We start from the raw sequence: 49,560 nt of genomic DNA, 5'->3' as shown, positions 1-49,560 counted from the left end.
CCCCCCCCCCCCCCCCCCAAGGCCGCTCCCACACGGGGAATGGTGTCAGCTCAGAGGAACGGGCTCGAACGGAATGCTCTGCACCACTTCCAGCTCATACCCAGCCAGGCCTGCATACTTCAGCGGCGGCCCCAGGTGACGCAGCTTGCCCACGCCCAGGTCCTGCAGAATCTGCGCCCCGGTACCGACCTCCGAGTACACCTTGGACTGCCCACGCTGATAAGGCCGCACTGGCTGAGTCAGCTGCGGTACGCGTTCGAGCAAGGCCTGTGAGGATTCGTGGTTGGCGAGGATCACCACCACCCCGGCACCTTCCTCGGCCACCTTCTGCAGTGCCGCCCACAGCGTCCAGTTGGCGGGGCCGGCATACTCGGCACCCACCAGGTCACGCAGCGGGTCGATCACGTGCACCCGCACCAGGGTCGGCTGCTCACGGCGGATATCGCCCATGACCATGGCCATGTGCACGCCACCTTCGATGCGGTCCTCGTAGGTCACCAGGCGGAACGTACCGTGCACGGTCGGCAGTTCGCGCTCGCCGATGCGCTTGATGGTCTGCTCGGTGCTCAGGCGGTAGTGGATCAGGTCGGCGATGGTGCCGATCTTGATGCCGTGCTGCGCGGCGAACACTTCCAGGTCCGGGCGACGGGCCATGGTGCCGTCATCGTTGAGCACCTCGACGATCACCGAGGCCGGGGTAAAACCGGCCAGGCGAGCCAGGTCGCAACCGGCTTCGGTATGCCCGGCACGGGTCAGCACGCCGCCTTCCCGGGCGCGCAGGGGGAAGATGTGGCCAGGCTGCACCAGGTCTTCGGGGCGGGCATCGGGCGCCATGGCCGCAGCCACGGTGCGTGCGCGGTCGGCGGCGGAAATGCCGGTGGTGACGCCGCTGGCGGCTTCGATCGACACGGTGAAGGCGGTGCTGAACACGCTGCCGTTGGCCGGTACCATCTGCTCAAGGCCCAGGCGCTGGCAGTGGTCGTCGGTCAGGGTCAGGCAGATCAGCCCGCGCGCTTCGCGGGCCATGAAGTTGATGGCCTGGGCGTCACAGCGCTCGGCGGCGATCAGCAGATCGCCTTCGTTTTCCCGGTCCTCGTCGTCCACCAGCAGGACCATCTTGCCTTGCCGGTAGTCCTCGAGGAGTTCCTCGATGGTGTTGAAAGCCATGTTGCACGCTCACTGTGGTGGGGTGATTTTTATGGTATACCATCATACACAAATATCGTTGTAACAGGAGAGCAGCGGATGAAGGCCTATTGGATCGCCCACGTCGACGTGACCGACCCCGAGCAGTATCAGCAGTACACCCAGCGCGCTCCCGCTGCCTTCAAGGCATACGGCGGCCGCTTCCTGGCCCGCGGCGGGCGCAGCGAGGCGATGGAAGGGCGGCCCACTCCACAGCGTAGCGTGGTGATAGAGTTCGATTCGTATGAGCAGGCGGTGGCGTGCTACCGGTCGGAGTTGTATCAGGAGGCGTGCAGCCATCGCCAAGGGGTGGCAAAGGCTGAAGTGATCATCGTTGAAGGCTTCGAGCCGTGAGTCTTTGCTGATGGCCCTTTCGCGGGCACGCCCGCTCCCACAGGTACTGCACAGTTTTCAGAATCTGTGCGATACCTGTGGGAGCGGGCGTGCCCGCGAAGAGGCCGGCCCTGCTTATGGCATGCCAGGCAACTCATGGGGCCGCAGGTCGAACACCAGCACCTCGGCATCCACCCCATTGCCCAGCTCAAGCACTTGTTCCTGCCTTACCCGCACTCCATCCCCCTCATTCAGCACCTGGCCGTTGAGCTCGATGCTGCCGCGAGCCACATGCACATAGGCATGGCGGTTCTCCGGCAAGGCCAGCGTCGCGCGCTCCGCGCCATCGAACAGCCCGGCATACACCCGTGCGTTCTGCCGTACCTGCAATGACCCTTCGGAACCATCTGGCGAGATGATCAGTCGCAACCTGCCGCGCTTCTGCTCGGCACTGAAGTGCTGCTGCTGATAACGCGGCGTCGCCCCTTTCACATTGGGCACGATCCAGATCTGCAGGAAGTGCACCGGCTGCGCTTGGCTGTGGTTGAACTCGCTGTGCGCCACGCCGTGACCGGCGCTCATCAGCTGCACATCACCCGGGCGGATCACCGAACCGGTGCCCAGCGTGTCCTTGTGCTCCAGCGCGCCTTCGAGCACGTAGGAGAAGATCTCCATGTCACGGTGCGGGTGCTCGCCGAAACCCTTGCCAGGGATGACACGGTCATCGTTGATCACCAGCAGGTCGGAAAAACCTTGCTCGTCGGGGTTGCGGTAATGACCGAAGGAGAAGGTGTGGAAGGATTTCAGCCAGCCATGGAAGGCCAGGCCGCGGTCTTGGGCGTTACGGACGGTAAGCATGACGAATCTCCAGTAAGGGCAGGGCGCCTGGGCCCTGCCACGCGGTTGGCTGGCGTTATTGCAAATGCACGTTCAGTTCGTTTGCGGCCTGGCGCATCGCCGCTTTCACAGCTGGCACCTGGCTCAGCGGGTTGAGCAACCCATAGTCATGGATCATGCCGTTGTAGCGCACCGAGGTAACGGTCACGCCCGCCGCATTCAGCTTGCGTGCATAGGCCTCACCTTCATCCCGCAGTACATCGAACTCGGCGGTCTGCACCAGCGCTGGCGGCAGGCCCTTGAGCTGTTCGCTGCTGGCACGCAGTGGCGAGGCGTAGATCTGCTCCCGTGCCTTGGCATCGGTGGTGTAGTTGTCCCAGAACCACTTCATCATCCCGGTGGTGAGGAAGTGCCCCTCGGCGAACTGCTTGTACGACGCCGTCTCAAAGCTCGCATCGGTTACCGGCCACAGCAGCAGCTGGAAGCGCAAGGCCGGGGTGCCGGCCTCCTTGGCCTTGAGCGCAACCACTGCCGCCATGTTGCCGCCAACGCTGTTGCCGGCCACGGCCAGGCGCTTGCCGTCGACACCGATTTCCTTGCCATGCTCGGCGACCCACTGGGTGGCGGCGTAGGCCTGGTTGATCGCCGTCGGGTAGTGCGACTCAGGCGATGGGGTGTAATCCACATAGACCGCCACTGCGCCGGAGCCGACCACCAGGTCGCGGATCAGCCGCTGGTGGGTCGGGAAGTCGCCCAGCACCCAGCCGCCCCCGTGGAAGAACATGAACACCGGCAATTCGCCTTTGACATTGGCCGGGCGCACCACCTGCAGCTTGATCGACTGGCCGTTGGCCTGAATGGTGCGTTGCGTGACCTCGATGCCGGACAAGTCAACCTTCACCGAAGCCTGAGCCCCGGTCAGCACGGCGCGGGCATCTTTCGGGCTGAGCTGTTCGAGCAGTTTGCCGCCACCTTGCTCCAGCGCTTCGAGGAAGGCCTGGGTGTGCTGTTCGACGCCTGGGCTACCAGCGGCAAAAGCGCTGGACACGGACAGGGCGAGGAGGGAGGCGGTGAGGGTCTTGTGGACAATGTTCATGAGCGAATCCTTTTCTGTGTAAGTGCTGGTAATGGGCGTCTTGCCTGGCCTTCAGGGCCATCGCTGCGACCTGTGTGTAGATTAGGGAGATGCACTGGCGGGAAAAAGCCGCTATAAAGCGTTTGACTGTCACAAAGAGCGAGACAATGAACCCCTACGAAGACATGCGCATCTTTGCCCAGGTCATGGAGGCCGGCAGTTTCACTGCCGCTGCCGACCGGCTGGGCATGTCCAAGCAATCGGTCAGCCGCCGCCTGATGCAACTCGAAGAGCGCCTCGGCGTGCGCCTGCTCAACCGCTCCACCCGGCGCCTGGACGCCACGCCGCTGGGCCAGCACTACTATCAGTCGGCGCTGCGCCTGCTGGGTGAGGTGCAACAGGTGGAACACGACATCAGCGGCCAGGCCCAGGCCCTGCGCGGCACCTTGCGCCTGAGTGCGCCGCTGTCGTTCGCCATGGCCCATCTGGGCTGCCTGCTGACCGAGTTTCTGCAGTTGCATCCGCAGGTGGATGTGGAGGTGGACCTCAGCGACCGTGCCGTGGACCTGATCGGCGAGGGGTATGACCTGGCGCTGCGCATTGGCGCGCTGGAGGATTCCAGCCTGATTGCCCGGCGCATTGCCGATGTCGAGCGGGTGTATTGCGCGAGCCCGGCGTACCTTGAAGCCCGCGGCGTTCCGGCCAAGCCGGAAGAACTGGCCACGCATGATTGCCTGCCCTATGGGCACTCGCGGCAAGTGCAGTGGCAGTTCCGCCAGGGCGGCAAGGCCCAGGTGATTCAGGTGACTGGGCGGATGCGGGCGAACAACGGCGAGTTGCTCCGGGATGCGGCGATTGCCGGGATGGGGGTGACCTATTTGCCGACCTTCATCGTCGGGCAGGCGCTGGCGGACGGGCGGCTGGTGACGGTGCTGGATGAGTGGGTGCCGCCGGCGTTGCAGCTGTCGGCTATGTATCCGCAGCACCGGCAGGTGGCGCGGCCGGTGCAGGGGTTCGTGAACTTCCTGCGCGAGCGTTTGGTGCAGTTGTAAAGCTGGGGCCGCACAGCGGCCCCAGGGATTTCAGACCATTAACTGATCCACCCCAATCCACCCGCCATCAAATTCATCCATGGCGTCCAGCACAGCCGCCTGGAAATACGCCAGCGATGCCCGGTCAAACAGCAGCTGTAACGCCGGCAATTCATCGCTCCCGACATTCACCACGATCACATTGATCCGCGCCGCCGAAGTCTGTGCCACGGCACCGACCGGAAACGCCTGCAAACGCAAATCGACCCCGCACAACTTGGCCATCACCGCACTGCAAAACTCCCCCGACAATTGCAGCCAGGCATGGCTGTCCTGACGCGGCAGCAGATAGTTGCGCCGGGCATCCTGCACCCACGCAGCTTCTTCGGCGGCTACCCGTGCGCCCTGGTCGGCATGACTGCCCAGCAACAGGTACTCGCTGGCCGACAGGCGTGCCACCCAGCCCCCGTCATCCTGGCGCAAGGCCTGGTTGGGCAGCGCTGGCAAACGGTAGCCACGCGCCTCCAGATACGCCGCACTGTCCCCGCCGCGAAACCCGACCCGCGCAAGTTCCGTCAGGTCGGTCAACGCGCAGGTGTGCAACAGCTCGGTCTGCGGGCTGCGTGGAATGAAGGCTTCAGCTTTCAGGCTGGTCATGGTTCAGAGCTCCTGGCGCAGGTTGTCGGGATCATGGAAGGGCAGTTGCACTACCTTGGCATTGACCATCACGCCGCCTTCCACGCGGATCGGGATGTGCATGCCAGGCGTCGCCTGATGGGCGCCGGCGTAGGCCAGGCCGATGATCTGCCCCAGGGTCTGCGAATACTCGCAGGAGGTGACGTTGCCGCTGATGTCCGGGCCGTCCAGTACCAGGTGGCCCTCCAGCGGCTGCGGGCTGCCCTTGGGCAGGGTGAAACCGACCAGCTTGCGCTTGAGCGGTTGCGCTTCGAGGATCTCGATCGAGCGCTTGCCGACAAAGAACGGTTTCTTGCGGCCGATCGCCCACTGCATGTCGATCTCCGCCGGGTGGGTCATGCCGTCGGTGTCCTGGCTGATGATCACGTGGCCCTTTTCCAGGCGCAGCAGGCGCTGGGTCTCGACGCCGAACGGGCGGATGCCCAGCCCGGCACCGGCCTGCATCAGCGCGTCCCACAGGCGCTCGGCATGACGCGTCGGCACGTGCACTTCATAACCCAGCTCGCCGACGAAGCCGACCCGCAGGATACGCGCCGGGATGCCGGCCACCGTGCCCAGGCGCCCACCCAGATAAGGGAAGGCTTCGGCCGACAGGTCCACGTCGTCACAGACCTTGGCCAGCACTTGGCGCGACAGTGGTCCGGCCAGGTTGACGGCGGCCAGGGCGGCGGTGACGTTGGTGATGTCCACGTCCAGCCGCCACTGCGCGTTCCACTTGAGCATCTGCTGGTAAATGCGGTCGACGCCGCTGGTGGTGGCGGTGACGTAGAAGTGCTGTTCGGCCAGGCGCGCACAGACGCCGTCGTCGATCACCACGCCGTGCTCGTTGGTCATCAGCGCATAGCGGGTGCGGCCGATAGCCAGCTTGGCGAAGCCGAAGGTGTACAGGCGTTCCAGCAGTTCAGCGGCGTCGGGGCCGCGCACGTCCAGGCCGCCCAGGGTGGAAACGTCGATCAGGCCGACCTTCTCACGCACATGGCGGGCCTCCTCCTGCATGCAGCGCTCGCGTTCTTCCGGCTTGCCGTAGAAGGCCGGGCGCTGCCAGATACCAGCAGGCATCATCTTCGCGCCCGCTTGCAGGTGGCGGCGGTGCATTGGCGTTTGCCGGTACGGGTCGAACGCACGGCCGGCGACGTGCGCCAGCTTCTCTGCCTGGAACGGTGGGCGGGCGGTGGTCACGCCGGTTTCGCTGATGCTGCGGCCGGTGGCCTGGGCCACCAGGCGTGCAGTGGGCAGTGCCGAGTGGCGGCCCTGGGACGGGCCCATGCCGACCGTGGAGAAGCGCTTGACCAGTTGCACGTCGCGGTAGCCGCTGCGGGTGGCGTTGACGATATCGCGTACTTGCAGGTCTTCGTCGAAGTCGACGAAATCCTTGCCCTTGGGGTGCGGGAAGATCGGCCAGGGGAAGTTGACCTTGGCTTCGGCCTCAAAGGCCGACGGCGCTGCACCTTGCAGGCCCAGTGCCGCGAGGGCTTCGGCGGCGCCGCGGCTGGCGTCTGTGAGCACGTTGTCCAGGCGGTGCCGGCCGTTCACCGAGCCGGCGATGTCCAGGCCGGCGGGCAGGTGGCTGATGGTGAACTCGTCACGGTTGACGTCATAGGCCAGCTTGCCACCGGCCTGGCACAGCAACTGATAAACCGGCATGTAACCGGCGGATATGCACAGCAGGTCGCAGGCCACGCGCAGGCCATGTTCGCCCACCTTGCCCTGGCCCGTGATCGGGCGGATGTCTGCACCCGTGACATGGCGCATTCCCGCTTCGTGCAGGGCTTCATAGACGGTGCTGCCCAGGTGCAGGGGAATGTCGCGACGTTTCAGTTCGCTGGCCAGCGCGGCGTCGGCAGGTGCGGCGCGCATATCGACCAGGGCGGCGACGGCCACGCCTTGCTCCTGCAGGTCGAGCGCGGCCAGGTAGCCGTCATCATGCCCGGTGAGGATCACCGCACGTTGTCCCGGCTTGACTGCATACAATTTCATCAGCCGCTGCGCGGCGCTGGTGAGCATCACCCCGGGCAGGTCGTTGTTGCGGAACACCACTGGCTGGTCGAACGACCCGGCGGCTACCAGACAGCGGGTGGCGCGCACCTTGTACAGGCGCTTGTGCTGGATCACCGGCAGGTAGTTGTCGGTGAACCAGCCGTTACAGGTGGCCTCGCACAGCACCTGGATGTTCGGGTGGCCTTCGACGGCGGTTAGCAGTTCCTGGCGCAAGCTGGCGGCGCGGGTGCCGGCGATGTCGAAGCGGGCGTAGGTCAGCGAGCCGCCGAGCACTGGCTGTTGCTCGATCAGCAGCACCTTGGCCCCGGCATTGGCGGCATCCAGCGCGGCGCGCAGGCCGGCCGGGCCGGCACCGATCACGGCCAGGTCGACAAACAGATAGGCCTTGTCGTAGTACTGCGGCCTGAAGCCGAGGTCCAGCACGCCGAGGCCGGCCTTCTTGCGGATCAGCGGCTCCCACACCTTCCACATGCCCTTGGGCTTGTAGAACGAGCGGTAGTAGAAGCCCACCGGCATGAAGCGCGAGCACTTGCCCAGGTAGGCGTCGCGGTCGTGTTCCAGGCTGCCGTTGAAGTTCTGCCCGGTGACCACCAGGCCGTCACGGGCAGCCTCCATGTCGGCCAGCACATTGGGCTCTTCAGGGAGCTGCACCAGGGTGTTGGCGTCCTGCCCGGCCATGCTCAGCGGGCCACGCGGGCGGTGGTACTTGAACGAGCGCGATAGCAGCCAGCGGCCGTTGCCGAGCAGGGCACTGGCAATGGTGTCACCGGCAAAGCCCGGGTAGGCCTGTCCGTCGAATTCGAAGCGCAGGGGCCGCTCGCGGTCGATCAGCAGGCCCATGGGCGCGGGGAGGCGAGTGAGGCTGTTCATCCGGCGATCTCCGGGGTGGCGGCAGGGGTAAAGTCGATGCGGCGGTCGAATATCTCTTTCGGGTCGAAGGTGCGCAGCACCTGGTCGCTGACGGTGTGGCGCTCGGCCAGGAACCAGTAGCTCGAGGCGTTGTGCAGCCACCACTCGATGACCACGCCGGCCAGGTTGTCGCTGTTGAATACGTAGTCGGCCCACTCGGCATCCGTGCAGCTGGCCGGGTCGGGCATGTGCTTGAACTCGCCGCCGTAGGTGAACTCGCTGATGTTGCGCGGGCCGTTCAAGGGGCAGGTCAGGATTTTCATCGTCTTGTGCTCCTAGTGGCTGGCCGCGGTGGCGCCCATTTCGTTGACTTGCTGGAAGCGGCTGAAGCGCTCCAGGGCGAACGGCGCGATCATCGCCGGCACCTTGCCGCCGCTGGCGACCAGCTCGGCCATGGTCTTGCCGCAGATCGGCGTGGCCTTGAAACCCCAGGTGCCCCAGCCGGCGTCGAGGTAATAGTTGTCGACCGGCGACAGGCCCATGATCGGGCTGTAGTCCGGGGTCATGTCGGTGATCCCGGCCCACTGGCGCATCAGCTTGGCGTTGGCCATGAACGGGAACATCTCGATGGCGTGGGCCAGCAGGCTTTCCTTGAGGTCGAGGGTGGAGCGGGTGTTGTACAGCGGGTACGGGTCGGAGCCGCCGCCGAAGACGATCTCGCCACGGCTGGTCTGCTGCACGTAGCAGTGCAGGGCGGAAGAGCTCACCAGCGGGTCGAGGAACGGCTTGAACGGCTGGGTGACCATGGCCTGCAGAGGGTAAGTGTGTATCGGCGCACGGATGCCGGCCTTGGCCAACAGCTGCGAACTGGCCCCGGCCACCGCTTGCACCACGCAGCCGCACTGCACCGTGCCGCGGTTGGTCTTGACTGCTTCGATGCGGCCATTGCGGATCAGCAGGTCCTGCACTTCGGTCAGTTGGTGGATTTCCACGCCGCGCTTGGCAGCCTGCTTGGCGTAGCCCCAGGCCACCGCATCGTGGCGCGCGGTGGCGCCGTCGATGTGCCAGAGGCCCGCCAGCACCGGCAGGTGACCGGGGTCGAGGTTCAGGCTCGGCACCAGCTCGCGGATCTGCTGGCGGTCGATCATTTCAGTGCGCCCGCCGAAGTGCTTGTTGACCTCGGCGCGCTGGCGGAAGGCGCGCACGGTGGCGTCGGTGTGCGCCAGCGTCAGCTGACCCCGCTCGGAATACATGATGTTGAAGTCGAACTCGTTGGACAGGTTCTGGAACATCCGCACGGATTCTGCGTAGAAGCGCACGCCTTCGGAAGTCAGGTAGTTGGAGCGGATCACCGCAGTGTTGCGCGCCGTGTTGCCGCCGCCCAGGTAGGCCTTCTCCAGCACGGCGACATTGGTCACGCCGTGGTACTTGGCCAGGTAGTAGGCGATGGCCAGGCCGTGGCCGCCGCCGCCGATGATCACCACGTCATAGCGCGGCTTGAGTTCGCACGGTGGCGGCAGGTCGACCTCCACCGGGTAGTCGGCGCTCAGGCCGTATTTCAGCAGGGCGAAAGGCATGGCGTGCGCTCCGGGTGGGCGGCCTGTTGCTGCAGGTCGAGGGCGAGCAGGGTGTTTTTCATCAGGTAGGCGATGGTCATCGGGCCGACGCCGCCGGGCACCGGGGTGATGGCGGCGACCCGGGGCAGGGCGGCAGCGAAATCGACATCGCCGACCAGGCGGCTGTGGCCGCCTTCCTCGATGCGATTGATGCCGACATCGATCACCACCGCGCCGGGCTTGAGCCACTCGGCGCCGATCAGCTTCGGCTTGCCTACCGCCGCGACAAGGATGTCGGCCTGTCGGCACAGCACCGGCAGCTCGCGACTGCGTGAATGCACCACGGTCACCGTGCAGTCGGCCTGCAGCAGTAGTGCGGCCATGGGTTTGCCGACGATGTTCGAGCGGCCGACCACCACCGCATGCTTGCCGCGCAACTCGCCGCAGGCATCGCGCAGCAGGCGCATGCAGCCGCTGGGGGTGCAGGGCGTGAGCAGGTCGCGCCCCTGGGCCAGGCCACCGACGTTTTCGCTGTGGAAACCGTCCACGTCCTTCAGCGGGCTGATCGCCTGGAGAATGCGGTGCTCATTGACATGCTCGGGCAGCGGCAACTGCACGAGGATGCCGTTGACCTCGCTGTCTCGGTTGAGCCTGTCGATCAGGGTCAGCAGTTGCGCCTGAGTGGTGTCGGCCGGCAGGCGATGTTCCAGCGAGCGAATGCCCACTTCCTCGGCGCGCAGCACCTTGTTGCGCACATACACCTGGCTGGCCGCGTCGGCCCCGACCAATACCACCGCCAGGCCCGGCTGCACGCCGCCTTGGCGCAAGGTCTGCACCTGCTCGCGAACCTCGGCCAGCACCCGCGCCGCGGTGGCCTTGCCGTCGATCAGCTTGATGCTGGGGATGGCGTTCATTTGAAGATCACCGTGCGGTCATGGTTGAGGAACACCCGGTGTTCGAGGTGGTATTTGACGGCGCGGGACAGGGCGATGGTCTCGGTGTCGCGGCCGATCGCCACCAGGTCGTCGGGGGCGTAGGCGTGGTCCACGCGCTGCACTTCCTGTTCGATGATCGGGCCCTCGTCGAGGTCGCGGGTGACGTAGTGGGCGGTGGCACCGATCAGCTTGACCCCGCGCTGATAGGCCTGGTGGTACGGCTTGGCGCCCTTGAAACCGGGCAGGAACGAGTGGTGGATGTTGATTGCCCGGCCCGACAGCTGGCGGCACAGGTCGTCGGAGAGGATCTGCATATAGCGCGCCAGCACCACCAGCTCGGTGCCAGTGTCCTCGACGATGCGCATCAGCGCGGCTTCCTGCTCGGCCTTGGTCTCCTTGGTCACCGGCAGGTAGACGAAGCGGATGCCCTGGCGCTCGGCCATTGGCCGCAGGTCGAGGTGGTTGGAAACCACGGCGGTGATCTGCATGTCCAGTTCGCCCTTGGCATGGCGATAGAGCAGGTCGGCCAGACAGTGGTCGAACTTGCTGACCATCAGCAGCACGCGCAGTGGCCGGGCGCTGCTGTGCAGGCTCCAGTCCATGTCGAAACGCTGGGCGACATCGGCAAAGCCTGCTTCCAGCTGCGGCGTGTCACCGCTCACGCCGGTGTTGTAACGGAACACCGCACGCATGAAGAAGCGGCCATTGTCCTCGTCGTCGAACTGCGCCATCTCGCTGATGTAGCAACCGTGCTCGGCCAGGTAGGTGGTCACCGCTGCGACGATGCCGGACACGGCCGGGCAACTGACGCGCAGGATGAAGTGATCGGGAGCGGGGTGCATGTCGGGTAGGCCTCGTGATGGAGTGGGGCAGGTCTGGCACAAGGGCAAAAGAGGCTTCGCGGCGGGCGAAGTGATTTTTCTTGATGGGAATATAAATTTCCCTTGGGAGATTTATAGGCGAAGCTAGGGGGCGTGGTCCAGCGGTTTGTGAAATTTTTTATCCTGTCAGGAAAGTTTTTTGAAGCGTTTACAGAGAACGGGCCGGTGAAGCTATGCTTGCTCCATGAGCACCCCACCCCCTCTTCGCCAACCGTGCCCCCCTGGCGCCTGTGACTGCGGCCGCGAACACCTGGCCGAGCACCCGCCAGCGGCCCAGCGCATCCTGCTGCTCACCCGCCAGGAAGAAAAGCGCCTGCTCGAACGCCTGGAAAACCTCAACGACCTGGAAGACCTGCAGCGCCTGCAGCACCGGCTGTACGAAAACCTCGGCATCCGCGTGCACATCAGCCCCGGCTTCAACGAAGTGCGCACCATGCGCGGCATTGTCATCGAACTCGACGACCAGCCCGGCCTGTGCCGCAAGACCCGGCAGTCGATCCCGGCCGCGATCCGCCGGGGCCTGGAGCGAAATCCGCAGGTGGCGTTCCGCTTGCTGGATACCCATGACCTGTTGCGTGACACCTGAAGTTATTGCATGCGCGATTTCTGTAGGAGCGGCCTTGTGTCGCGAAAGGGCTGCAAAGCAGCCCTAGCAATATCTGCGGCGAAGCTGGAATCTGGGGCCGCTTCGCGACCCTTTCGCGACACGAGGCCGCTCCTACAGGGATTCTCGCCAGGACCGCTAATTTTTCCGAAGCGCCCTACGTCTACCTGAGAACTTCCCTGCGCCAAGCGCAGCGGCATCCATCACTCAAGGAGACAGGCAATGACTTCCGTATTCGACCGCGACGATATCCAGTTCCAGGTAGTGGTCAACCACGAAGAGCAATATTCCATCTGGCCGGACTACAAGGCCATCCCCGAAGGCTGGCGCGCTGTGGGCAAGAGCGGCCTGAAGAAAGACTGCCTGGCCTACATCGACGAAGTCTGGACCGACATGCGCCCCTTGAGCCTGCGCCAGCAGATGGCCGCAGCTGCCGCCCAGTGACCACGCTCAACTTGCTGTGCCTGCCGTATTCCGGGGCCAGTGCCATGGTCTACAGCCGCTGGCGGCGCAAGCTGCCGGCCTGGCTGCAGGTGCGCCCGGTCGAGTTGCCTGGGCGCGGCGCGCGCATGGGCGAGCCGCTGCAGACCGACATGCAGGCGCTGGCCCGGCAATTGGCCAACGAGCAACGCCTGGCCGCCAACGCACCTTATGCCTTGCTCGGTCATAGCCTGGGCGCACTGCTGGCCTTCGAACTTGCCCACGAACTGCGCGTGCTGGGTTGCCCGCCACCGCTGGCACTGTTCGCCTGCGGTACTGCGGCGCCCACTCGGCGCGAGGATTACGACGGCAATAACTGGCGCGACCCCAAGACCGATGAGCAGCTCAAGTCCGAACTGCGCGAGCTCAATGGCACGCCGGAGGAGGTGCTGGCCAATGCCGAGCTGATGAGCCTGACCTTACCGACCTTGCGCGCCGACTTCCTGCTCTGCGGCCGTTACCTCTATCGTCAACGGCCTGCCTTGCAGTGCCCGCTGCACGTGCTCGGTGGCGAAGCGGACCGGGCCAGCGCAGAGCAACTGCAGGCCTGGCGCAAGGAAACCCTCGGTGATTTCTCGCTGCAGATGTTCCCCGGCGGCCACTTCTTCATCCATGAGCATGAGGACCGGGTGCTCGGTGCGCTGACGCAGACCTTGAAGCACATCGGCTTTCTGCCTGATTGACGGCGCCGCTTGCCTGGGGGAGGCTAGGCCTTTTCCCAGGCAAGGGGCAGACAATGCTGATCGAACATCACAAGGCCACGCTGCTGGTCGTCGACATCCAGGAAAAGCTCATCGGCGCGATGAGCGACCCACAGGGCACCCGCGCCCGAGCGCGCTGGCTGCTCTCGGCCTGCAACGACCTGGAACTGCCGATCGTGATCTCCGAGCAGTATCCCAAAGGCCTGGGCCACACCCTGGCGGAACTCACTGCAGTGGCTCCGGCAGCCGAGGTGGTGGAAAAGACCCATTTCTCCTGCGTGGCTGCCGCGTGCTTGCCGGCCAGCCTAATGGCCCGTGAGCAGGTGATCGTCTGCGGCATGGAAACCCACGTCTGTGTGCTGCAGACCGTGCTCGGCCTGCTGGCCCAGGGCAAGCAGGTGTTCGTGGTCGAGGATGCCTGCGACAGCCGCACCCCGGCCAACAAAGCCGCGGGCCTTGCGCGCATGCGCCAGGCCGGGGCGCAGGTGGTGACCCGGGAAATGGTGCTGTTCGAGCTCATGGGCAGTGCCAGCCACCCGCAATTTCGCCTCATCAGCAAGACCTACATGGTCGGTGAACAGCCCTGAACGGCCGGCTGTGGGCGGCAGGGCTGATGGTCCTGGCACTGCTGCAGGGCTGCGCCGGGCGCCGCGAGGAAGAGCCTGAGGCCGACCCGGCCAAGGTGCGGGCCCAGCTGCTGCACCTGCTGCCGGCCCAGGCCAGGGACCGTGAAGGCTGGGCCAGGGATATCCAGGTGGCGTTCGAGGCCCAGCGCATCACGCCGAGCAAGCGCAACCTGTGCGCAGTGCTGGCGGTGACCGAGCAGGAGTCGACCTTCAACGCCGACCCGCAGGTGCCAAACCTGGGGCGCATCGCCCGTGAGGAAATCGACCGCCGCGCGGCGCGCCTGCACATTCCCACGCTATTGGTCGACGGTGCGCTGAAGACGCCATCGGGCAACGGCCAGAGCTATCAGCAGCGCCTGCTGGCGGTGCGCAGCGAGAAGCAGCTGAGCGCGCTGTACGACGAGTTCATCGCTCGCCTGCCGTTGGGCAAGACGCTGCTCGGCGGGTTGAACCCGGTGCACACCGGTGGGCCGATGCAGGTCAGTATCGAGTTCGCGGAAAAGCACGCCAAGGATTATCCCTACACCTATGACGGCACTATCCGCCAGGAGGTTTTCAGCCGCCGTGGGGGCATGTACTTTGGCATTGCCCATTTGCTCGGCTACCCCGCGCATTACGAGCGCCAGCTGTACCGCTTCGCCGATTTCAACGCGGGTTGGTACGCCAGCCGCAATGCCGCGTTCCAGGCCGCATTGAGCAAGGTCACGGGGGCGGACCTGGCACTGGATGGCGACTTGATCGCCCCAGGATCGATCTTGCCCGGCAGCACCGAGCAGGCGGCGCGCAAGCTCGGGGTCAAGCTGGGGCTGCGTAATCCACAGATCCGCAGCCAGCTGGAGTTGGGCGACAGCCTCGCGTTCGAGGACAGCAAGCTGTACAGCGGGGTGTTCGCCCTGGCCGATGCGAAAGGCAGACCGGCTCCGCGGGCGGTGCTGCCGGGGATCGAGCTGAAGAGCCCGAAGATTACCCGCAAGCTGACCACCGCCTGGTTTGCCGGGCGGGTGGATGAGCGTTATGAGCGGTGCATGAACCGATAGACCTCACTGGCTTTTTCGCGGGCATGCCCGCTCCCACAGGATCTCCACAGGCCTGATGCTTGCACAAGACCTGAGGGAGCGGGCGTGCCCGCGAAGAGGCCGGGACAGGCGACATCAACTTTCGCTGAGTGCCCCGACCACCTGCTCGACACTGGCCTTGAGCCCAGCCACCGTATCCTCCGGGTCACTCTCCACCACCAGCAACTTCGCCCCGGCCGCCTCGATCACCTTGGCCAGCCTTGCATCTGGCTGCCGATGGTCCAGCACCAGCGCCACATCCTGCTCCTTGAGGTTCTCACCCAGCGCCTTCAGCGCCGCCTCATCCCACTTGCCATCCGCTGGCAACGGCTGCTCCACCACATCCAGGTTCAACCCGCTGGCCAGATACCCCAGGCGCTCGGACAGGCTGACCACACTCAGGTTGTCGACCTTGGCCAGCTGCGTCTGGCTGCTGGCGGTCAGTTCCAGCAGCTGGCGCTTGAGCCCCGCCAGGTTGCCTTGGATCCTGCCCGTGTCGGCGGGCGCCAGGCGCTCCAGGTCATTGGCCAGCACATCGGCCATGCGCCCCAGGTTGGTCGGGTTCAGCCAGGGGAAGGCGCCATAGGCGTCATCGCCACTCACGGCGATGCCCGGCAGTGCACCATCCACCGGCCGCGCGGCGTCGATCTCGACGATGCGAATGTTGCTACGCCGCGCCATGGGGTACAGCGGGTCGTCACGCCAGATCGAGCGCACGCCGATCACCGCGTCGGCCTGCTGTGCGGCCTTGGCCAGTGCCGCGCCTCCACGGCTGCTGAAGTACGACGGCTGGCGGCTGGCCGGCAGGTTGGCCGGCGCTGCGCGCGTGAGCTGCACGGCGGTGCCGTCGAGCAGGGCGCTGGCCAGGCTGTGGGTCACCGGCAGGGTGGCCAGCACTTGCGTGGCTGACGCGAACGCAGGCAGGCCGGCGAGGGCGAGGGCCAGGGTCAGGTGTTTCAGGTTCATGCCGGGTTTCCTTGCAGGCGAGGGACGAGGGCGCGGGCCAGCGCGGCGAGGGCGAAGCAGATGCCGGCGACCAGAATGATCGCTGCGCCCGAGGGCACCGGCAGATCGAGGATGATCGGCAGGAGGATGCCGAGCAACGTGCTCAGGGTGGCAATCAGCACCGAGACGAAGAAAAAGCCCTTCAGCGACTGGCTGACCAGGCGCGCCGCCGCCGCCGGGATCACCAGCAGGGCACCGACCAGTATCGCCCCGATCACCTTCACCGAGGCCACCGTGACCAGTGTCACCAGCACCACGAACAGATAGTCCAGGGTTTTCACCGCCACCCCGCGCACGGCAGCCAGCTGCGGGTTGAAGCTGGCCAGCATGATGCGGTTGTACAGCGGCAGCGCCAGGGCCAGCACCAAGACCGCGACAATGCCCAGCACCATCAGGTCCTGGGCGCTGACGGTCAATACCGAGCCGAACAGCACGTTCTCGAGGATATGCACGTTGATCTTGCCGGCCAGCATCAGCAGCAGGCTGGCGCCGAGGGCTAGCGAAACGGAAAGGAACACGCCAATCAGCGTGTCCGGGGACAGCCCGGTGCGGTTACGCAGGAAGTTGAGCAGGATGCCGAATAGCAGGCAGTAGCCGAACAGGCTGCCATAAGGGCCGGTATACGGCTCGCCCAGCAGGATGCCGATGGCGACCCCGGTGAGCGCGGCATGGCCGACCGCCTCGGAGAAGAAGGCAAAGCGCTTGACCACCACCAAGGTGCCGAGGCCGCCCAGCACCGGGCCGATCATCAGGCCGGCCAGCAAGGCATTGATCACGAAACCGTAGGCCAGTGCCTCCGGCAGGTAGCCAGCGCCGGCCCATTCCTGGACCAGCTGGCGGAATGCTTCAAAGCTCATCAGGCAAGGCTCTCGCTGCGGGGGTGGACGGAGAACAGACCGAGCAGGCGCTCCGGGGTCAGGGCCTGGGCGGGTGGGGCGTCGAACAGCACCTGGCGGCTCAGGCCGGTGACCCGGTCGGCCAGGCGCAGCACGGCCTCCAGGTCATGTTCGATCCACAGCACGGTGGTGCCGGCCTGGCGCCAGCCTTGCAACAGCTGTTCGAATACCTGGATACCGGCTTCGTCGAGCGCCGACATTGGCTCGTCGAGCACCAACAGTTGCGGTTCGGGAATCAGGCCCTGGGCCAGCAGCACGCGCTGGCGTTCGCCACCGGACAGGGCGCCCATGCGCCGCTTGCGTTTGTCGAGCATGCCGACCCGCGCCAGTGCTGCATCGATTGCCGGCTGCACCCGGCGCGACAGGCCGAGGAACGCCGGGCGCCGCTGGCACATGGCAGCCATGAAGTCGTCCACGGTCATCGGCAGCCCACGGTCGAATTCCAAGGCCTGCGGCACATAACCGATCACCTGCTGCGCGCCTGGCCAGTGCAGGCTCAGCTGGCCCTGATGCGGCATCTGCCCGAGCAGGGTCTTGATCAGCGAGCTCTTGCCGCCGCCATTGGGGCCGACGATGGCATGCACGCTGCCCGCGGCAACGCTGAACTGCACCTGCTCGAGAATGCGCGTGCGGCCCAGGGTCAGGTCGATGTTGGCGAACTCGATGCGTGGCCCGCCGGGCGCCGTGAGGTTGGCAGCGGCGGTCATGCGCGGTTCTCCTGGATGGCGCGGACCACGGTGTCGAGGTTGCGCTTCATCTCCACTTCGTATTTGTCTTTGGTGTATTCGCCGTAGGAAATGTGCGTCAGCGGATACAGACGCACGCCGGATTCACGCTGGATGGTTTCGACATAGGCCGAAGGGAAGTCCATCTCCGAGAAGATCACCTTCACGTCCAGTGCCTTGAGCTGGTCGATAGTCTTTTTCAGCTGTGCCGGGCTCGGTTCGATGCCATGGGCGGGCTCGACCACCGCAGTCACTTCCAGCCCGAAATCACGCACCAGGTAGTCGTAGGCAGCATGGATGGTGGCCACGCGGAAGGTGGCGCCGGGCGCCTCGGTCACCTTGGCCAAAGCCTCTGCACGCAAGGCGCGCAGGCGCTTGGCGTAGGCGCGGGCGTTTTGCGTGTAGAGCTTGGCGTTGTCCGGGTCGAGCTTGCCCAGCTCGCGGGCGATGTTGTTGACCTGGGCGATGGTGGTGCTGATCGACAGGAAGGTGTGCGGGTTGACCACCTTGCCGGCGCCACGTGCGGCGATGCCGGTGGCCGCCAGCAACGGTACGTTCTGGTTGGCTTCGATGGTCTTGATCCCGGGCTTTTCACTGGCGGCGATCATGCGGTCGGCGAAGTCGTCATGGCCGACGCCATTGAGCACCACCCCGTCCAGCGTGCCGATGCGCTTGATGTCCTCGGCGCGGGGCTCATAGGCATGGGGGTTGAAGCCCGCCGGAATCAGCGGCACCACTTCGGCCTTGTCGCCGACGATATTGCTCACGTAGCTGTAGTAAGGGTGCAGGGTGATACCGATGCGCAGGGGCTTGCCGGTGTCGCCCTGGGCCAGTGCCGGCAGGGCGCAGGCCAGGAGCAGTGCGAGGGCTTTGCGGAACATGGGGAATCCTTGGGTTCAATGACGGTGTTCGCGGGTAACCCCGGCGTCGTAGTGGCTGACTACCTGCTGCCAGCCGGCGGCGATCAGCGCGTCCTGGCCGAGGTCGTCGGGGAGCACGGCGGCGCTGTCGCGGCGCAGCCAGACGTTGACCTCTGTACTGTCGGCAGTGGGCAGAATCATCAGGAAGCTGCCTGCCACCTGCGGCGCCTGGCTGTGGCCCAGATAGGCGCCGGCCGGCAGCCATTGCCACTGGTGGTTGCCACGGCTCTGGCTTCCCGCGTCTGCCACGAACGGTGGCAGGCCTTCCCCGGCCAGGATTTCGACACTGGGCGTGGCGGCGCTTTCCTCGCGCAGCAGCTGGATTTCGTCGAAGGCCACGCGCAGGTCGGTATAGATACCCTGTTCGGCGGCAGTCAGGTCGCGGCGGGCGTCTATCTGGTGGCTGGCGATGGCCTGCTCGTCGTCGCGTTCGCCGCGCAACAGCACCACGCCGGCGGCGAGGGCGACGATCAACAGGCTGACCAGCAGCACGTAGAGGGTTTCGTGCCCGGCACCAGCCGGGCGCACTACCTGGGTATGGCTCATGTCTGTGCTGCTCATGGCTGCGCGATGTCGGCGTGGTCGACTTCCACGACATGGCCCGGGCCTGCGTCGAACAGCACGTAGAACTCGCCATCGGGGCGCTTGAAGGTCAGGCTCGAGTCGTCACCGAGCTTGCCGCCGACCAGCACCTGCTCGTCGTAGCCGATCACGTCGAGGGTCACCCCGGGCGCGCCGCTGCCATCGGAAAAGCCGCCGGTGCATTTCACCTGGCCACCCGCCACTTCCTCGCACTCGCACATCGGGTTGTGGGCCAGGGCCGGGCCTGCGGCCATTACCAGCAAGGGCAGGGCGAGCCTGCGCATCAGGTGTTTCATGGTTTGCCTCCTTGTTTTTCGAGCCAGGCCACGGTGGCTGGCGAAGCCTTGGCCAGCGGGACGGAGGCTTGGTGCAGGCGGCCGTCCCAGCCTTCGAGGGTGATCCAGATCTGCGCATCGGCGGGGGTGCGCGGTGGTATGGGCAGGTTGGTGACCATGCGGTATGGGGCGCCGAAGAAAATGGTGCCGGCGGTGCGCAGGCTGCGCGGCTTGCCGATGCGCAGGTAGACCGCCTTGACCTCATTCACGCAGGCCTTGCACAGCGCCGCATTGAACAGCTTGAAATGGCCGGCGGGGCCATCGGCGCGTGGCGCCTCGTTGCGCAGTTCGGCGAGGTCGAGGCGGTAGGGGCCGACCTGAATGTCGCTGATCGGGTTGGCACCGAGCCCGGCGTCACCACGGAACAGCCTGACGTCGGCGAAGTACTTGGGCATGAAGCCCAGGGGAATGAGGATCAGCAGGATGTTCAGGTGGAAGCGCCACTTCAGCCACCATTGCTTGAGAGGACGGGCGGGCAGGGTTTGGGCCTGGCTCATGGGCGGACTTCCAGGGTGGTTTCGTGGCTTGTGTTGCGCGGTGCGCGCTCACCGCGCTTGAGCGCCGCGGCGGTGGCCTGGGCGGTGCGTTTGGTCCAGATCAGCAGGCCGCTGAACACCATCAGGGTCAGGATCAGGCCGAAGAAGAACCACACCAGCTTGATTGGCAGGCCACCGAAGTCGCCGGTGTGCAGCGGGCGCATGGATTCGGTGAAGAACTCCAGGGCCGAGCGGTCGCTGAGCAGGAACTGGCTGTCGACCTGGCGGGTATAGGGGTTGACCGACGCGCTCTGGAACATCAACGGGTACCAGCCGCGCCCGCCCATTTCGATGTGGCTGTAGGCGGTAGCCGGCAGCGAGACGGAGGTGATCTCCAGGCTCGGGATGGCCAGACCGGCGATACGTGCGGCCTCGTCCACATCGATACGCGGTGCCGGGCTGCCATCGGCGGTCTGCGGCACTTGCTCACGCGCGATCACCGGGACGATCGGTTCGCTGGAAATGGTGATCTGGTTGTCGAAAAGGATCGCCCGGGTCAGGAACCAGATGCTGGTGATGGAAATGACCGCGATGAACCAGATCGACCAGACCCCGGCCAGGCGGTGCAGGTCACCCCAGAAGATGCGCGCGCCATGGCCGGTGCGTACCGGTTTGAAAAAGCCTTTCCAGAACTTCTTGTACACCACCAGGCCGGTGACCAGCGACGCCAGCATCGGCAGGCCGAGCAGCGACACCATGTACCAGCCCCAGCTGAAGCCATTGGTGAACGGCACCAGCCACCAGCCATGCAGGGCGCGGGTGAAGGCTTCGAAGTTGAAGTCCGGCATCTTGCCCTGGATGGCCCCGGTATACGGGTTGACGTAGAGCATCGGGCTCGCTCCATCGGCGTAGGTGACCCGCGCCGTTAGCGCGAAGTGCGAGCCGTCCGGCTGGCTGAGCGAATTGACGGCCATGTCCGGTTCGGCCTTGTGCAGGGCATCGAGCACTTGCTGGAAGCTCAGGCGTTCGGCGTTGTCGTCGGGCTTGCTGGCACGCACGTCGGGGTTGGCCAGCCAGACGATTTCCTGGCTGACCACGGCCAGCATGCCGGTGAAGCAGACGATCAGCACGAAGAACCAGATCGGCAGGGCGAGCCAGCTGTGGACCAGGAACCACAACTTGGACTTGGATTTTTTCGGGGATTTGGCCATCGGTCCGTCTTCTGAAAAGGTGGTCGAGCACAGGCCCAACCAAAGGGGGCTGTTCTAGAAAGGACGAATGAGAATGAAAATCCTGCTGGATTAAGTGCAAGCAAATGTTTCAGAGGGCACAAATGCCGACAGGGCGCTCATGGCGCCCTGTCGGTGGGTGTGCAGTATGAGTCAGGCGCTGGTCAGGGCCACGGCGGGTTGTGCCAGACCTTGCCGGCGAGCCAGGTCGTGGTACAGCGCTTGGCCGATCTCTGCGGCACGGGAGGGCAGTACCGACAGCAAGGTGTCGCTAAGGCCGTGGCTATTCTCACAGAACCCTTGCAGGTAGACCGACGCCTGCAGGTCGGGGCTTGCCAGTACCCGGTAGTTGCGGTCCACGCTGAAGTCTTCCACATAGTGGGCCAGTGGTGCCAGCAGGTCGCGGTGCGAGCGGCGTTCGTAGCCGGTGGCGAGGATCACCGCGTCGTAGCGGTGGGTCTGCTGCTGGCCGGTGGCCAGGTCGCGCAGGGTCAGTTCGATGCCGTCGCGGGTGGCCACCACGGCTTCCACCTGGCGGCGGCACAGCACGTTGTGGCGGAACTGGTGGGCGACCTTCTGCCGGTAGAGGATGCCGTAGATGCGCTCGATCAGGTCGAGGTCGACTACCGAGTAGTTGGTGTTGTGATACTCACCGAGCAACTTGGCGCGTTGGTCGGCCGGCTCGTTGTAGACCAGGTCGGTGTAGTCAGGGGAGAAGATCTCGTTGACGAACGGGCTGTCATCGGCCGGCTTGAGGGCGGAACCGCGCAGCACCATGTCGACCTTGACTGACGGGTAGCTGTCGTTGAGGTCGATGAAGGCCTCGGCGGCGCTCTGGCCCGAGCCGATCACCGCGATGCGCATCGGTTTGCCAGCCGTGCACGGCAGTTTGTTCAGGCTGCTCAGATACTGGGAATGGTGGAACACCCGTGGGTCATCCTTGAACGCACCGAATTTTTCCGGGATCTTCGGGGTACCGCCGCTGCCGACCACCACCGAGCGGGTGCGTCGGCTGATTTCGCGGCCCTGCGTATCACGCGATACCAGGCGCAGGTGCTCGACGCGTCCGGCCTTCACTTCAGGCTCGATGCGCAACACTTCTTCGCCATACACCGCCTGGGTGGCGAAATGCTCGGCGGCCCAGCGCAGGTAGTCGTTGTACTCCAGGCGGCAGGGGTAGAAGGTTCCGAGGTTGATGAAGTCGGCCAGGCGCTGCTTCTGGTGCAGGTAGTTGACGAAGCTGTACGGGCTGGTCGGGTTGCGCAGCGAGACCAGGTCCTTGAGGAACGAGATCTGCAGTTCGCTCTGGGTAGCCAGGGTTTCGCCGTGCCAGCGGTATTCCTTCTGCTTGTCGATGAACAGCGCGTCGAGGGCGTGGCCCTGGCTCTGGGCGAGTTCTTCAAGGGCGATGGCCAGGGCCAGGTTGGACGGGCCGAAGCCCACGCCGATCAGGTCCTTGATAGTTTCCGGGTGTGCAGACTGGCTCATGGCTGCGATTCCATAAAGGGTCGAATGTGGGCGCATGCCGGGGCTCCGGCGCCTGCGCTTGTACATTGGGTGGAACGAGCCAGGGGCAGGGGAATTTACTGCCCGGGAGTGTGCCTGCGGCCAACCGTGCCTAAAGGTTTTTGCCTGCCGGCCGATACGCAGGTCAACTCAAGGACCCTTTGCAAGGCAGGGAGAAAGACATGGTAAACATCGCGGCAGTCAGCATCAGCAATACTTCGGCCCAGGCGGCCAGCGCTTCGCAGGTCAGCGACACTGAAAAGACTGAATCGGGCAGCTCGACGCTGCAGGTCGACACTTCGAAGCTGCGTGGCGACGGCCAGGCCAAAGGCGCAGAAGGCAGCAGTGGAAGTGGGGAGCCGGCACACATCACGCAACTGCGCGAGATGATCAAGAAACTACAGAAGCAGCTGGCGGACGAGCAGAAACAACTGGCCATTCTGATGGCACAGAAAACCGACGAAACCACCAAGCTGGCAGCCGTCACTGGCAAGCAAGCCAGCATCGCCACCATCAGCGGCGAAATTCAGGCGGCTACTGCGCAGCTGCTGGAAGCGCTGCAGAAGACAGGTGGCAACAGTGCCGGCGGGATGGTCGATACCCAGGCCTGATATTGTCTGGCATTGTACTTGTAGGAGCGGCCTTGTGTCGCGAAAGGCCGCTCCTACAATGCGGCGCAATCTTGAGGGTTACTCCGACGCCAGGCGCCCCTTGCCGTGTTTGTCCGACTTGTATTGCATGGCCACGGCCGGTGCCGGTTTGGTCGCGCCGGTCTCCAGCCATTGACGCATGCGGGTGGCGTCGGCGAAGTGGGTGTATTTGCCGAAGGCGTCGAGGATCACCATGGCCACCGGGCGGTTGTCCATCTTGGTCAGCAGCACCAGGCAGTGGCCGGCATCGTTGGTGAAACCGGTCTTGGTCAGCGTGATGTCCCAGTTGCTCTTGTTCACCAGGTGGTCGGTGTTACGGAAGCCCAGGGTGTAGTTTGGCTTGCGGAAGGCCACGGTCTTTTCGCGGGTGGTCGACAGCTCGCTCAGCATCGGGTACTTGCGCGACGCCATCAGCAACTTGGCCAGGTCATGGGCGGTTGAGACGTTCTGCGTCGACAGGCCGGTCGGCTCGATGTAGCGGGTGTGCGCCATGCCCAGGCTGCGGGCCTTGGCGTTCATTGCCTTGATGAAGGCCGGGTAACCGCCCGGATAATGGTTGGCCAGGGTGGTGGCGGCACGGTTTTCCGACGACATCAGGGTGATCAGCAGGGTTTCCCGGCGGTTCAGCTCACTCCCCAGGCGCACGCGCGAATACACGCCTTTCATGTCCGGGTTGTTGGCAATGGTCATGGTGAGCATCTCATCCATGGGCAGCTTGGCATCCAGCACCACCATCGCCGTCATCAGCTTGGTCACCGAGGCAATGGGCACCACACGGTCGGCGTGGCTCGAATACAGTTCCTGGTTGGTGTTCAGGTCGATCAGCAGGGCGCTGCCAGACGCCAGGTGCAGCTTGGACGGGTCGCGTTGGACCTGGGCCGGGGGTTGTGCAGCAGCGGTCGACGGAAGGGTCGCAGTTCCTGTGAGCAACAGCAGCAGGCTGAGGATGGACAGGGATGTTTTCACGTTGAGGCTCACTAAAGGTTGGTATGTCGTTGGCTGTGCAAGGGTTTTCCCCCAAAAAACCGATGCATTCTGGAGTATGGCCGAACGCCTGTCGATTGCTCGTTGAGTCGACTGACAGAAATGAAAAAACCTTCATGCTGTATCGGTTTTCCTGGCTCCGTTCGTCGGTTCGCCAGGCAAAAAAAGACCCGCCAACGGGCAGGTCAGAAGAGGCGTAGGGAGCAACGCACAACAAATTCGGTCAAGCGATCAGGCAACCGGCCTGCAGCTCTTCAGCCAGGGCCTGGGCCGAGGCGCGGGAGGCCAGCGGGCCGCTGACGGCCTCGCCGTTGCTCACCAGGTACCAGCAGGCCAGCAGGCCTTGCTCGCGCAGGGCGGCGGGGACGGCAGTGCCGACGACTGACATGATCTGAATAGTGGCCATGGGGACCTCCTGTGAAACATGGCCCTACCTTACGCATCAGCCGACAGGGTATGAAATCAACACGCTCAATAGTGCTCATCAGTTTTATCAACGGTCACCAGCGTGGCGGGCCGTAGTAAACCGGTGGCGGGCCATAGTACGGCCGGTACGCCGGTGGCGGCGGTGCCGGCACGTAGTACGGCTGGTAGTACACCGGCTGGGGCGGAGCCTGCACATACACCGGCGGTGGCCCATAGTAGGCGGGCTGTTGTTGCACGTAGACCGTGCGGTCGCGGCCGCCATACACCGTCGCCCCGACCACGGCACCGACCACGGCGGCGCCGAGCAGTGGGCCGGGACCATACCAGCCATGGCCGCCACCACCATGGGCAGAGGCTTGCCCGCTGATGGCCAGGGCACCGACCAGCAGGGCGATTCCGGGGAGATGACGGTTCATGAGACTTCCTCGCAAGATAACCCCACGCTTGGGGCCTTACTACTATGACTCCGGTCTCTGTCAGCTGAGCACAGGGAGACGGTAAAGGTTGTGTAAGGGGCGACCAGTGGTTGAGTCTGGTACGCTGCACAAACGATTCAGTTATGAAAAAGGAGCAGGTTATGGCGGCAACTCCCAGCAGAGACACCGTACTGTGCATTTCCCTGGCCGGGCGGCCTGGCACATTCGGCGTGCGTTTTCATAATCACCTCTACCAGCAGCTCGGGCTGGACTACTACTACAAGGCCATGACCACCGACGACCTGCCGGCAGCGGTTGCCGGCATCCGCGCCCTGGGCATTCGCGGTTGTGGCGTGTCGATGCCGTACAAGGAGGCCTGCATGGCGCTGGTCGATGAAATCGATCCGTCGGCGGCGGCGATCGAGTCGGTCAATACCCTGGTCAACGATGCTGGCCATCTGAAGGCCTATAACACTGACTACCTGGCCGTGCGGCAACTGCTCGCAGAGCACCAGGTCGACCCTGCCACCGCGTTCGCCTTGCGCGGCAGTGGCGGCATGGCCAAGGCGGTGGCCAGCGCCCTGCGTGATGCAGGGTTCCGCGAAGGCATCATCGTCGCCCGCAACGAGCAGGCCGGGCGGCAGCTCGCGGATGTCTGCAGTTATCGCTGGGTGGCCGAACTGGGCGACCTGTGCCCGCCGATGCTGGTGAACGTGACACCGATCGGCATGGCTGGTGGGCCGCAAGCCGATAAGCTGGCGTTCAGCGAGAATGCCATCGCGGCGGCCGAGCGGGTGTTCGACGTGGTGGCGATGCCAGCGCGCACTCCGTTGATCCAGCGGGCCGAGGCGCTGGGCAAGCCGGTGATCACCGGCCTGGAGGTGATTGCACTGCAGGCTCTGGAGCAGTTTGTGCTTTACACCGGGGTGCGGCCCAGTCGTGCACAGGTTGAAGCGGCGGTAGCCTATGCGCGCGCCGCTCCTGCAGCGAAATGACCGTGCCGGTCAGAAGGCTTTGTGCCCCTTGTCCAGTTGCTCATCCACCAGTGCCCGGCCATGGGCCAGCGATACATGCTGTGCATTCTCTAGGTCCGAGAAGAACTTCATCGGCATGGACAGGCGCTTGCTGGTGTGACCCTGTGGATCGGTGATCAGGCAACCTGCGGCATAGGGCAGGGGGGAGTCGGGGTGGGGCATCACGCTGGCGGTGATGGTGTGGTCGCGGTATTCACAGTGAAGAGATTGCATCGTCCTTACCTCGCTGTGGCATGTGAAGCAGTTACCTTCATATACCACAGCAAGGGGCCAGGAGTTCCCGGCCCGACGAGCGCGAACTGACGGCAATCAGCCCTTCAGTTCGGTGGGCTGGATCACTTCAACCCAGTAACCGTCCGGGTCCTTGACGAAGGCCAGGTGGTTCATGCGGCCATCTTGCAGGCGCTTCTGGAACGGCACGTCGAGGGCTTCGAAACGGGCGCAGGCCTCGCGCACGTCCGGCACCGAAATGCAGATGTGGCCAAAGCCGCGCGGGTCGGTGTTGCCGTTGTGGTAGGCGAATTCCGGGTCGTTTTCGGTGCCGTGGTTGTGGGTCAGCTCCAGCACGCCCGGGATCGACTTCATCCACTGGTGGCGCGCGGTGTCGTCGGCAGGTATTTGCGCCGGGTCGACCAGGGCCAGGAAGTACAGGCTGAAGGCCGCTTCAGGGAAGTCGCGCTTGTCGACCAGGCGGAAGCCCAGCACACGGGTGTAGAAGTCCAGCGACTTCTCGATGTCCTTGACCCGCAGCATGGTGTGGTTGAAGACGAACTGGGCGGTGGCAGCGTCTGGCTGCGCGGTGACGCCAGGCAGGGTTTGCAGATCGTGCAGGCTCATGGGTACTCCAGAGACGGGGCTGGCATTCAGGTGCCAGCGAAACAGACAGGGGGCCATGATACGGCAGTGAAGCGTTTGCGCAAATGAAAGCGCCCTGCTCGAAGGAGCAGGGCGCCGGAATTAGAGGCCCGCATGTGCGGGCGCGTGATGGGGTCGCTAGTCCTTTAGCTGTCTCGATACTGCTGCAGCGGTTGTGAAAAAAGTGTGAAGTGGGTGTTGACGTTTCGTCAGCGCACCCAGCTCTCCACGGTAGCGGCCCCATACTGTTCTTTCCACGCCTTGAGGCCGCGGTGGTTACCGCCTTTGGTCTCGATCAGCTCGCCGGTGTGCGGGTTTTCGTACACTTTCACCACGCGCGGGCGGCGCTGCTGTTTCGGTGCGCTGGCAGCGCCACGGGTAACTGCCTTCGGGTCGAGGATGGCGATGATATCGCGCAGACTTTTGTCATAGCTTTTCATCAGGCCGACTAGTTTCTGCTCGAATTCGATTTCGCGTTTGAGGCCGGCATCCTTTTTCAGCGCCTCCAGTTGCGCCATCTGTTCCTGGAGCGCTTTTTCGGCAGCACGAAACTCTGCAAGTCTGGACACTGTAATCACTCCTGTACGTCTTCCGTGGCAGGGCGTGACGAACATTGATAAGGACTAAACGCCAGCCACGCGGGTGGGTAAAACTGTTCGCTGACATCGAGTGTAGACACTTGCATGACTTCGGTAAACCGCAAACTTTTTATAAGTAACCGGGAACTTTCCAAGTTTTCCGGGCGGTAATTCAGGTGATTTTTCGATTTGTCTTCGACGGGTTCTAGACCATGGTCCAATAGCCTGTGGCAGAGCGGCTGGGTGATGATTTCAGATGATGGTCGACTCATGTTCGGCCGCGACGCATTAGCGTGGCGCAGGTGCGTCACGATTCGTTTTTTTTGCCTTACTTGTGGATGTTCCCTCGCATGTTTTCCCCCCTCCCTCTCGCCCCTGGGCGCCGTGTTGCCGGCCTGTTCCTCATGTGCGCCGGCGCGCAGGCTCAGGCCGCCGGTTTTCTTGAAGACGCTAGTGCCAAGGTCGAAGCACGCAATGTCTATTTCAACCGGGACTTTCGTGACGGCCACAGCAGTTCCAGCCAGGGTGCGTCAAAACGTGAAGAATGGGCGCAAGGCTTCATTCTGAATGTGCAGTCGGGTTATACCCAGGGCCCGGTTGGCTTTGGTATTGATGCACTGGGCATGTTAGGGATCAAGCTCGACTCCAGCCCGGCCGACAGTAACAGTGGTTTGCTGCCATCCTCCGGCCACGATCCACGGCACTCCGCCGACCAATACGCGAAGATGGGCCTGGCGGCCAAGGTCAAGGTGTCCAACACGGTTCTGAAGTACGGCTCGATGATGCCGGACGTACCGCTGTTGAAATACAACGATGGTCGCCTGCTGCCGACCATGTTCCACGGCGCGATGCTGACCTCCGAGGAAGTGCGCGACCTGAAGTTCACCCTGGCCCGCCTGGACAAGTACACCGCGCGTGATTCCACCGATCGCCAGGATATTCGCGTGCATTGCAAGAACAAGCGCTATGCCTGCGATATCGAAGCCGACCACTTCGACCTGGCCGGCCTCGACTACCGTTTCAATGACCGGCTCAGTGCCCAGTATCAAGTCGCCAAACTGGAAAACATCTACCGCCAGCACTTCCTTGGACTGGTCGCCAGCCAGCCGCTCGCTGTCGGTAGCCTGTCGGCAGATCTGCGGCTGATCAAGAGCGATGACATTGGCAACGCCCGCGCCGGTGAGATCGACCACCGTGCCTTTAGCGGCATGCTCGGCTACAGCCTGGGTGGGCACAAGATCAGCGCCGGCTGGCAGCGCATGTATGGCGAAAGTGCCATGCCGTACCTCGATGGCAGCAACCCTTATCTGGTCAACTACGCCCAGGTCAACGACTTCGCTGCCGCCCAGGAGCGCTCCTGGCAGCTGCGTTACGACTACGACTTCAAGGCCCTTGGCGTGCCAGGCCTGAGCTTCTTTACCCGCTACATCAACGGCGACCATATCAAGGTCCCGGGCAGCAATGCCGAAGGCAAGGAATGGGAACGCGACACCGAGCTCAAGTACCAGGTGCAGAGCGGCACCTTCAAGGATGTCAGCGTGCGCCTGCGTAATTCCACGTACCGCAGCAACTACGAGAAGTGGGCACGGGACATGGATGAGACGCGGGTCATCGTCAGCTATAACTTCTCTATCTTCTAATTTGAGCTATCGGGCGGTGCCATGAAAGACGTTCTGTTGATTGGCATCGGCCCGGGTGACCCGCGGCAGATCACTGTCGAAGCGGTCGAGGCACTTCGTCGCGCCAGTGTGTTCTTCGTGCTCGACAAGGGTTCCGGCAAGGATGAGCTGGTGCGCTTGCGCAAGGCGATCCTCGAGCGCTACCGGCCCGAGGGTGGCTACCGCCTGGTGCAGGTGGCAGACCCGCAGCGTGACGCCGAGGCAGTCGACTACACAGGCGCGGTGCAGGACTGGCATCGCCGGCGCGCCGCGCTGTATGCCCGGTTGATCAGCGAAGAGATGGGCGCCGAGGATATCGGCGCCTTTTTGCTATGGGGCGAGCCGAGCCTCTACGACAGCACCTTGCGCATCATTGATCTCGTCCGCGAACGCGGTTTGGCGCTGCGGCTGCAGGTGATTCCCGGCATCAGCAGTGTGCAGGCCCTGGCGGCGCGGCATCAGGTCCCACTCAATCGCATTGGCGAGCCACTGACCGTGCTGCCAGGGCGGCGCCTGGAAGAGCACGGGCAGGTGGACAATGTGGTGGTGATGCTCGATGGGCAGTGTGCGTTTGCCACACTGGAGGATCCGGCGCTGGTGATCTACTGGGGTGCTTACCTGGGTACCGAGGATGAAGTGCTGATCGCGGGGCCCTTGCAGGCGGTGAAGGCACGGATTCTTGAAGTGCGCGAGCGGGAGCGGCAGCGCATGGGGTGGATCATGGATACCTACCTGCTGCGGCGGGAGCTTTGAGGTGGGGCGCCGACTTCAAGGCGTTCCCAGAATTTCCACCACCTTGTCGCGCAACTGGTCGATGCTGAACGGCTTGCCGATCATGTGCATGCCCTCCGGCACATCGAAATTCTCGGCATAGCCACTGGCAAACAGCACCGGCAGCAATGGCCGCGCCGCACGGGCCTTGGCCGCCAACTCTCCACCGCGCATGTCCGGTAGGCCCACGTCGGTCACCAGTAGGGCCAGTGGCTGGCTGGCATCCTCGATTACCTTCAGCGCCGCCGTGGCATTTTCCGCTTCGAGGGTGCTGTAGCCCAATTCATCGAGCACTTCGACCATCAGCATACGGACGATGTCGTCGTCTTCGACTACCAGAAGTTGCATGGTGGGTTCCCTGTGAAAAAGTCATGTCTCTACTCTGTGCGCCAGGCACTGACAGAAGTTCCCGAGGATACCGACTGTTGCAAGTGGAGGGAACGATTCCGACACGCAGCCTTCAAATACTGGCTAAATGCCCTGCCGAAGCGGCCCAAGCGGGTTAGACTCGCTTGTTAACCGGTGAGCGCAGCGGCAAACAAGAACAGGCTTCAGCCGCCACACTTTTCAATGGACTTTTTACGCGCGGGCGTTTTCAGATGATTCAAGCAGCCTCGATGGACCAGCAAAGCTTTCGCAAGCTGTTGAGCCGAAATATCGGCCTGCCCCTGGCAGTGGGCCTGCTCGGCGCCGTGGCTTTTGTCGCGGTGATCAACTACCTGCTTTCGGCCATGCAGTGGGTCGAGCACACCGATCGGGTGATCGGTAATGCCAACGAAACGGTCAAGCTGTCGATCGACATGGAAACCGGCATGCGCGGTTTTCTGATCACCGGTGACGAACGCTTCCTCGACCCCTACGAGGTGGCCAAGCCGCGCATCCTCGGTAGCCTGCAGAGCCTGCGCGGCATGGTCGAGGACAATCCGCAACAGGTCGACCGCATTGACCGGCTGATCGCCTTGCAGAACGCCTGGAACGCGTTTGGTGGCGAAATGATCAGCCAGCGCCGCAGCGGTGGCGACTACCGTGCTTCAGTCGGCAATGGCCGCGGCAAGCGCATCACCGACGAGATCCGCAAGGAGTTCGACGGCCTGATCGGCACCGAACAGCAGTTGCGCATGGCGCGCACCGAGAAGGTCAGCGCGGTTACCGTCACCGCCATTTCCGCCTTCGTGCTGTTGATCGTCGGCCTCAGCGCCTTGCTTGCCTACCTTGGCCGTCGCGATCTGCTGGCGCTGTCTGGCAGCTACACGGAAAACCTGCAGGCTCAGCAACGCGCCGCCGAGCGCCTGGAGCACCAGGCCTGGCTGCGCAACGGCCAGACCCAGCTGGCCGAGCAGGTGATGGGCCAGTTGACGTTGCCGATGCTCGGCGACAACATCCTGCGCTTTTTCGCCAGCTACCTGGGTAGCGTGGTCGGTGCGCTCTATGTGCGCGACGAACATGGCCGCCTGGTACGCGTGGCCAGCTACGGCCTGGCAGCCGAGGAGCAGGCCCGTCAGCAGGTGCTGGGTGACCACGACGGCCTGCTGGCCCAGGCCGTGCGCGAGGGGCGCCTGCTGCGCCTGGACGACCTGCCAGAGGACTACTACCACCTCAGCTCGGGCCTGGGCAGCGGCCTGCCGCGCAGCGCGCTGCTGATGCCGGCCCGTGATGACGGCCAGATCAACGGGGTGATCGAACTGGGCTTTCTGCGCCCGCTGCAAGAGCGTGACGACGAATTGATGCAGCGGGTCGGCGAGAACCTCGGCATTTCCATCGAAAGCGCCCGATACCGCCAGCGCCTGCAGGAAGTACTGGCCGAGACCCAGCAGCTCAACGAAGAACTGCAGGTGCAGCAGGAAGAACTCAAGACCGCCAACGAAGAGCTCGAAGAGCAATCGCGGGTGCTCAAGGAGTCCCAGGCCCACCTGGAAACCCAGCAGGCCGAGCTGGAACAGACCAATGAGCAGCTGTCCGAACGCACCGACGCCCTGGACCGCAAGAACGACGAGCTCAGCCAGGCCCAGGAAGAACTGCAGGCCCGCGCCGACGACTTGCAGCGCTCGAGCAAGTACAAGTCCGAGTTTCTCGCCAATATGTCTCACGAGCTGCGCACACCGCTCAACAGCTCCCTGATCCTGGCCAAGCTGCTGGCCGAGAACGGCGAGGGCAACCTAAGCGCCGAGCAGGTCAAGTTCGCCGAGTCCATCTACTCCGCCGGCAACGACCTGCTGAACCTGATCAATGACATCCTCGACATCGCCAAGGTCGAGGCCGGCAAGCTTGAAGTGCGCCCCGAAACCACTCAGCTGGAGCGCCTGGTCGAAGGCTTGCGCGGTATGTTCCTGCCGTTGGCCGAGCACAAGGGCCTGGGTTTCGACGTCACAGTCGAGGCCCAGGTGCCGGCCACCTTGTTCACCGACCGCCAACGCCTGGAGCAGATTCTCAAGAACCTGCTGTCCAACGCCATCAAGTTCACCGAGCGTGGCCAGGTCAGCCTGAACATCGGCTACCAGGCGGGCAGTGGCATCGTCTTTTCGGTGCGCGACTCCGGTATCGGCATTGCCGCCGACCAGCAGCAGGCGATCTTCGGCGCGTTTCACCAGGTCGACGGCACCAGCAACCGCCGCTACGGCGGCACCGGCCTGGGCCTGTCAATTTCGCGCGACCTGGCGCACTTGCTGGGCGGGCAGATCAACGTCGAAAGCAGCCCCGGCCAGGGCAGCGTGTTCAGCCTGATCATGCCGGAACGCTACGAGTCGCAAGGCGAAGAGATCGAGGCGCTGAGCCTGCGCCCGGCCGTCGACAGCTTGCCGCCGTTGCCGTCGATTGCCGCGCCGGCAGTGTCCAAGCGCCCGGCCCCGACCTTCGGTGATGACCGCGAGCGCGCACCGTTTGGCAACCGCTGCATCCTGGTGGTCGAGGACGAGCCCAACTTCGCCCGCATCCTCTTCGACCTGGCGCACGAACTGGGCTACAGCTGCCTGGTGGCGCAGAGCGCCGACGAGGGCTTCGAACTGGCCCAGCAGTACATTCCTGACGCTATACTTCTGGACATGCGCCTGCCCGACCATTCCGGCCTGACCGTGCTGCAGCGCCTCAAGGAGCAGGCCACTACCCGCCACATCCCTGTGCATATCATTTCGGTGGAGGACCGTGTCGAGGCCGCCATGCACATGGGCGCGGTGGGCTATGCGGTCAAGCCGACCAGCCGCGAAGAGCTCAAGGAAGTCTTTGCCCGCCTGGAAGCCAAGCTGACCCAGAAGCTCAAGCACATCCTGCTGGTGGAGGACGACGATCTGCAGCGCGAGAGCATCGCCCGCCTGATCGGCGACGACGATGTCGAGATCACCGCCGTGGCCATGGCCCAGGATGCCCTGGCGCTGTTGCGCGAGAACATCTACGACTGCATGATCATCGACCTCAAGCTGCCCGACATGCTCGGCAACGAGCTGCTCAAGCGCATGACGGCCGAGGATATCCGTTCGTTCCCGCCGGTGATCGTCTATACCGGGCGCAACCTCACCCGGGAAGAAGAAGCCGACCTGCTCAAGTATTCGCGCTCGATCATCATCAAGGGTGCACGTTCGCCGGAGCGCCTGCTCGATGAAGTGACACTGTTCCTGCACAAAGTCGAATCGCAGCTGTCCCATGAGCGCCAGCGCATGCTCAAGACGGCGCGCAGTCGCGACAAGGTGTTCGAAGGGCGCAAGGTGCTGCTGGTGGACGATGATGTGCGCAACATTTTTGCCCTCACCAGTGCCCTGGAGCACAAGGGCGCCATCGTCGAGATCGGCCGCAATGGTCGCGAAGCCATCGAGCGCCTGGAGCAGCATGATGACATCGACCTGGTACTGATGGACGTGATGATGCCGGAGATGGACGGCTTCGAGGCCACCCGACTGATCCGCCAGCAGCCGCGCTGGCGCAAGCTGCCGATCATCGCCGTCACCGCCAAGGCGATGAAGGACGACCAGCAGCGTTGCCTGCAGGCCGGCGCCAATGATTACCTGGCCAAACCGATCGACCTGGACCGCCTGTTCTCGTTGATCCGCGTGTGGCTGCCGCAACTGGAGCGAATTTGACTAGCGAGCGCAATACCGACATCGAGATCCGGCTGCTGATCGAGGCGATCTACCTCAAGTACAGCTACGATTTTCGCAACTACTCCGGCGCTTCGATCAAGCGCCGGATCCTCCATGCCCTGCGCCAGTTCGACTGCCTCACGGTGTCGGCACTGCAGGAACGGGTGCTGCACGACCCGGGCATGTTCATGCAGTTGCTGCAGTACCTGACGATCCCTGTCAGCGAGATGTTCCGCGACCCCGGCCACTTCCTCGCCCTGCGCCAGGAAGTGGTGCCGCTGCTGCGCACCTGGCCTTCGATCAAGGTGTGGATTGCCGGCTGCAGCACCGGTGAAGAGGTGTACTCGATGGCCATCCTGCTGCGCGAAGAGGGCCTGCTGGAACGCACCATCATTTACGCCACCGACATCAACCCGCATTCGCTGGACCGCGCCAAGCAGGGCATCTACTCGATGCAGAGCATGCGCGAGTACGAAGAAAACTACCGCCTGGCGGGCGGGCGCCGCGACTTTGCCGAGTACTACACCGCGGCCTACGGCAACGCCATCATGGACAGCAGCCTGCGTGACAACGTGACCTTCGCCGACCACAGCCTGGCCACCGACAGCGTGTTTTCCGAAACCCAGCTGGTGTCGTGCCGCAACGTGCTGATCTATTTCAACAAGGAGTTGCAGGACCGCGCTCTCGGACTGTTCCACGAGTCCTTGTGCCACCGTGGTTTCCTGGTACTGGGCAGCAAGGAATCGGTGGACTTCTCGGCCTACAGCGATTGCTTCGAGCCGCTGGTCAAGCCCGAACGGATCTACCGCAAATCATGAACGGCGTACGCGCGGTGGTCATCGGCGCCTCGGCGGGCGGCGTCACGGCACTGTTCACGGTGCTCGGTGCGCTGCCGGCCGGTTTTGCCATTCCGGTACTGTGCGTGCTGCACCTGCCGGACGACCGCCATAGCCAGTTGGCCGAGGTGCTGCAGCGGCGTTTGCAGCGGCCGGTGCGCCAGGCGTGTGACAAGGAAACCATTGCCCCGGGGCAGATCTACGTGGCCGGGCCGGGTTATCACCTGTCGGTGGAAGCCGATTTCAGCTTGTCGCTGAGCCAGGAAGAACCGGTGCATTTCTCGCGCCCGGCCATCGATTATCTCTTCACCTCGGCGGCCGATGCCTATGGCCCCGGGTTGCTCGGCGTGCTGCTCACCGGGGCCAACGAAGATGGCGCCGAAGGGCTTGCCTACATCAAGAACAGCGGCGGCCGGACTGTGGTCCAGGACCCCCGCGATGCACAGGTGGCGTTGATGCCTGAGGCCGCTCTGGCCCGGCACGACCCCGACCTTATCCTTTCTCTGAGTGGTATCGGGCAGTTGCTCGCGACCCTGGAACCCAGCGCATGCTAAGCCACACCCCTGCCAAACTGCTGATCGTCGACGACCTGCCGGAAAACCTGCTAGCGCTGGCCGCCCTGATCCAGGGCGAAGACCGCGAGGTGCACCAGGCGCAGTCGGCGGAAGCGGCCTTGTCGTTGTTGCTCGAGCACGAGTTCGCCCTGGCCATTCTCGACGTGCAGATGCCGGGCATGAACGGCTTCGAGCTGGCCGAGCTGATGCGCGGCACGGAAAAAACCCGCAACATCCCGATCGTCTTCGTCACCGCTGCGGGGCGTGAAATGAACTATGCCTTCAAGGGCTACGAGAGCGGCGCGGTGGACTTCCTGCACAAGCCCCTCGACACCTTGGCGGTGAAGAGCAAGGTGTCGGTGTTCGTCGACCTGTACCGCCAGCGCAAGGTGCTCGACCGGCAGCTTCAGGCGCTCGAGCGCAGCCGCCAGGAGCAGGAACTGCTGCTGGGCCAGTTGCAGGTGGCGCGTGGTGAGCTTGAGCATGCGGTGCGCATGCGCGATGACTTCATGTCGATCGTTGCCCACGAAGTGCGCACGCCACTCAACGGGCTGATCCTGGAAACCCAGTTGCGCAAGATGCACCTGGGCCGCGGCAACCTTGACGCGTTCAGCGCCGAAAAGTTGCAGGCCATGGTCGAGCGTGACGAGCGCCAGATCAACAGCCTGATCCGCCTGATCGAGGACATGCTCGACGTGTCGCGCATTCGCACCGGCAAGCTGTCGCTGCGGCCGAAGGCGTTCGACCTGGGGCAGCTGGTGGCAGCCCTGGTGGAGAACTTCTCTGCTCAGGCCACGGCCCTGGACACGCACATCGAACTGCAGCGTTGCGACGCCTTGCAGGGCCTGTGGGATGAATTTCGTATTGAGCAAGTACTGGCCAACCTGTTGTCCAATGCGTTGCGTTATGGCGAGCGCAAGCCGGTGCATGTGCGGGTATTCGCCCAAGACGACATGGCCTGGGTACAGGTGCGGGACCACGGGATCGGCATCAGTGCCAATAACCAGCAGCGCATCTTCCAGCAGTTCGAGCGGGTTGCCACCCAGCAGGCCAGTGCTGGGCTTGGGCTGGGGCTGTACATATCGGAACAGATCGTCCAGGCACACGGTGGGCGGATACAGGTCGAGAGCGAGGTGGGGCAGGGTGCGACCTTCAGCCTGGTGCTGCCTTTGGCAGGGGTTAGCGAACAAAACGACCAGCTGCGGGCAACCTCCGCGTAAGCCTGGGGTCAGATGGCCAACTGTATGAATTTCAAGGCGTTGTCATGAGTGAAGATGCACAAGATGTGGTGCTGGTGGTCGAGGATGAACCGGCGATTCGGATGATCCTGCGCGATTATCTGGCGGGAGAGGGCTACCACGTGCTGGTGGCCGAGGATGGTGAGCAGGCCTTTGCGATTCTGGCGAGCAAGCCGCACCTGGATTTGATGGTGACGGACTTCCGCCTGCCCGGTGGCATTTCCGGGGTAGAGATCGCCGAACCTGCGGTGAAGCTGCGGCCGGACCTGAAGGTGATCTTCATCAGCGGCTACCCGGCGGAGATTCTAGAGTCCGGCAGCCCTATCGCGCGCAAGGCGCCGATCCTGGCCAAGCCGTTCGACCTCGAGACCCTGCACGAGCAGATCCAGGCGCTGTTGCGCTGAGCTGCTCAAGTAGAGCGATATTCCTGTGGGAGCGGCCTTGCGTCGCGAAAGGGCCGCGCAGCGGCCCCAGGATTTTCGCATCATGGCTTGGATGCTGGGGCCGCTTTGCGGCCCTTTCGCGACACAAGGCCGCTCCCACAGAGACCGTGCTCTACCTCAGGGTCCGCTCGATCCCGCCGACCAGCAAGCTCTCCATCAACCCAAGCCCCTGTTCCTCAGGCAAGCCCTTGAGCATCCCCGGCAGCTGGTTCAGCAATGTCGCCACCACATGCGCGGTCGCCAGCAACGCCTCACCCTGCAACGTCGCCCGTGGCGCAATCAGGCGCAGCAACCCCGCCTCGTAGCGCTTGCGCAACAACCCCAGGCACGCCTGCTGTTCCTCGCTCAGGCAGCACAGATCGCGCTCGGCCAAGCGAAACTGCATGGGCCGCTCGGCATGCAACTGCCAGTGCGCGGCAATCAGGCAGCCCATCGCCGACGCCCCTCGGGCCATGGCCCGGCGCCCTTGCTCCAAGGTAGCCTGCAGTTCTTCGTACAGCTCTTCGATCAGGTCGAACAGCAGGTCCTGCTTGCTGGGGAAATGGTGATACAGCGAGCCGGCGGTCAGGCCCACATGCGCCGCCAGCTCGCGCATGCTGACCTGGCCAAAGCCCTTTTCGGCGAACAGCGCCATGGCCCGGTCGCGTCGCTCTTCGAAGTTGGCACAGCGTATGGCGGCATTGACCGGGGGCATGGCGTGCGCTCCTCAGTAGGTGAAGAAGCCGCGGCCGGTCTTGCGCCCCAGCCATCCGGCCGCGACCATTTCCTTGAGCAGCGGGGCAGGGCGGTATTTGCTGTCGTTGAAGCCTTCGTGGAAGGCCTCCATGATCGCCAGCAGGGTGTCCAGGCCGATCAGGTCGGCCAGGGCCAGCGGGCCGATCGGCTGGTTGCAGCCCAGGCGCATGCCGGTGTCGATGTCCTCGGCGCTGGCCAGGCCTTCCTGGCGCACGAAGATCGCTTCGTTGATCATCGGCACCAGGATGCGGTTGACCACGAAGCCCGGGCGGTTGCCGGCGGTGATTGGCGTCTTGCCAAGCTTTTCGGTGACCACCAGCGCCTGGGCATAGGTGCTGTCGCTGGTCTGCAGGCCGCGGATGATCTCGACCAGGGCCATCATCGGCACCGGGTTGAAGAAATGCACGCCGATGAAGCGCTCAGGGTGCTCGATGCTGGCGGCCAGCTGGGTCACCGACAGCGACGAGGTGTTGGTGGCGATCAGGCAGTCGGCGGTTACGTTGGCTGCCACCTGCTGCAGGATGCGCTGCTTGAGCTGCAGGTTCTCGGTGGCCGCCTCGATCACCAGCTGCGCGCTGCCCAGCTGGGCGTAGTCGGTGCTGGTGCGGATGCGGGTTTTCGCCGCCGCGGCGCGCTCGGCATCGAGCGTGCCCTTGCTCACCTGGCGCTCCACGTTCTTGCTCAAGGTGGCCACGCCACGCTCCAGCGCGGCCTCGGCAACGTCCACCAGCAAGACCTGGTAGCCGGCCACCGCGCACACCTGGGCGATACCGTTGCCCATGGTGCCGGCGCCGATCACGGCAATCTGTTCAATGGTCATGGTTCAGTTCCCTCAGACGCGCTCGAAGACCACGGCAATGCCTTGGCCGCCGCCGATGCACATGGTGGCCAGCGCGTAGCGGCCCTGGATGCGTTGCAGTTCGTGGATGGCCTTGGTGGCGATGATCGCCCCGGTGGCGCCGACCGGGTGGCCGAGGGAAATGCCCGAGCCGTTCGGGTTGACCTTCTCCGGGTCGAAGCCGAGCTCGCGGGCCACGGCGCAGGCCTGGGCGGCGAAGGCTTCGTTGGACTCGATCACGTCCAGGTCGTGGACGTTTAGGCCAGCCTTTTCCAGCACCTTGCGGGTTGCCGGGATCGGGCCCAGGCCCATCAGTTCAGGCTCGACACCCGCGTGGGCATAGGCCACCAGGCGCGCCAGGGGCTTCAGGCCCAGGCGGCGCACGGCGTCACCGGTGGCCAGCACCAGGCCGGCGGCGCCATCGTTGATGCCGCTGGCGTTGCCGGCGGTGACGGTGCCGTCTTTCTTGAATACGGTCTTCATGCCGGCCAGCTGTTCGGCAGTCACATCGGCGCGCACATGCTCGTCGACGGCGAACTGCACGGTGCCTTTACGGGTTTTCAGCTCCAGCGGCACGATCTGGCTGTCGAAACGGCCTTCGGCCTGGGCGCGGGCGGCGCGGCGTTGGCTGGTGAGGGCCAGTTCGTCCTGCATCTCGCGGCTGATGCCGTGTTTGGCCGCGACGTTTTCTGCGGTGATGCCCATGTGGAAGTGTTCGAACGGATCCTGCAATACGCCAACGGTGTAATCGATGCCTTGCAAGTCGCCCATGCGGGCGCCCCAGCGTGCCTGCGGCAGCAGGTACGGACCGCGGCTCATGGACTCGGCACCGGCGGCCAGGGCCACCTCGGCGTCACCCAGCAGCAGGCACTGGGCGGCCGAGACGATGGCCTGCAGGCCCGAACCACACAGGCGGTTGACGTTGAAGGCCGGGGTTTCCTTGGGGATGCCGGCGTTCATCGCCGCTACCCGCGACAGGTAGGCATCGCGTGGCTCGGTAGGGATGACAGTGGCCATCACCATGTGGCCGATCTGCTCGGCGGGCACGCCCGAGCGCTCGATGGCGGCGCGGGTCACGGCGGTGGCCAGGTCGGCCAGTGGCAGGTCCTTGAGGGAACCACCGAAACCACCGATGGCGGTACGGACGGCACTGACGACGTAGATTTCTGCGCTGCTCATAGAGGCTCCGATTGCGAAGGCATGGCGGGAACGGGCCAGGCTCTGCGAGAATGGCCGCCGATCCCGAGGTGGGTTCGAGTCTAGGCAAAGGCTCTGTTGCAGCCTATGCCGGATCTGTTCAGTCAACCTGGCACTTTTTGCCACTCAGCATAGACAGCGAATTCCGCCATGCGCGATAGCGATTCGGTCGCGGTGTATTTTCTCAATGCCATGCTGCATGCCTTGCGCGGCCAGCCTGAAGTGCTGGAGGCGCGGCTGCGTGGGGTGGGCATCGACCCGGCCTTGCTCGGCCATCCCCAGGCACGGGTGCCGGCCAAGGCCTTCGCGCGCTTGTGGCTGGAGCTGATCGCGTTGCTGGACGACGAGTTCTTCCGCCTCGACAGCCATGGCATGCCGCTGGGCAGCTTTGCCCTGATCTGCCGTGGCTTGATCCAGGAACCCAACCTGGAGAAGGCTCTGCGCCAGTGCATGGGCAGTTTCGCCCTGTTCCTGCGCGACTTGCGGGGCAGCCTCACGATACGCGGCGGGCGCGCGGTGATCAGCGTGCAGTCGGCGATCGCCGACCCGCTGACCCGGGTGTACGCCGAAGAAACCTACCTGGTGCTGATGATCGGCCTGCTGTGCTGGCTGGCCGGGCGGCGCATCGTTATCGACCGCACGGAGCTGGCGGTGGCGCGTCCGGCCCAGGACGATGACCCGCTGCTGTGGGGGCCGGACCTGCGCCTGGGCAGTGGGCGCACCGAAGTCGAGTTCGACAGTGCCTGGCTGCGCCTGCCGGTGGTGCAGGACCTGGCCGGCCTGAAGACCTTCCTGCGTAGCGCCCCGCAGGGCCTGGTGATCCGCTTTCGCAATCAGAACGGGCTGGTGGCCGAGGTCTATCGCCATTTGCGCGCACGTCGCTATGGGCAATGGCCGACCCTTGCGGCCATGGCCGAGCAGCAGGGGATCAGTGCCAGCACCTTCCGCCGCCAGTTGGAGCGCGAAGGGCGTTCGTATCAGCAGATCAAGGATGAAGTACGCCGGGCGATGGCCTTCGAGCGCTTGCGCGAAGGCACTTTGAGCATCGCCGAGATTGCCGAGCAGGCCGGCTTTCAGGAGCCCAGTGCGTTTCACCGGGCGTTCAAGAAGTGGACGGGGCAGAGCCCGGGCAGCTATCGGGCCAGGCTGGCCGGGCTAGCACACCTCAATCTTGCAGGTCGGCAGCCAGAGCCTTGACCCGCTTCAGGTCACCTTCCGCAATTCTTGTAACCCTTGTGCCGTAATCGGCGTCGGCTTTGTACAGGAACGACAGGATGATGTGTTTGCTCTGCTCATCGGCGACAGCCAGCGACTGACCAAAACTGTTGACCAAGTCGCGCTGCTCGCTTTTCGAATAAGCGCGGTAAAGGTCACCCGCCTGCTTGAAGTTCTGTTCCCGGGTGATGCCTCGTTGCTGGGTGGTGCCGCTCAAGGCCAATTCACTGTAGCGGGCAGAGTCGGTGGTGCTGCGCGGCTGCAGGCGGCTGGGCTGGTAGTTGACCATGTCACGGGTGCGGTTGGGGTTGAGTGCACCGTCCTGGTTGCCACTGTTGACCGCCGCCCGCGGCTGGTTGATCGGCAGGCTGCCGGCGTTGGCTCCGATCCGGTACATCTGGGTGTCGGCGTAGGAGAACAGTCGGCCCTGCAGCAAGCGGTCTTCGGAGGGCTCTATACCTTTGATCAGGTTGGACGGTGCCAGGGCGACCTGTTCGGTTTCCTGGAAGAAGTTGCCGACATTGGCTTGAGCACCATCTGCCCGACCCGGCGCTCGGACACGCCCGGCCAGACCTTGGTGGCGTCCAGCGGGTCGAAGTCGAAGTCCGCCAGTTGCTCGGGGCGCAGTGTCTGGATATAGAGGTCCCACTTGGGATAGTCACCACGGGCAATGGCCCCGACTAGGTCCTCGGTCATGTGGCTGAAGCTTTTGCTCTGGATCTGCTCGACAGCCTTGGGGTCGAGGTTTTCCTGGCCCTGCAGGCTCTTCCAGCGGAACTTCACGTAGGTGGATTCCCCTTTGGCATTGATGAACTTGTAGGCGTGCACGCTGTTGCCATCCATGTGCCGATAGCTCTTAGGCGTGCCTTCGTTGGAGTACAGCAGGGTCAGGGTGCGGGTGGCCTCTGGCATGTGCGAGAACAGGTCGAAGCGCCGGGCGTCGTTGCCGAGGTTGTTGCGCGGGTCGGGCTTGAAGGCGTGGACCATGTCGGGGAACTTGATGGCGTCGCGGATGAAGAACGTCGGGAAGTTGTTGCCGACCAGGTCCCAATTGCCTGCCGTGGTGTAGAAGCGGGTGGCGAAGCCCCGCGGGTCGCGCAGGGTTTCCGGAGAGTGCAAACCATGCACGACCGACGAGAAACGCACGAAGACCGGGGTTTTTTCGCCTGGTGTGAACAGCGGCGCCGAGGTCAGCGCGGACAGGTCTTCGGACGCGGTGAATTCGCCATGGGCGCCGGTGCCGCGGGCGTGCACCACGCGTTCGGGGATGCGTTCGCGGTCGAAGCGTTGCAGCTTCTGGATCAACTGCACGTCTTGCAGCAAGGTCGGGCCAGCGTTGCCGGCGGTCTGGGAGTGCTGGTTGTCGCCGACCGCTGCGCCGTTGTCGCGAGTCAGGGGCATGGCGAGCAGCGCGGGGCTCGCGAGGACAGTTGCACACAGCAGCGTCAACGCAGGGCGATTTGAGCGGGTCGAAAGCATGGTAGCGGCACTCGCTGGATCAAGGGAGTGCCGATGCTAGTAATCCTGCAGGAGCCCCACAGTAAGGCGGCTCATCTCATGCTGTAGGACGTGTGGCGTAGATAGCCGCAGGATCGATGTGCGGCAGCGTCAATAGCCATCGTCGTTCAACGCCAGGCTCTGGCGCAGCTGTTCGACCATCGACACCCGCAGCGTTTCCGGCGCCTTGACCCGGATCGAACCGGCCTGGGACAGCAGCCAGCCCATCAGCGCACGGCTGTCTTCAACCGTGGCCGCGAGCATCGCGCCGCCTTTGTCGTGTGGGGCCAGGCGCATGTCCTCGGACAGCGGCTGGTCTTCCAGGCGCCGCGCCAAGCCATCGTCGACCCAGGCCCGCAGTTCGATCTGCTGCGAGGGGGTGAGCAGATCTGGTTGCAATTGCTGCGCCTCATCCAGGCTCAGGCCTGGCTGCCAGTACCAGCCGTAGGGCATGCCCTTGCTGTTGCAGTGCAGCGGGAACAGCGTCGTCAGTTCGTTGAGGTCGCGCTCGACGGTACGCTTGCTGGTCTTGTGGCCAGCCTTGGCCAACGCAGCCTGCAGCTGCGTGGAACTCATCCCGGGGTGGCGGTCTGGCAGGAGCTTCAGCAGCTGCCATTGGCGGGCGATGGTGTGGCGGGTCGGGTGGCTGGGCACGGGAGTTTCGTCCTTGAAGACCAGGTATGGGGATCTGGGTGATGGCACATAGCTATCTCAAGAGCATACTCTGTCAGTGGATGGGATCCAAGTTTACTGTGTATTTCACAGGCCGTTGCGACGCGAGAGGTCGATCACCTTGTAACAAGCCATGGCAGTTGCCAGCGTCCGGCCCCGGGCATCCTTGAGTTCGCCTTTGGTGTAGCAGAGCTTGCCAGATCGCCTGTACAGCTTGGCCACCCCAGTGATCTGTCCCGGTACGGCAGGGTGCACGAAAACCGTCGACATTTTCAGCGTCACCGCAACTTCATGCTGTTCTAGTAATGCGTAAATGGCCGGCCCCATGCAGTCATCGAGCATCGCGGTCAACATCCCACCCTGGATCTTGCCCATGGGGTTGGTGAGTGAACTGGAGGCATCGAATTCCACGGTGATTTCGCGCGTGCGATGCTCATGCTTGAGCAGTTGCCAGCCAAGCAAGCGGGCTGCGTTGGGGATGGGGATCAAACCGGCGACTGCTTGCCAGAACAAGTTCTCTTTCATGATGTTGGCTCCCTGCATTCACATGTTGATCTTGGCCAATATGCCGAACAGAAAACCCAGCCACGTAAGCATTGCTGTCAGCCAGCCGAGCATGACCGGCGGAGAGGCATTGGTTCGGCGTTTTACCTGACTGCTCACCACGATGATCGGTGTGATGGCAAGCAGGCAGTAGCCCTGCAGCAGCACCAGCAGATTCAGCGGAATGTGCAGGCGATGCAGTTGCAGAAGCATCACCAGCCCCGCGCAGGCAATGGCCAACCATCCCCAGCCGACCATGCGCAAGAAGGTCAGCAGCAAGAACTGCAACGAGGCGTCCAGAGCCTGCCATGGCCGCCCTATTGCGGCGGCATGGTAGGGCATGAACCGGGAGCGGCTGGCATAGATGAGGGCAAGCACAGCGATAATCAGCAGTGCCGCTCCGTAACTTGTCAGGTGAAGCCAGATGAGCCATTGCATGGGTTCTGAACCTCTGAGTGCCTCGGCGCAATGGTTGCTGGGATCAGGCAGAGGGTCTACTGGCAGAAATGGCTGGTGGCAAAATGCTGGCTGGTCAAGCAGCCGCAATGCTCCATTCGACCAAGCGGCTCGCAAGCGTCATCGCAGGCTCTGTTGCAGTGCCTCGATAAACACCTCTTCAGCCCGGCTTAACCGCTGTTCCTTGTTCCACAACAGGTGAATGTCCACATCGGCAATCCCTTCCGCCGGCGGCAGCTTCCACAGCAAACCCGCCGCTACATCCGCCGCCACCACATGCTCGGGCAGGCAGCCAATGCCGAACCCGGCGATAACCAGTCGGCGCACCTCTTCAAGGCTGGGGGACGAGGCCACGATTCGCCCGGAAAACCCTTGCTGGTCGCGGAAAATGGTCAGCGGCGACAACATGCCGCCAATCTGGTCGCTGGTGAAACTTACGAAATTCTCCCGCTGCAGATCGCCCTCGGCCTGGCCGAAGAGGGCATGGTGCTTGCCGCAGAAAAACGCATAGCGCTGGCGCAGGAACAGGCGCTGTTCCAGCCGTGGCTGCGGCCGGCGGTTGAGGCTCAGGCCCGCGGTGGCGGTCTTTTCCTGCAGAGCGGCGACGATGTCCGAGCTGCGCATCACGTCGATTTCCAGGTCCACCCGTGGGTGCTGGCGATGGAAGTCTGCCAGCAGATCATCGAACTGCTCGCTGACGATGCGGCTGATCATCAGCAAGCGCACCTTGCCCACCAGTTCGTCCGCCGGCTGTTCCAGCAACCCGCCGATCTGCGACATCTGCCCATAAACCTCGCCGGCCAACTGAAACAGTTGTTCGCCCATGTCGGTGAGCACGAAGCGTGGCCCGCGGCGGGCGATCAGCTGGCGGCCAAGCTGTTCCTCCAGGCGCTTGAGCGCCTGGCTTACGGCCGGTTGGGTCAGGTGCAGGCGCGCGGCGGCGCGGCTGATGGACAACTCCTGGCCGATCACCCGGAAGGTGCGCAGCAGGTTCCAGTCGAGGCGGTCGTTGAGCAGGCGGTCGGACATGGCAGGCTCGATGATAAGCAGGGCTAATAGTGCGAATAATAAATAGAAAATTGACTAATCATAGCCCCGGGACGATAAATCGCAGTCAGAGCGCCGCCAGAGCGCCACCGTGACCCCGTCAACTCCTGCCAGAAAAACAAGCAAAGGAGCCCCCATGAAGCCCACCGCTTCGCCCCAACCGCGCCGTGCCGCCGCCGCCGCGTTCATCGGCACCATGATCGAGTGGTACGACTTCTACATCTACGCCACCGCCGCTGCCCTGGTGTTCGGTGCCTTGTTCTTTCCCTCCGACGACAGCCTGTTCAGCACCATGGCCGCCTTCGGCACGTTCGCCGTGGGTTTCTTCGCGCGGCCGCTGGGCGGCATCGTGTTCGGCCATGTGGGTGACCGCATCGGCCGCAAGAAGTCGTTGGTCATCACCTTGTTGATGATGGGCATCGTCACCGTTTGCATCGGCCTGTTACCAACCTATGCGCAGATCGGCGCCGCCGCGCCGGTGCTGCTGATCATCCTGCGGGTGGTCCAGGGCATCGCCGTAGGTGGAGAGTGGGGCGGGGCGGTGCTGATGGCCGGCGAACATGCGCCCAAGGGCCGGCGCAATTTCTTCGCCTCGTTCGCCCAGTTGGGCAGCCCGGCAGGCCTGATCCTGTCGCTGCTGGCCTTTGGCGCGGTGACCCGCCTGCCGGAGGATGACCTGATGAGCTGGGGCTGGCGCGTGCCGTTCCTGGCCAGTGCGCTGTTGCTGCTGGTGGGCCTGGCGATTCGCCTGGGGGTCAACGAATCGCCCGAGTTCATTGCCAGCCGCGAGCAGGCGGCCAGGGCCCAGCGCAAGGAGCAAGCGCCGGTACTGGAAGTGCTGCGCACCGCCTGGCGACCGCTGTTGCTGTGCATCGGTGCCAACACCCTGGGCATCGCCGGGGTCTATTTCACCAACACCTTCATGATCAGCTACACCACCCAGCAGCTGCATCTGGAGCGCTCGCTGATCCTCGAATGCCTGTTCTTCGTGGCGATCATCCAGTTCTGCGTGCAGCCACTGGCCGCGTGGTTCTCGGAAAAACTCGGTGCCACCCGCTTCCTCGCCCTGGTCGCATTGCTGGCGATGGCCTCGCCGTACCCGATGTTCGTGCTGGTCAGCTCCGGCGAAGGCCCGCTGATCGTGCTCGGCATCGCCCTGGCGGCGGCCTGCATGGCCTCGTTCTACGCGGTGATCGCCGGCTACGTCAGCGGCATGTTCGAAACCCGCGTGCGCTACACCGCGATTTCCCTGGCCTACCAAGTGTGTGGTGCCATCGCGGGCGGCCTCACGCCGCTGATCGGCACCTGGCTGGCCCACACCTTCACCGGCCTTTGGTGGCCGATGGCAGTTTTCTACACCCTGATCGCCACCATTTCGCTGGTCTGCGTGCTCGCCCTGGCGCGCCAGTACGCCCGTAGCCAGCGCCTGGAACTGGCCTGATTGATTCACCTGATTTGGAGTACCCGCACATGTTGAAAAGCAATGGCGAACGCCTCTGGGCGAGCCTGATGGCCATGGCCGAAGTCGGCGCCACCGCCCGCGGTGGCAGCTGCCGCCTGGCCCTGAGCGACGAGGACAAGGCCGGCCGTGAACTGTTCAGCCACTGGTGCCGCGAGGCCGGCCTGACGCTGAGCGTGGATGCCATCGGCAACCTGTTCGCCCGCCGCGCCGGCAGCGACCCAGCGGCGGCCCCGGTGATGATGGGCAGCCATCTCGACACCCAGCCTGAGGGCGGCCGTTTCGATGGCGTCTATGGTGTACTGGCCGGCCTTGAGGTGGTACGTCGCCTGAATGACCTGAACATCCAGACCCGCAAACCGCTGGAAATCGCAGTGTGGACCAATGAGGAGGGCGCACGCTTCACCCCGGCCATGTTCGGTTCGGCGGTGTTCACCGGCACCCTGGCGCTGGACCAGGCTCTGGCCATCCGTGATGCCGATGGCATCAGCGTCGCCGACGAACTGCAGCGCACGGGTTACGCCGGCAAACGCCCGTTGGGCGGCCAGGTCGATGCCTACTTCGAGGCGCATATCGAGCAAGGCCCGATCCTTGAAGACAATGCCAAGGCCATCGGGGTGGTCAGCGGTGGCCAGGCCATCCGCTGGCTGGACGTGGCCGTCGAAGGCATGGCCGCCCATGCCGGCACCACACCGATGCCATTGCGCAAGGACGCTCTGTATGGCGCAGCGCGGATGATCCAGGCGGTCGAGCAACTGGCGGCTGATTTTGCGCCAGAAGGCCTGACCACCGTGGGCGAACTATCGATTGCGAAGTCCTCGCGCAACACCATCCCCGGCGCGCTGCGCTTCACCGTCGATCTGCGCCACCATCGTGACGAAGCCATCGAAGCCATGGAGCGTGACCTGACCCTGAAGCTGCAGGGCATCGCCAACCAGCGCGGCCTGCAGGTGCGCATCGAGCGCCACTGGGTCAGCCCGGCCACGCCGTTCGATGCCGACTGCGTGGCCGCCGTGCAGCAGGCGGTGGACGGCCTTGGCTATGCCCAGCAGTCCCTCGTCAGCGGCGCTGGCCACGACGCCATCCTGCTGGCCCGCTACTGCCCGACGGCGATGGTGTTCATCCCCTGCGTCGGCGGCCTGAGCCACAACGAAGCTGAAGACGTGCTGCCCGAGGATGCCCGCCAGGGCGTCGACGTATTGCTCAACGCCGTGCTGGCCCGCGCCGGCCAAGTCGAACAAGGAGAAGCCTGATGCGTTGCTACTTCCACCCCGAACAGCTGCTGCACCATCCGCGCAGCTACTACTCGCGCGGTGCCATGCGCACCCCGCAGGAAGTCCCCGAACGCGCCCAGCGCCTGCTGCAGGCCGCCAAGGACCTGGGCTTCGACATCCGCCAGCCCGCCGATGCCGGCCTCGCGCCGCTCAAGGCGGTGCATGGCGAGGCCTACCTGGCGTTCCTCGAAGAGGCCCATGCGCGCTGGAAGGAAGTGCCCGAGGACTGGGGCGACGAGGTGATGTCGAACATCTTCGTGCGCGAGCCCAACGCCCTGCGCGGCATCCTCGCGCAGGCCGGGCGCTACCTGGCGGACGGCAGCTGCCCGGTGGGCGAGCACACCTGGCATTCGGCCTACTGGTCGGCGCAGAGCGCGGTGGCCGGGGCCCAGGCCATTCTCGATGGTGAACCCGCAGCCTATGCGCTGTGCCGGCCGCCTGGGCACCATGCGCGGTTTGATGCAGCGGGTGGGTTCTGCTACATCAACAATGCCGCTGTTGCCGCCCAGGCCCTGCGCAGCCGTTACAGCCGGGTGGCGATTCTCGATACCGACATGCACCACGGGCAGGGGATTCAGGAGATCTTCTACGAGCGTAGCGACGTGCTTTACGTGTCGACCCATGGTGATCCGACCAACTTCTACCCGGGTGTGGCGGGGTTCGAGGACGAGCGCGGCAGTGGTGCGGGAGAGGGGTACAACCTGAACCTGCCGATGGCACATGGGGCCAGCGAGGCGGACTTCATGGGGCAGCTTGAAATTGCGCTGGCTGCGGTGCAGGACTTTGGCGCCGAGGTGCTGGTGCTGTCGCTTGGGTTCGATATCTATGAGCTGGATCCGCAGAGCAAGGTGGCGGTGACGACGGAAGGGTTTGCGGCGCTGGGCGAGCGGATACGGGCGTTGCGGTTGCCTTGCGTTATTGTTCAGGAGGGGGGGTATCACCTGGAGAGCCTGGAGGCCAATGCGCAGGCGTTCTTTGCGGACAAGGCGGATTGGCGATAAGTACAGGGTGCCAGCAGCAGTGGTGTCATCGAAATGGTCGGGACAGGCGAGGGCGATGCTTTAGCCCAGAATAAATGCTCGGGGCAACTGATATTTTTGTCAGTTGTCCGGTTTCCGAGAGCGTGTGAGCCTGTTGTCGCAGTACAGGGAATTCACTGTTCTTTCGGAGATCAATCATGGGAAGTGTAAAAGTCGCCAATACTAATTTGCTCGACCTGCCGATCCTGCTGGATTATGCGGAAGTGGACTCAAATCTGGATGGCAAAGTTTCCTACGCTGAGGTGTCAAGGTATTTCAATGGGCAGCTCGAGCGACTGCGTGTTGAGCGCGCCTACCTTGATGATCAGCATAGGCAGCTGGAGGATAAGCTCAAGCAGGTTGCCCAGAAGTTCACGTATCTGCAGAAAAAGTGCTCGGCGTTTAATGACACCAATCGTGATGGTTATGTTTCGTTCGATGAGTTCAAGGCTGCACTGGCGAAAATTCCCGTTGCAGTAGAGTTGGAGTAATGACTGATAGGCGTGGTGCCTGACAGTTAGTTATGCATATCGCCGGGGCTGCTGCGCAGCCCTTTCGCTCGCGGGCGCTCGATCTTTCAGG

General features: G+C 64.0%; 53 protein-coding genes and 1 pseudogene. 21 read left to right on the top strand and 33 right to left on the bottom strand.

All coding sequences use genetic code 11. From position 1 onward, the window contains the following. Positions 1 to 45: 45 nt before the first annotated feature. Complete coding sequence (gene ribBA / locus ACLEJU_RS25565) at positions 46 to 1,167, bottom strand: bifunctional 3,4-dihydroxy-2-butanone-4-phosphate synthase/GTP cyclohydrolase II (protein ID WP_110632263.1); 1,122 nt, start codon at positions 1,165 to 1,167, stop codon at positions 46 to 48. Positions 1,168 to 1,245: 78 nt separating this feature from the next. Here ribBA and ACLEJU_RS25560 point away from each other — a divergent pair, with 78 nt between their 5' ends. Continuing rightward, the gene (locus ACLEJU_RS25560; protein WP_435423912.1) at positions 1,246 to 1,539 is read left to right on the top strand and encodes a DUF1330 domain-containing protein; all 294 of its coding nucleotides are present in this window, start codon (positions 1,246 to 1,248) and stop codon (positions 1,537 to 1,539) included. 114 nt (positions 1,540 to 1,653) lie between these two features. Here ACLEJU_RS25560 and ACLEJU_RS25555 read toward each other — a convergent pair whose 3' ends face one another. Both ACLEJU_RS25555 and ACLEJU_RS25550 read right to left on the bottom strand, forming a co-directional pair. Next, positions 1,654 to 2,376: a pirin family protein gene (locus ACLEJU_RS25555; RefSeq protein ID WP_435423913.1), complete on the bottom strand. Its 723-nt coding sequence runs from the start codon at positions 2,374 to 2,376 to the stop codon at positions 1,654 to 1,656. Between the two features lie 55 nt (positions 2,377 to 2,431). Then, positions 2,432 to 3,451, bottom strand: coding sequence for an alpha/beta hydrolase (locus ACLEJU_RS25550; RefSeq protein ID WP_435423914.1), 1,020 nt, complete (start codon positions 3,449 to 3,451; stop codon positions 2,432 to 2,434). Positions 3,452 to 3,597: 146 nt separating this feature from the next. Here ACLEJU_RS25550 and ACLEJU_RS25545 point away from each other — a divergent pair, with 146 nt between their 5' ends. Further along, the gene (locus ACLEJU_RS25545) at positions 3,598 to 4,482 is read left to right on the top strand and encodes a LysR family transcriptional regulator (RefSeq protein ID WP_435423915.1); all 885 of its coding nucleotides are present in this window, start codon (positions 3,598 to 3,600) and stop codon (positions 4,480 to 4,482) included. A gap of 30 nt (positions 4,483 to 4,512) precedes the next feature. Here ACLEJU_RS25545 and ACLEJU_RS25540 read toward each other — a convergent pair whose 3' ends face one another. Genes ACLEJU_RS25540 through purU form a run of 6 tightly spaced genes read right to left on the bottom strand, consistent with a single transcriptional unit; the run spans position 4,513 to position 11,337 of the window. Then, entirely contained in the window at positions 4,513 to 5,118 is a 606-nt protein-coding gene (locus tag ACLEJU_RS25540) for a sarcosine oxidase (RefSeq protein WP_435423916.1), read from the bottom strand. 3 nt (positions 5,119 to 5,121) lie between these two features. After that, entirely contained in the window at positions 5,122 to 8,025 is a 2,904-nt protein-coding gene (locus ACLEJU_RS25535) for a 2Fe-2S iron-sulfur cluster-binding protein (protein WP_435423917.1), read from the bottom strand. Continuing rightward, positions 8,022 to 8,327, bottom strand: coding sequence for a sarcosine oxidase subunit delta (locus tag ACLEJU_RS25530; protein ID WP_435423918.1), 306 nt, complete (start codon positions 8,325 to 8,327; stop codon positions 8,022 to 8,024). Before ACLEJU_RS25530 ends, ACLEJU_RS25535 begins: the two co-directional genes overlap by 4 nt. 12 nt (positions 8,328 to 8,339) lie before the next feature. Continuing rightward, positions 8,340 to 9,581 carry an FAD-dependent oxidoreductase gene (locus ACLEJU_RS25525; protein ID WP_435423919.1) on the bottom strand — a complete coding sequence of 414 codons (1,242 nt, stop codon included), beginning with the start codon at positions 9,579 to 9,581 and terminating at the stop codon, positions 8,340 to 8,342. Continuing rightward, positions 9,563 to 10,474, bottom strand: a complete 912-nt coding sequence (gene folD, locus ACLEJU_RS25520; RefSeq protein ID WP_435423920.1) for a bifunctional methylenetetrahydrofolate dehydrogenase/methenyltetrahydrofolate cyclohydrolase FolD — start codon at positions 10,472 to 10,474, stop codon at positions 9,563 to 9,565. The genes ACLEJU_RS25525 and folD overlap by 19 nt, the downstream gene beginning before the upstream one ends. Further along, a complete protein-coding gene (gene purU, locus ACLEJU_RS25515) occupies positions 10,471 to 11,337 on the bottom strand; it encodes a formyltetrahydrofolate deformylase (protein WP_103447957.1) in 867 nt (288 codons plus the stop codon). The genes folD and purU overlap by 4 nt, the downstream gene beginning before the upstream one ends. A 223-nt stretch (positions 11,338 to 11,560) precedes the next feature. Here purU and ACLEJU_RS25510 point away from each other — a divergent pair, with 223 nt between their 5' ends. The 5 genes from ACLEJU_RS25510 to ACLEJU_RS25490 all read left to right on the top strand — a co-directional run bounded on the left by ACLEJU_RS25510 (position 11,561) and on the right by ACLEJU_RS25490 (position 14,824). Then, positions 11,561 to 11,962, top strand: a complete 402-nt coding sequence (locus ACLEJU_RS25510; RefSeq protein WP_435423921.1) for a hypothetical protein — start codon at positions 11,561 to 11,563, stop codon at positions 11,960 to 11,962. A 240-nt stretch (positions 11,963 to 12,202) separates the two neighbouring features. Continuing rightward, the gene (locus tag ACLEJU_RS25505; RefSeq protein WP_054887100.1) at positions 12,203 to 12,424 is read left to right on the top strand and encodes an MbtH family protein; all 222 of its coding nucleotides are present in this window, start codon (positions 12,203 to 12,205) and stop codon (positions 12,422 to 12,424) included. Beyond that, the gene (locus tag ACLEJU_RS25500; RefSeq protein WP_435423922.1) at positions 12,421 to 13,143 is read left to right on the top strand and encodes a thioesterase II family protein; all 723 of its coding nucleotides are present in this window, start codon (positions 12,421 to 12,423) and stop codon (positions 13,141 to 13,143) included. Before ACLEJU_RS25505 ends, ACLEJU_RS25500 begins: the two co-directional genes overlap by 4 nt. Before the next feature lie 53 nt (positions 13,144 to 13,196). Next, positions 13,197 to 13,748 (top strand): hydrolase, encoded by a 552-nt coding sequence (locus ACLEJU_RS25495; RefSeq protein WP_435423923.1) that lies wholly within the window; start codon positions 13,197 to 13,199, stop codon positions 13,746 to 13,748. Between the two features lie 26 nt (positions 13,749 to 13,774). Next, complete coding sequence (locus ACLEJU_RS25490; RefSeq protein WP_435423924.1) at positions 13,775 to 14,824, top strand: DUF1615 domain-containing protein; 1,050 nt, start codon at positions 13,775 to 13,777, stop codon at positions 14,822 to 14,824. A gap of 114 nt (positions 14,825 to 14,938) precedes the next feature. Here ACLEJU_RS25490 and ACLEJU_RS25485 read toward each other — a convergent pair whose 3' ends face one another. The 9 genes from ACLEJU_RS25485 to ACLEJU_RS25445 all read right to left on the bottom strand — a co-directional run bounded on the left by ACLEJU_RS25485 (position 14,939) and on the right by ACLEJU_RS25445 (position 22,498). Next, the gene (locus ACLEJU_RS25485) at positions 14,939 to 15,808 is read right to left on the bottom strand and encodes a metal ABC transporter solute-binding protein, Zn/Mn family (protein ID WP_435423925.1); all 870 of its coding nucleotides are present in this window, start codon (positions 15,806 to 15,808) and stop codon (positions 14,939 to 14,941) included. Further along, positions 15,805 to 16,704, bottom strand: coding sequence for a metal ABC transporter permease (locus ACLEJU_RS25480; protein WP_435423926.1), 900 nt, complete (start codon positions 16,702 to 16,704; stop codon positions 15,805 to 15,807). Before ACLEJU_RS25480 ends, ACLEJU_RS25485 begins: the two co-directional genes overlap by 4 nt. Continuing rightward, positions 16,704 to 17,450: a metal ABC transporter ATP-binding protein gene (locus ACLEJU_RS25475; RefSeq protein WP_110632324.1), complete on the bottom strand. Its 747-nt coding sequence runs from the start codon at positions 17,448 to 17,450 to the stop codon at positions 16,704 to 16,706. The genes ACLEJU_RS25480 and ACLEJU_RS25475 overlap by 1 nt, the downstream gene beginning before the upstream one ends. Next, positions 17,447 to 18,349: a metal ABC transporter substrate-binding protein gene (locus ACLEJU_RS25470; protein ID WP_435423927.1), complete on the bottom strand. Its 903-nt coding sequence runs from the start codon at positions 18,347 to 18,349 to the stop codon at positions 17,447 to 17,449. Before ACLEJU_RS25470 ends, ACLEJU_RS25475 begins: the two co-directional genes overlap by 4 nt. A 15-nt stretch (positions 18,350 to 18,364) precedes the next feature. Continuing rightward, positions 18,365 to 18,934: a DUF6162 family protein gene (locus ACLEJU_RS25465; RefSeq protein WP_435423928.1), complete on the bottom strand. Its 570-nt coding sequence runs from the start codon at positions 18,932 to 18,934 to the stop codon at positions 18,365 to 18,367. 11 nt (positions 18,935 to 18,945) lie between these two features. Further along, positions 18,946 to 19,266, bottom strand: a complete 321-nt coding sequence (locus tag ACLEJU_RS25460; RefSeq protein ID WP_152956106.1) for a hypothetical protein — start codon at positions 19,264 to 19,266, stop codon at positions 18,946 to 18,948. Continuing rightward, positions 19,263 to 19,802, bottom strand: coding sequence for a thiamine pyrophosphate-binding protein (locus tag ACLEJU_RS25455; protein ID WP_435423929.1), 540 nt, complete (start codon positions 19,800 to 19,802; stop codon positions 19,263 to 19,265). Before ACLEJU_RS25455 ends, ACLEJU_RS25460 begins: the two co-directional genes overlap by 4 nt. After that, positions 19,799 to 20,992, bottom strand: coding sequence for a PepSY-associated TM helix domain-containing protein (locus tag ACLEJU_RS25450; RefSeq protein ID WP_435423930.1), 1,194 nt, complete (start codon positions 20,990 to 20,992; stop codon positions 19,799 to 19,801). The genes ACLEJU_RS25455 and ACLEJU_RS25450 overlap by 4 nt, the downstream gene beginning before the upstream one ends. Before the next feature lie 171 nt (positions 20,993 to 21,163). Next, the gene (locus ACLEJU_RS25445) at positions 21,164 to 22,498 is read right to left on the bottom strand and encodes a lysine N(6)-hydroxylase/L-ornithine N(5)-oxygenase family protein (RefSeq protein ID WP_435423931.1); all 1,335 of its coding nucleotides are present in this window, start codon (positions 22,496 to 22,498) and stop codon (positions 21,164 to 21,166) included. A 200-nt stretch (positions 22,499 to 22,698) separates the two neighbouring features. Here ACLEJU_RS25445 and ACLEJU_RS25440 point away from each other — a divergent pair, with 200 nt between their 5' ends. Beyond that, positions 22,699 to 23,127, top strand: a complete 429-nt coding sequence (locus tag ACLEJU_RS25440) for a hypothetical protein (protein WP_435423932.1) — start codon at positions 22,699 to 22,701, stop codon at positions 23,125 to 23,127. Between the two features lie 78 nt (positions 23,128 to 23,205). Here the strand turns inward: ACLEJU_RS25440 and pbpG are convergent, their stop codons facing one another. The 3 genes from pbpG to ACLEJU_RS25425 form a co-directional block, all read right to left on the bottom strand. After that, positions 23,206 to 24,132: a D-alanyl-D-alanine endopeptidase gene (gene pbpG, locus ACLEJU_RS25435; RefSeq protein WP_435423933.1), complete on the bottom strand. Its 927-nt coding sequence runs from the start codon at positions 24,130 to 24,132 to the stop codon at positions 23,206 to 23,208. Between the two features lie 241 nt (positions 24,133 to 24,373). After that, a complete protein-coding gene (locus ACLEJU_RS25430) occupies positions 24,374 to 24,556 on the bottom strand; it encodes a hypothetical protein (RefSeq protein WP_435423934.1) in 183 nt (60 codons plus the stop codon). Positions 24,557 to 24,650: 94 nt separating this feature from the next. Further along, positions 24,651 to 24,992: a hypothetical protein gene (locus tag ACLEJU_RS25425; protein ID WP_435423935.1), complete on the bottom strand. Its 342-nt coding sequence runs from the start codon at positions 24,990 to 24,992 to the stop codon at positions 24,651 to 24,653. Positions 24,993 to 25,153: 161 nt separating this feature from the next. On the opposite strand from ACLEJU_RS25425, the gene ACLEJU_RS25420 reads away from it, so the two are divergent. Next, positions 25,154 to 25,987, top strand: a complete 834-nt coding sequence (locus ACLEJU_RS25420) for a shikimate 5-dehydrogenase (protein WP_435423936.1) — start codon at positions 25,154 to 25,156, stop codon at positions 25,985 to 25,987. 9 nt (positions 25,988 to 25,996) lie between these two features. Here ACLEJU_RS25420 and ACLEJU_RS25415 read toward each other — a convergent pair whose 3' ends face one another. From ACLEJU_RS25415 to ACLEJU_RS25405, 3 genes are all read right to left on the bottom strand, one after another. Next, a complete protein-coding gene (locus ACLEJU_RS25415) occupies positions 25,997 to 26,239 on the bottom strand; it encodes a hypothetical protein (RefSeq protein WP_060513305.1) in 243 nt (80 codons plus the stop codon). Between the two features lie 96 nt (positions 26,240 to 26,335). Then, the gene (gene gloA / locus ACLEJU_RS25410; RefSeq protein ID WP_054883228.1) at positions 26,336 to 26,863 is read right to left on the bottom strand and encodes a lactoylglutathione lyase; all 528 of its coding nucleotides are present in this window, start codon (positions 26,861 to 26,863) and stop codon (positions 26,336 to 26,338) included. 227 nt (positions 26,864 to 27,090) lie between these two features. Next, the gene (locus ACLEJU_RS25405) at positions 27,091 to 27,450 is read right to left on the bottom strand and encodes a histone-like nucleoid-structuring protein, MvaT/MvaU family (RefSeq protein WP_103447938.1); all 360 of its coding nucleotides are present in this window, start codon (positions 27,448 to 27,450) and stop codon (positions 27,091 to 27,093) included. Positions 27,451 to 27,809: 359 nt separating this feature from the next. Here ACLEJU_RS25405 and ACLEJU_RS25400 point away from each other — a divergent pair, with 359 nt between their 5' ends. Further along, positions 27,810 to 29,099 carry an OprD family porin gene (locus tag ACLEJU_RS25400; protein ID WP_435423937.1) on the top strand — a complete coding sequence of 430 codons (1,290 nt, stop codon included), beginning with the start codon at positions 27,810 to 27,812 and terminating at the stop codon, positions 29,097 to 29,099. Between the two features lie 21 nt (positions 29,100 to 29,120). Then, positions 29,121 to 29,870 carry a precorrin-6A synthase (deacetylating) gene (gene cobF, locus ACLEJU_RS25395; protein ID WP_435423938.1) on the top strand — a complete coding sequence of 250 codons (750 nt, stop codon included), beginning with the start codon at positions 29,121 to 29,123 and terminating at the stop codon, positions 29,868 to 29,870. Between the two features lie 15 nt (positions 29,871 to 29,885). On the opposite strand, the gene ACLEJU_RS25390 is transcribed toward cobF, so the two are convergent. Further along, positions 29,886 to 30,236: a response regulator gene (locus ACLEJU_RS25390; RefSeq protein WP_435423939.1), complete on the bottom strand. Its 351-nt coding sequence runs from the start codon at positions 30,234 to 30,236 to the stop codon at positions 29,886 to 29,888. A 251-nt stretch (positions 30,237 to 30,487) separates the two neighbouring features. Here ACLEJU_RS25390 and ACLEJU_RS25385 point away from each other — a divergent pair, with 251 nt between their 5' ends. The 5 genes from ACLEJU_RS25385 to ACLEJU_RS25365 are packed head-to-tail and all read left to right on the top strand — an operon-like array spanning position 30,488 to position 36,987. Next, entirely contained in the window at positions 30,488 to 33,955 is a 3,468-nt protein-coding gene (locus ACLEJU_RS25385; RefSeq protein WP_435423940.1) for a response regulator, read from the top strand. Next, a complete protein-coding gene (locus ACLEJU_RS25380; RefSeq protein WP_435423941.1) occupies positions 33,952 to 34,773 on the top strand; it encodes a CheR family methyltransferase in 822 nt (273 codons plus the stop codon). The genes ACLEJU_RS25385 and ACLEJU_RS25380 overlap by 4 nt, the downstream gene beginning before the upstream one ends. Next, positions 34,770 to 35,345 carry a chemotaxis protein CheB gene (locus ACLEJU_RS25375; protein WP_435423942.1) on the top strand — a complete coding sequence of 192 codons (576 nt, stop codon included), beginning with the start codon at positions 34,770 to 34,772 and terminating at the stop codon, positions 35,343 to 35,345. The genes ACLEJU_RS25380 and ACLEJU_RS25375 overlap by 4 nt, the downstream gene beginning before the upstream one ends. After that, positions 35,339 to 36,565, top strand: a complete 1,227-nt coding sequence (locus ACLEJU_RS25370) for a hybrid sensor histidine kinase/response regulator (RefSeq protein WP_435423943.1) — start codon at positions 35,339 to 35,341, stop codon at positions 36,563 to 36,565. The genes ACLEJU_RS25375 and ACLEJU_RS25370 overlap by 7 nt, the downstream gene beginning before the upstream one ends. Before the next feature lie 44 nt (positions 36,566 to 36,609). After that, positions 36,610 to 36,987 (top strand): response regulator, encoded by a 378-nt coding sequence (locus ACLEJU_RS25365; RefSeq protein ID WP_435423944.1) that lies wholly within the window; start codon positions 36,610 to 36,612, stop codon positions 36,985 to 36,987. Positions 36,988 to 37,138: 151 nt separating this feature from the next. On the opposite strand, the gene ACLEJU_RS25360 is transcribed toward ACLEJU_RS25365, so the two are convergent. From ACLEJU_RS25360 to ACLEJU_RS25350, 3 genes are read right to left on the bottom strand one after another with little or no spacing between them, the layout of a single operon-like run. Beyond that, on the bottom strand, positions 37,139 to 37,720 hold the full coding sequence (locus ACLEJU_RS25360) for a TetR/AcrR family transcriptional regulator (RefSeq protein WP_435423945.1): 582 nt from the start codon (positions 37,718 to 37,720) through the stop codon (positions 37,139 to 37,141). Positions 37,721 to 37,732: 12 nt separating this feature from the next. After that, on the bottom strand, positions 37,733 to 38,581 hold the full coding sequence (locus ACLEJU_RS25355) for a 3-hydroxybutyryl-CoA dehydrogenase (protein ID WP_435423946.1): 849 nt from the start codon (positions 38,579 to 38,581) through the stop codon (positions 37,733 to 37,735). A 12-nt stretch (positions 38,582 to 38,593) separates the two neighbouring features. After that, positions 38,594 to 39,778, bottom strand: coding sequence for an acetyl-CoA C-acyltransferase family protein (locus ACLEJU_RS25350; protein WP_435423947.1), 1,185 nt, complete (start codon positions 39,776 to 39,778; stop codon positions 38,594 to 38,596). Positions 39,779 to 39,946: 168 nt separating this feature from the next. Between ACLEJU_RS25350 and ACLEJU_RS25345 the strand changes: the two genes are divergently transcribed. Further along, entirely contained in the window at positions 39,947 to 40,993 is a 1,047-nt protein-coding gene (locus tag ACLEJU_RS25345) for an AraC family transcriptional regulator ligand-binding domain-containing protein (RefSeq protein WP_435423948.1), read from the top strand. Here the strand turns inward: ACLEJU_RS25345 and ACLEJU_RS25340 are convergent. The 5 genes and pseudogenes from ACLEJU_RS25340 to ACLEJU_RS25320 all read right to left on the bottom strand — a co-directional run bounded on the left by ACLEJU_RS25340 (position 40,962) and on the right by ACLEJU_RS25320 (position 45,208). Beyond that, a pseudogene (locus tag ACLEJU_RS25340) lies at positions 40,962 to 42,412 on the bottom strand (catalase). The gene ACLEJU_RS25345 and the pseudogene ACLEJU_RS25340 overlap by 32 nt on opposite strands. Before the next feature lie 207 nt (positions 42,413 to 42,619). Then, positions 42,620 to 43,162 carry a WYL domain-containing protein gene (locus tag ACLEJU_RS25335; protein WP_435423949.1) on the bottom strand — a complete coding sequence of 181 codons (543 nt, stop codon included), beginning with the start codon at positions 43,160 to 43,162 and terminating at the stop codon, positions 42,620 to 42,622. 105 nt (positions 43,163 to 43,267) lie between these two features. Further along, entirely contained in the window at positions 43,268 to 43,705 is a 438-nt protein-coding gene (locus ACLEJU_RS25330) for a PaaI family thioesterase (RefSeq protein ID WP_435423950.1), read from the bottom strand. An 18-nt stretch (positions 43,706 to 43,723) separates the two neighbouring features. Beyond that, positions 43,724 to 44,161, bottom strand: coding sequence for a hypothetical protein (locus tag ACLEJU_RS25325; RefSeq protein ID WP_435423951.1), 438 nt, complete (start codon positions 44,159 to 44,161; stop codon positions 43,724 to 43,726). Between the two features lie 138 nt (positions 44,162 to 44,299). After that, the gene (locus tag ACLEJU_RS25320) at positions 44,300 to 45,208 is read right to left on the bottom strand and encodes a LysR family transcriptional regulator (protein WP_435423952.1); all 909 of its coding nucleotides are present in this window, start codon (positions 45,206 to 45,208) and stop codon (positions 44,300 to 44,302) included. A 154-nt stretch (positions 45,209 to 45,362) separates the two neighbouring features. On the opposite strand from ACLEJU_RS25320, the gene ACLEJU_RS25315 reads away from it, so the two are divergent. The 4 genes from ACLEJU_RS25315 (at position 45,363) to ACLEJU_RS25300 (ending at position 49,469) form a co-directional block, all read left to right on the top strand. Next, complete coding sequence (locus tag ACLEJU_RS25315) at positions 45,363 to 46,667, top strand: MFS transporter (protein WP_435423953.1); 1,305 nt, start codon at positions 45,363 to 45,365, stop codon at positions 46,665 to 46,667. 29 nt (positions 46,668 to 46,696) lie between these two features. Then, positions 46,697 to 47,938: a Zn-dependent hydrolase gene (locus ACLEJU_RS25310; protein WP_435423954.1), complete on the top strand. Its 1,242-nt coding sequence runs from the start codon at positions 46,697 to 46,699 to the stop codon at positions 47,936 to 47,938. After that, positions 47,938 to 48,960, top strand: a complete 1,023-nt coding sequence (locus ACLEJU_RS25305) for a histone deacetylase family protein (protein WP_435423955.1) — start codon at positions 47,938 to 47,940, stop codon at positions 48,958 to 48,960. Before ACLEJU_RS25310 ends, ACLEJU_RS25305 begins: the two co-directional genes overlap by 1 nt. A gap of 176 nt (positions 48,961 to 49,136) precedes the next feature. Beyond that, positions 49,137 to 49,469, top strand: coding sequence for an EF-hand domain-containing protein (locus ACLEJU_RS25300; RefSeq protein ID WP_435423956.1), 333 nt, complete (start codon positions 49,137 to 49,139; stop codon positions 49,467 to 49,469). The last annotated feature ends 91 nt before the right edge of the window (positions 49,470 to 49,560 follow it).

Source organism: Pseudomonas sp. SMN11, from assembly GCF_052041945.1.
In the GTDB taxonomy this organism is placed as follows: Bacteria; Pseudomonadota; Gammaproteobacteria; order Pseudomonadales; family Pseudomonadaceae; genus Aquipseudomonas.
Note: the sequence above shows the minus strand (reverse complement) of the source record. Positions and strands in the feature narration are given on the sequence as shown.

Excerpts from the sequence above, each read along its gene's own strand:
- ribBA (WP_110632263.1), bottom strand. The coding sequence starts at position 1,167 with ATGGCTTTCAACACCATCGAGGAACTCCTCGAGGACTACCGGCAAGGC.
- ACLEJU_RS25560 (WP_435423912.1), top strand. The coding sequence starts at position 1,246 with ATGAAGGCCTATTGGATCGCCCACGTCGACGTGACCGACCCCGAGCAG.
- ACLEJU_RS25555 (WP_435423913.1), bottom strand. The coding sequence starts at position 2,376 with ATGCTTACCGTCCGTAACGCCCAAGACCGCGGCCTGGCCTTCCATGGC.
- ACLEJU_RS25550 (WP_435423914.1), bottom strand. The coding sequence starts at position 3,451 with ATGAACATTGTCCACAAGACCCTCACCGCCTCCCTCCTCGCCCTGTCC.
- ACLEJU_RS25545 (WP_435423915.1), top strand. The coding sequence starts at position 3,598 with ATGAACCCCTACGAAGACATGCGCATCTTTGCCCAGGTCATGGAGGCC.
- ACLEJU_RS25540 (WP_435423916.1), bottom strand. The coding sequence starts at position 5,118 with ATGACCAGCCTGAAAGCTGAAGCCTTCATTCCACGCAGCCCGCAGACC.
- ACLEJU_RS25535 (WP_435423917.1), bottom strand. The coding sequence starts at position 8,025 with ATGAACAGCCTCACTCGCCTCCCCGCGCCCATGGGCCTGCTGATCGAC.
- ACLEJU_RS25530 (WP_435423918.1), bottom strand. The coding sequence starts at position 8,327 with ATGAAAATCCTGACCTGCCCCTTGAACGGCCCGCGCAACATCAGCGAG.
- ACLEJU_RS25525 (WP_435423919.1), bottom strand. The coding sequence starts at position 9,581 with ATGCCTTTCGCCCTGCTGAAATACGGCCTGAGCGCCGACTACCCGGTG.
- folD (WP_435423920.1), bottom strand. The coding sequence starts at position 10,474 with ATGAACGCCATCCCCAGCATCAAGCTGATCGACGGCAAGGCCACCGCG.
- purU (WP_103447957.1), bottom strand. The coding sequence starts at position 11,337 with ATGCACCCCGCTCCCGATCACTTCATCCTGCGCGTCAGTTGCCCGGCC.
- ACLEJU_RS25510 (WP_435423921.1), top strand. The coding sequence starts at position 11,561 with ATGAGCACCCCACCCCCTCTTCGCCAACCGTGCCCCCCTGGCGCCTGT.
- ACLEJU_RS25505 (WP_054887100.1), top strand. The coding sequence starts at position 12,203 with ATGACTTCCGTATTCGACCGCGACGATATCCAGTTCCAGGTAGTGGTC.
- ACLEJU_RS25495 (WP_435423923.1), top strand. The coding sequence starts at position 13,197 with ATGCTGATCGAACATCACAAGGCCACGCTGCTGGTCGTCGACATCCAG.
- ACLEJU_RS25490 (WP_435423924.1), top strand. The coding sequence starts at position 13,775 with ATGGTCCTGGCACTGCTGCAGGGCTGCGCCGGGCGCCGCGAGGAAGAG.
- ACLEJU_RS25485 (WP_435423925.1), bottom strand. The coding sequence starts at position 15,808 with ATGAACCTGAAACACCTGACCCTGGCCCTCGCCCTCGCCGGCCTGCCT.
- ACLEJU_RS25480 (WP_435423926.1), bottom strand. The coding sequence starts at position 16,704 with ATGAGCTTTGAAGCATTCCGCCAGCTGGTCCAGGAATGGGCCGGCGCT.
- ACLEJU_RS25475 (WP_110632324.1), bottom strand. The coding sequence starts at position 17,450 with ATGACCGCCGCTGCCAACCTCACGGCGCCCGGCGGGCCACGCATCGAG.
- ACLEJU_RS25470 (WP_435423927.1), bottom strand. The coding sequence starts at position 18,349 with ATGTTCCGCAAAGCCCTCGCACTGCTCCTGGCCTGCGCCCTGCCGGCA.
- ACLEJU_RS25465 (WP_435423928.1), bottom strand. The coding sequence starts at position 18,934 with ATGAGCCATACCCAGGTAGTGCGCCCGGCTGGTGCCGGGCACGAAACC.
- ACLEJU_RS25460 (WP_152956106.1), bottom strand. The coding sequence starts at position 19,266 with ATGAAACACCTGATGCGCAGGCTCGCCCTGCCCTTGCTGGTAATGGCC.
- ACLEJU_RS25455 (WP_435423929.1), bottom strand. The coding sequence starts at position 19,802 with ATGAGCCAGGCCCAAACCCTGCCCGCCCGTCCTCTCAAGCAATGGTGG.
- ACLEJU_RS25450 (WP_435423930.1), bottom strand. The coding sequence starts at position 20,992 with ATGGCCAAATCCCCGAAAAAATCCAAGTCCAAGTTGTGGTTCCTGGTC.
- ACLEJU_RS25445 (WP_435423931.1), bottom strand. The coding sequence starts at position 22,498 with ATGAGCCAGTCTGCACACCCGGAAACTATCAAGGACCTGATCGGCGTG.
- ACLEJU_RS25440 (WP_435423932.1), top strand. The coding sequence starts at position 22,699 with ATGGTAAACATCGCGGCAGTCAGCATCAGCAATACTTCGGCCCAGGCG.
- ACLEJU_RS25430 (WP_435423934.1), bottom strand. The coding sequence starts at position 24,556 with ATGGCCACTATTCAGATCATGTCAGTCGTCGGCACTGCCGTCCCCGCC.
- ACLEJU_RS25425 (WP_435423935.1), bottom strand. The coding sequence starts at position 24,992 with ATGAACCGTCATCTCCCCGGAATCGCCCTGCTGGTCGGTGCCCTGGCC.
- ACLEJU_RS25420 (WP_435423936.1), top strand. The coding sequence starts at position 25,154 with ATGGCGGCAACTCCCAGCAGAGACACCGTACTGTGCATTTCCCTGGCC.
- ACLEJU_RS25415 (WP_060513305.1), bottom strand. The coding sequence starts at position 26,239 with ATGCAATCTCTTCACTGTGAATACCGCGACCACACCATCACCGCCAGC.
- gloA (WP_054883228.1), bottom strand. The coding sequence starts at position 26,863 with ATGAGCCTGCACGATCTGCAAACCCTGCCTGGCGTCACCGCGCAGCCA.
- ACLEJU_RS25400 (WP_435423937.1), top strand. The coding sequence starts at position 27,810 with ATGTTTTCCCCCCTCCCTCTCGCCCCTGGGCGCCGTGTTGCCGGCCTG.
- cobF (WP_435423938.1), top strand. The coding sequence starts at position 29,121 with ATGAAAGACGTTCTGTTGATTGGCATCGGCCCGGGTGACCCGCGGCAG.
- ACLEJU_RS25390 (WP_435423939.1), bottom strand. The coding sequence starts at position 30,236 with ATGCAACTTCTGGTAGTCGAAGACGACGACATCGTCCGTATGCTGATG.
- ACLEJU_RS25385 (WP_435423940.1), top strand. The coding sequence starts at position 30,488 with ATGATTCAAGCAGCCTCGATGGACCAGCAAAGCTTTCGCAAGCTGTTG.
- ACLEJU_RS25375 (WP_435423942.1), top strand. The coding sequence starts at position 34,770 with ATGAACGGCGTACGCGCGGTGGTCATCGGCGCCTCGGCGGGCGGCGTC.
- ACLEJU_RS25370 (WP_435423943.1), top strand. The coding sequence starts at position 35,339 with ATGCTAAGCCACACCCCTGCCAAACTGCTGATCGTCGACGACCTGCCG.
- ACLEJU_RS25365 (WP_435423944.1), top strand. The coding sequence starts at position 36,610 with ATGAGTGAAGATGCACAAGATGTGGTGCTGGTGGTCGAGGATGAACCG.
- ACLEJU_RS25360 (WP_435423945.1), bottom strand. The coding sequence starts at position 37,720 with ATGCCCCCGGTCAATGCCGCCATACGCTGTGCCAACTTCGAAGAGCGA.
- ACLEJU_RS25355 (WP_435423946.1), bottom strand. The coding sequence starts at position 38,581 with ATGACCATTGAACAGATTGCCGTGATCGGCGCCGGCACCATGGGCAAC.
- ACLEJU_RS25350 (WP_435423947.1), bottom strand. The coding sequence starts at position 39,778 with ATGAGCAGCGCAGAAATCTACGTCGTCAGTGCCGTCCGTACCGCCATC.
- ACLEJU_RS25345 (WP_435423948.1), top strand. The coding sequence starts at position 39,947 with ATGCGCGATAGCGATTCGGTCGCGGTGTATTTTCTCAATGCCATGCTG.
- ACLEJU_RS25330 (WP_435423950.1), bottom strand. The coding sequence starts at position 43,705 with ATGAAAGAGAACTTGTTCTGGCAAGCAGTCGCCGGTTTGATCCCCATC.
- ACLEJU_RS25325 (WP_435423951.1), bottom strand. The coding sequence starts at position 44,161 with ATGCAATGGCTCATCTGGCTTCACCTGACAAGTTACGGAGCGGCACTG.
- ACLEJU_RS25320 (WP_435423952.1), bottom strand. The coding sequence starts at position 45,208 with ATGTCCGACCGCCTGCTCAACGACCGCCTCGACTGGAACCTGCTGCGC.
- ACLEJU_RS25315 (WP_435423953.1), top strand. The coding sequence starts at position 45,363 with ATGAAGCCCACCGCTTCGCCCCAACCGCGCCGTGCCGCCGCCGCCGCG.
- ACLEJU_RS25310 (WP_435423954.1), top strand. The coding sequence starts at position 46,697 with ATGTTGAAAAGCAATGGCGAACGCCTCTGGGCGAGCCTGATGGCCATG.
- ACLEJU_RS25305 (WP_435423955.1), top strand. The coding sequence starts at position 47,938 with ATGCGTTGCTACTTCCACCCCGAACAGCTGCTGCACCATCCGCGCAGC.
- ACLEJU_RS25300 (WP_435423956.1), top strand. The coding sequence starts at position 49,137 with ATGGGAAGTGTAAAAGTCGCCAATACTAATTTGCTCGACCTGCCGATC.